The organism is Vreelandella titanicae BH1 (assembly GCF_000336575.1).
Taxonomy (GTDB): domain Bacteria; phylum Pseudomonadota; class Gammaproteobacteria; order Pseudomonadales; family Halomonadaceae; genus Vreelandella; species Vreelandella titanicae.
On sequence record NZ_AOPO01000011.1, the window covers coordinates 112,787 to 155,912 of the forward strand.

Sequence of the window (43,126 nt, forward strand, 5' to 3'; positions counted from 1 at the left end):
AGGCTCATAAGCCAGCACTGCCGTATGAGCCAAAGGCGCCCCGTCATGGGGCGCCTTTTTTGATATGCTGTATACATAACAGCAATGTTTCATTTCTTGATCAGGCTGCAGCATGAAATCAATTCTGGACACGTCCTCTTCACGAAACGCAGAAAATGCTCTCCAACTGCGTTGCGGGCGCCATCTGTTGGATCTCTCCTTTCCCAGGGTAATGGGTATTCTTAATGTGACCCCGGACTCTTTTTCTGACGGTGGCCAGCACGTGGCATTGGATGACGCTTTGCGCCACGCTGAGCGGATGCTGGCCGAAGGGGCAGCGATGATAGATGTGGGCGGCGAATCGACCCGCCCTGGGGCTATCCCTGTCAGCCCCCAGGAAGAGCTAGACCGGGTGGCGCCGGTGGTGGAGGTCCTGGTGCGCGAGCTGGATGCGTTGGTGTCGGTGGATACCAGTTGCCCGACGGTTATACGCGAGGCGAGCGAGCTGGGCGCTGGTATGATTAATGATGTGCGCGCCTTAGAGCGAGAAGGCGCCCTGCTGGCTGCGGTGGGTAGCGGGTTGCCCGTCTGCCTGATGCATCGCCAGGGCGAGCCGCAGGATATGCAGCAGTCGCCCGCGTATCAGCGCCCGGTCGAGGAAGAGGTGGCGGATTATTTGGCCCGTCGGATTGCTGAATGCGAGGCTGCAGGGCTACGCCGCAACCGTCTACTGATCGACCCTGGTTTTGGCTTCGGCAAAACCGTCGAACACAATCTACGCTTACTCAAATACATGGAGTCTCTGCAATCGCTGGAGCTTCCAGTGCTGGTGGGTATGTCGCGCAAGAGCATGATTGGTAAAGTGTTGGGTCGACCAGTGGAGGAGCGTCTCTCCGGTGGTTTGGCGCTCGCTGCCATGGCGGTTGAGCGTGGGGCAAATATTTTGCGCGTGCATGACGTGGCTGCAACGGTCGATGCAGTCAATATGGCGTGGGCGGTACTACAAGAAGGCTGCGAGCCGCCGCTAAATAAGGAGTTTGACGCATGACAAGGCGCTATTTTGGGACGGATGGTATTCGCGGCACGGTGGGTAAATCACCGATTACCGCTGATTTTATGCTTAAGTTGGGCTGGGCGGCGGGTCAGGTGCTGCGCCGTGATAAAGGTCGAACGCGGGTACTGATCGGCAAAGATACCCGGATCTCTGGCTATATGTTCGAATCCGCCCTAGAGGCGGGGCTCTCGGCAGCGGGTGTCGATGTCTCGCTGCTGGGGCCAATGCCCACGCCGGGTATTGCCTATTTAACGCGCACATTTCGTGCCGATGCAGGCATCGTCATTTCGGCATCGCATAATCCTTTTGATGATAACGGCATCAAGTTCTTCTCCGCTGAGGGTAAGAAACTTCCCGATGACACGGAAGATCGTATCGAAGCGATGCTGGAAGCGCCGCTGACCACGGCCGAGGCCGCGCAGTTGGGTAAGGCAACACGCATCGACGACGCTGCAGGCCGTTATATCGAGTTTTGTAAATCGACCTTGCCTGACCGGCTTAGCCTGCACGGCCTTAAAATCGTCTTGGATTGTGCTCACGGTGCCACATACCATATCGCGCCCAATGTGTTCCGCGAGCTGGGGGCTGATGTCACCACCATTGGCTCTGCACCTGACGGGTTAAACATTAATCAGCAGGTGGGCTCAACGCACCCCGCGGCTCTGCGTGCTTCCGTGATTCAGCAAAATGCTGATTTGGGGATCGCCTTTGATGGCGATGGCGACCGCGTGCTGCTGGTAGATGGCGACGGGCGCGAAGTCGACGGCGACGATATTCTCTATCTGATTGCCCGAGATCGCCACGAGCGTGGCTTGCTTCAAGGCGGCGTGGTGGGCACCCTGATGTCAAACTTTGGCCTGTCGATGGCGCTGGATAAGCTGGGAATCCCCTTTGAGCGCGCAAAGGTGGGTGACCGCTTTGTGATGGAGCGTATGGCCGCCAATGGTTGGGAGCTGGGCGGTGAGTCGTCGGGGCATATTGTGTGCGCCCACGTGCAGACCACCGGCGACGGCATTGTCTCCGCGTTGCAGGTATTGGCGCTGATGATGCGCGAGCAAAAAAGCCTCCCGACACTGTTAAAAGAGTTGGAGAAAGTGCCCCAGGCGCTGGTTAATGTACGTTTGCCCGCTCATGCCAGCGCCAAAGAGGTGATGGCATCTGCGCCGCTTCAGCAGGCAGTGGCTGCGTTAGAGCATGAGTTAGGCGATGAGGGGCGAGTGTTGCTACGTCCCTCAGGTACTGAGCCGCTTATTCGAGTAATGGTGGAAGGACGCGCCCATTTAGACGTCGATCAATTGGCGCATAGCTTGGCCGATCAGGTTCAGGCGCTACTTAATTAAATGTGTTCAGCTAACCGGTTCAGTAAACTGGTTTGGTAAACCCAGCTTGTGGCTATAACAGCGGTTGTCTTGACAAGGCCGCTCCTATACCATTTCGCTCCACCTTGAGTGAGGAGAGTCGATGCGTACGCCTTTAATCGCCGGTAACTGGAAAATGAACGGTTCCGTGGCGTTGATCAATGAATTCGGCCAGGCCTTCTCCGCCGCCGTATCGCCAACGAGCGTGGATGTCGTTATCATTCCGCCGTTCCCCTATTTGGATGCGGCGCGCCACGCGTTTGAAGGTACGGTGCTTTCATTGGGCGCGCAAACGTTGAACCCTATTCACTCTGGGGCGCATACCGGCGAAGTAAGTGGCCGCATGCTAAAAGAGTTTGCGGTCTCTTACGTATTGGTGGGGCACTCTGAACGACGTCAGCTCTACAAAGAGAGCGATGAACAGATCTTTGCACGCCTGCTAGCAGCATTGAGCGTGGATATCACGCCGATCCTCTGTGTGGGTGAGTCCCTGGAGGAGCGCGACGCAGGGCGCACGATGGATGTGGTGCTTCGTCAAGTGGGCTATGTAATGTCCCGCTTAGAGCCCGACCAGCGTAAGCAGGTCGTGATTGCCTATGAGCCTGTTTGGGCCATTGGCACTGGGCGCACGGCAACGCCTGAGCAAGCCCAGGACGTTATGGCAGGCATCCGTGCCTACCAGGCGGGTTTCGATAAGGGCCTCGCCGAGCAACTGCGTTTGCTTTACGGCGGCAGTATGAACGCAAGCAATGCGGCTGAGCTGCTTGCTCAGCCAGATATCGACGGCGGTCTAGTGGGCGGAGCCTCACTCAAGATCGATGATTTTTATGCCATTTGTCAGTCAGCAGGATAACGCCATGCAAGTTGCAATTCTTATGATTCATGTGGTGATTGCGGTCGCCCTGGTGGTACTCATTCTGCTTCAGCAGGGTAAAGGTGCCGAAGCCGGTGCAGCTTTCGGGGGCGGTGCATCACAAACGGTATTCGGTTCGCGGGGTAGTGGTAACTTCCTGTCGCGCACAACGGCTATTTTGGCGGCGGGTTTCTTCGTCACCTCAATGGCGCTAGCTTACTTTGCCACCCAGGCGGGCCAGGCACCGGAAGCAGGTATTCCCGATTCGCGCTTGATCGAGCAGCAGCAAAGCGTCCCGACGCTTGACGACAGGCCTGCGGACGTGGATAATACCGCGCCAGTGCTAGAGGAAAGCAGCGAGTAAGCAGCTGCTGTTTTTTAGCCTCCCCTGATGCCGAAGTGGTGGAATTGGTAGACACGCTATCTTGAGGGGGTAGTGACCGTATGGTCGTGCGGGTTCAAGTCCCGCCTTCGGCACCATCTGTTTTGCTGGCACGCCAGCTTCCCAGAACGTTTCTTTTGTTACCAGAATGCCCATTGGCACCTGAGGCGAAAAAGACAGCTTTAAGTAAGTGGTTCTTGAAGCAAGTAGTTCTTGACGTAAGTGGCTTTAGTGTCTATTATCGTCGACCTAGATTGATGCGGGGTGGAGCAGTCTGGTAGCTCGTCGGGCTCATAACCCGAAGGTCATCGGTTCAAATCCGGTCCCCGCTACCATTTTCTAGTAGCATGTTCTAGATTGTTATTTTTAAGACGTATTGGAAATAACGGTCATTTCAGGTACAGCCTGTTACATGTTGCTAAGACGGTACTGGAAGTAGTACTTAAGAAATGGTACACAAGGTTTCTTTCAAAAAGCCCCTTCCAGTGAAGGGGCTTTTTGTTAGCAGCTTTTGGCTAGCAAGCGCGCCTGGTCGCTGTTTTATTGGCGCCCCCCGCTTTGTTAGCCAGAATATCGTTAGCACGAATATCTTAATAGCGGATGTCGTCCGGAAAACCGGAGACACATTCCCGAGTAACGCCAATCAGCCACCTAGCTTTTCTAATAACTCCTGGCCAGGTGCCTGATGCAACGGCTATAGGAGCTTTGTCTGTGGCCACTAAACACGCTGCGCTTCACGCGCTGATCGAACCTGTTGTTGCTGCCATGGGCTTTGAGCTATGGGGCATCGACCATCTTTCCCAGGGCAAAAATTCGCGGCTGGTGATCTATATCGAGCGCGAGAGTGGTGTCAGCGTGGAAGACTGCGCAGATATTAGCCGCCAAGTCAGTGCCGTTATGGATGTAGAAGACCCCATTCCCGGTGAGTACCGGTTGGAAGTCTCCTCGCCAGGCATGGCACGTCCCTTGTATTCCCTGGATCAGTTTACCCGCTTTCAAGGTCATCACGTCGCGCTGAAATTGCGCACTGCCTTTGACGGGCGGCGCAAGTATCAAGGGCTTTTGGTCGGTGTTGAGGGGGATGAAGTACTGCTACAACTGGATGGCGAAGAGTACTGCTTTCCAATTGAGAGTATTGATTCTGCTCACATTGTACCGCAGTTCGACGATTGACCGGGTGGCGGCGCTGCCGGCAGGCTGCCGGGGTGATGCACATAAGGATAGGTTTTCTGGCGAGGCATACGCATGAGTAAAGAAATTTTAATGGTCGTTGACGCGATCTCCAATGAGAAGGGCGTCCCACGTGATGTCATCTTCGAGGCGGTAGAAGCCGCTCTTGCGAGTGCGTCACGCAAGCGTTTTGAAAGAGAAGAAGCCAATGTGCGCGTGCATATTGACCGCCGCACTGGTGAATACGAAACCTTCCGCACCTGGACCGTTGTGGAAGATGACGAATTCGAAACGCCAGATTATGAAATTAAAGAGAGCATCGCCGAGCAGCGCGATCCGCCGCTGAAATTAGGCGATGTGGTCGAAAAAAGCATCGAAAATGCGTCGTTTGGCCGTATTGCTGCACAAACCGCCAAACAGGTGATCGTACAGAAAGTACGCGAAGCCGAGCGGGCTGAAGTCGTGCGCCAATATGCCGATCGCGAAGGTGAACTGGTTGCGGGCATCGTTAAAAAGACCACACGTGATGGCCTGATCATTGATTTGGGCGAAAACGCTGAGGCGTTTTTGCCGCGCAATGAAATGATTCACGGCGAGCGTTACCGCATGAACGAGCGGGTGCGCGCCCTGTTGGTCAAAGTGGATCCCGATGCACGCGGTGCTCAGCTTCAGCTATCGCGGACGTGTCCCGAGCTGATCATCGAGCTGTTCAAAATTGAAGTGCCAGAGATCGCAGAGCAGTTGATTGAGATCAAAGGTGCTGCGCGTGACCCCGGTTCACGGGCCAAAATTGCGGTAAAAACCAATGATCGCCGCATCGACCCGGTCGGTGCCTGTGTGGGTATGCGCGGTTCGCGCGTTCAGGCGGTCTCTTCGGAGCTGCAAAACGAACGCGTTGATATCGTGCTGTGGGATGACAATCCCGCCCAATTGGTGATTAACGCCATGGCACCTGCCGATGTTGGGTCTATCCTTGTGGACGAGGACGCCCACGCAATGGATGTGGCCGTGGCGCAGGATAACCTTGCTCAGGCGATTGGCCGGAGCGGTCAGAACGTGCGTTTGGCTTCTGAACTTACCGGCTGGCGCATTAATGTCATGACCGAAGAGGAAGCGGAGTCTAAGCGCGATCAAGAGATTGATAGCCTGGTGGACTCTTTTATCCAGCACCTCGATGTGGATGAAGATGTCGCTCGCCTGTTGGTGGATGAGGGGTTCACTACCCTGGAAGAAGTCGCCTACGTGCCGATGGAAGAGATGCTCGAAATCGAAGAGTTCGATGAAGATTTAGTCGAAGCGCTTCGTGCACGTGCGAAAGACGAGCTGCTGACGATGGCAATTGCCACGGAAGAAGCGCTAGACGGTGCCCAGCCAGCAGCAGATCTGCTGGAGATGGATGGCATGGAGCGCCACCTGGCCTTCATTCTGGCCAGTCGCGGCATCGTCACCATGGAAGATCTCGCCGAGCAGTCTGTCGACGATCTGGTCGATATCGAGGAGTTGGACGAAGCGCGCGCAGCGGCACTGATCATGACTGCCCGTGCGCCCTGGTTTGAAGTCGATGACGCATCGGATTCGAACACACAGTAAACAGGTCACGGGCTGAGGAGGGTCAATATGTCAGATATGACAGTTAAAGATTTCGCAGGAAAGGTGGGCCGTGATGTGCCTCGCCTACTAGAGCAAATGAAAGAAGCGGGTTTAAAGCACGCTTCTGAAAGCGATGCTGTGTCTGAAGAAGACAAGCAGAAGCTACTGAGTTTCTTGAAGAAGAGCCACGGCGGTAGCGACACCCCTGAAGCGGGCAAAAACCGCATCACGCTGACACGCAAAACCCGTAGCCGTATCAATACCGGCGAGCGCGGCAAAACCATTGAAGTGCAGGTACGTAAGAAAAAGACCTACGTCAAAAGCGCTGAAGATGAGAAGCCGAAAGCGCCGGAGCCTAGCTATACCGGCCCGCGCCAGCTAGTGGGCGATATGGCGGAAGCCGAAGCTGAGCGCAAAGTGTCTGATGCGCGTGAAGCCGAAGAAAAAGCCGCTGCTAAGAAAGCCCGCGCTGCACAGGTAGCGGAAGCCACCGCGCGTAGCAATAAAGAAGCTGAAGCGACGGCGCAAAGTAACACGGCGCGTAGCAATAAAGAGTCTGAAGCCAAGCCGAAAGCGCCTGCAGCAGCCAAAGCACCGGCTACGCCAGACATTCCGGTGCCGAATCTTGAAATCGACGATACGCCGTCCGGTGACGATATGCCGCCAGCGCCGCCGAAAGAGGGCCGCACTGACCGTCGTACCGCTCCGCCCAAGAAGACGGCGGCGAAGAACAAAGGTCGCCGTGACGATGAAGATCGTGGTGATCGCGAAGAGCGCAAGCGCGGTGGCGGCGGTAAGAAGGTAAAACGTGCCGAACAGCGTCGTGGTGGTCGCCGTGGTGGCAACCAGACCGGCAATGGCAAGCACGCTTTCCAGAAGCCGACTCAGCCGATCGTGCGTGAAGTATCGATCCCTGAATCGATCAGCGTGGCGGAATTGGCCGACAAGATGTCGATCAAGGCCAATGAAGTGATCAAGGCCATGTTTAACATGGGCGCGGCGGTTACCATCAACCAAACCATCGATCAGGATACGGCTGCGATCGTGGTGGAAGAGATGGGCCATACACCGAAGCTGGTTAAAGATGACGCGCTGGAAACGGAAATGCTAGAAGGCATCTCCTATGAAGGCGAAGAGATCACGCGCTCACCCGTTGTTACGGTGATGGGCCACGTTGACCACGGTAAAACCTCGCTGCTGGACTACATCCGTAAAGCGAAAGTGGCGACCGGTGAAGCCGGTGGTATTACCCAGCATATCGGTGCCTACCACGTGGAAGATAACCACGGTGGCGTGACCTTCCTGGATACCCCAGGCCACGCGGCGTTTACCGCCATGCGTGCCCGTGGTGCCAAGGCGACAGACGTGGTTATTCTGGTTGTGGCTGCCGACGATGGCGTGATGCCTCAGACGATTGAGGCGATTGAACACTCCAAAGCCGCTGAAGTGCCCATGGTGGTAGCGGTCAACAAGATCGATAAAGATGGTATCGATCTTGATCGCATCAAGAATGAGCTTTCGCAGCACGGCGTGATCTCCGAAGAATGGGGCGGTGATACTCAGTTTGTTCACGTTTCCGCCAAGACCGGTGAAGGTATTGAAGAACTGTTGGAAGCAATCCAACTGGTCTCTGAAGTGCTTGAGCTTAAAGCCGTTCCTTCTGCGCCGGGTAAAGGCGTGGTGGTTGAATCGCGCCTTGATAAAGGTCGTGGTCCAGTCGCCACCGTACTGGTTCAGAACGGTACGCTGAAAAAGGGCGATATCGTCCTGGCTGGCCTGCACTACGGTCGTGTACGTGCGCTGACCAACGAACTTGCCCAGCAAGTCGATGCGGTTGGCCCGGCCATGCCGGTAGAGATTCAAGGCTTGGGCGGCACGCCGGATGCCGGTGATGACTTTATGGTCGTTGCAGACGAGAAGAAAGCCCGCGAAGTGGCTAACTTCCGTCAAGGCAAATACCGCGAAGTGCGCCTGGCGCGTCAGCAGAAGGCCAAGCTGGAGAACATGTTCAGCCAGATGGGCCAAGACGAAGTGGCCAAGGTCAACATCGTCCTCAAAGCCGACGTTCAAGGTTCTCTGGAAGCGATCAAAGGCGCCCTGGAAGAACTCTCCACCGGTGAAGTTGAAGTCGCCGTGGTCTCTTCGGGTGTCGGTGGTATCACCGGTACAGATGCCAACCTGGCGCTTGCGTCGGAAGCCATCGTAGTCGGCTTTAACGTCCGTGCTGACGCCGCTGCCCGCGAGATCGTTGAGCGCGAAGGCCTGGATCTGCGTTACTACAGCGTTATTTACCAGCTGATCGACGAGGTCAAACAGGCGATGAGCGGTATGCTCGCACCTGAGTGGAAAGAAGAAATCGTCGGTATTGCCGAAGTGCGCGATGTCTTCCGTGCGCCGAAGATTGGTGCCATCGCCGGCTGTATGGTGGTTGAAGGCAGCGTGCATCGTAATAAGAAGATCCGCGTGTTGCGTGATGACGTGGTGATCTACGAAGGCGAGCTCGAATCGCTGCGCCGCTTCAAAGACGATGTGCAGGAAGTGCGCAACGGCATGGAGTGTGGCATCGGCGTGAAGAACTACAACGATGTCCAAGTCGGCGATAAGATTGAAGTCTTCGACCAAGTGAAGGTCGAGCGTAGTCTGTAAGGCTGCGAGGAGCTAAACATGCGCGAATTTAAGCGTACCCACCGGGTAGCCGACCAGCTCCAAAAGGAGCTGGCGGTGCTGATCCAACGAGAAGTGAAAGACCCGCGTTTGGGCATGGTCACGGTTAGCGGTGTCACCGTTAGCCGTGACCTTGGCTACTCCGACGTCTACGTCACTCTGTTGGGTGAGCAAGAGCCCGAGCGTATTAAAGAGAATCTGCAGGTGCTTAAGCGTGCTGCTGGTTTTCTAAGAAGCCAGATTGCCAAGCGCATCAAGCTACGTCACGTACCGGAGCTGCGTTTTCATTTCGATGAAAGCGTGGTGCGCGGTCAGCAGCTTTCTTCATTGATTGATGAAGCGGTGACGACGGATCGTGCACGCTATCAAAACGATGATGACGATTATCAAGACGCTGGCCAAGACAGTGACTCAGACGGCGACGCCCAGCAAAGTGAGGAAACTCGCTAGTGGCGCGTCAACGTCGAGGTTTACCGGTTAATGGCGTACTGCTGCTGGATAAGCCCAAGGGCGTTTCCAGCAACCATGCGCTGCAGCGTGTGCGTCGGCTGTTCCAGGCTCAAAAAGCCGGGCACACCGGCACGCTAGACCCGATGGCAACCGGCTTATTGCCGATTTGCCTAGGTGAAGCGACCAAGTTTTCATCGCACTTGCTGGAAGCCGACAAGGTGTATCGCACCCGGGTAGAGCTAGGGGTGATCACGGATACCGGCGATGCAGAAGGCACGATTATTGAGCAGCATGAGGTTCCCAGCCTAAGCGTCGATGACGTGGAAGCTGTGCTCACCCGTTTTCGCGGTGAGATCGACCAAGTGCCGCCGATGTATTCGGCCCTCAAGCATCAGGGCAAAAAACTTTACGAGTTGGCCCGTGAAGGCAAGCAGGTAGAGCGTGCAGCCCGGCGCGTAAGCGTGTATGATGCGCGCCTGCTATCGTTTGAAGGCACTGCTTTTGAGCTGGAAGTAAGCTGCAGTAAAGGCACTTACATCCGCACGTTAGCCGAAGATATTGGCCAAGCGCTTGGCTGTGGTGCGCACATCAGTCAACTAAGGAGGCTCAAAACGGGGCCCTTTTTAGCCGACGCGATGTGGACGCTAGAGGCCTTGGAAGCATTGGCCGACCAAGCGGCACTGGAAGCTGAACTCATGCCCGTGGATGTGTTGGTGGACCATTTACCGTTACTGACGGTAGACGACACCGCGCATTCTCGTTTGGCCCATGGCCAGCCCGCTGCTCTCGAAACCGGCGCATTAGCCGCGGACGAAGTAGCCCGACTTTATTACGCCGAGACGTTTATCGGCCTTGGCGTAGTGAAAGGTGCTCAGGAAGTGGCGCCTAAGCGACTGTTAAGTACTGTCGCTATCTCGTAAACAGCGTTGCAAGGAGGCGACCGTCTACGTGAAAATTGCAAGATCCGACGTACACGTCGAAACGTGTACGTAGAAAACAGTAGCTTGAGACTGCAAATATGCGTGGTCTCACCCATTCATTTTTAGGCATATTGCTTACTGGAGAGACAGATGGCTTTAACCGCTGAGAAGAAGGCCGAGATCGTCACTGAATACGGCCGCGGCGATAACGATACCGGTTCCCCTGAAGTGCAGGTTGCACTGCTGAGCGCCAACATTAATGGCCTGCAGGATCACTTCAAGACCAACAAACAGGATCACCACTCGCGTCGTGGTCTGATCCGCATGGTTAACCAGCGTCGTAAGCTGCTGGACTACCTAAAGCGTAAAGATTTCGAACGCTATCAGTCCCTGATTCAGCGTCTGGGTCTGCGTCGTTAAACGTTAACGACAACGATTAGAAACGGGCAGCTCCTTGTGAGCTGCCCGTTTTTTTATGTTTCGTGTTTACGGCAAGTAGGGAACTGGTAGCCCTATCGCGCTCCAGCGCCTAGAATGGTAACGAGTCAAAACGACCTAAACGAATAGACAAGTAGATATTGATAATGCTGAAGGAAGTCGCTGTGAATCCGGTAAAGAAAACGTTCCAGTACGGTCGTAGCACCGTCACGCTCGAAACCGGGCGTATTGCTCGCCAAGCTACCGGCGCTGTCATGGTTACCATGGATGACACCGTCGTGCTGTGTACCGTTGTCGCTCGCAAAGAGGCAAACCCGAGCCAACCCTTTTTCCCTCTCTCGGTACACTACCAAGAGAAAACCTACGCAGTGGGCAAGATTCCTGGCGGCTTCTTCAAGCGCGAAGGTCGTCCCACTGAAAAAGAGACGCTGACCTCGCGTCTGATTGATCGCCCAATCCGTCCGCTGTTCCCCAAAGGCTTTATGAACGAAGTGCAGGTCGTCTGTACCGTTCTCTCCACCGACCGTAACCACGATCCGGATATTGCCGCACTGCTGGGTACTTCCGCAGCGCTGAGTATCTCTGGCGTGCCGTTTAGTGGCCCGATTGGCGCAGCCCGCGTTGGTTTTAACGAAGAGAAAGGCTACTTCCTCAACCCAACGGTTGAAGAACTGGCCACCTCTGAGCTCGACATGGTCGTCGCCGGTACTGAAAAAGCCGTGCTGATGGTTGAGTCTGAAGCCAAAGAGCTGCTCGAAGACGAAATGCTGGGAGCCGTTCTGTTCGGTCACCAGGAAATGCAGGTCGCGATCAGTGCCATTAACGAACTGGTTGCTGAAGCGGGCAAGCCGCGCTGGGAGTGGCAGGCCGCCGAAGAGAACCAGGCGCTCAAAGCCGCCATGGCCGATGCGTTTGAAGCTAAAGTGGGCGATGCTTACCGCATCACCGACAAAATGCAGCGCCAGGATGCATTGGCTGAGTTGAAAGACCAGGCGATTGAACAACTGGCAGCCGATGAAGGCGAACCGGTTAACGACAAGTTCAGTAAAGATGACGTCAAAGGTGCCTTTGCTAGCCTGGAAAAACGCGTTGTGCGTTCACGGGTGGTAAAAGGTGAGCCGCGTATTGACGGTCGTGACAATCAAACCGTTCGCCCGCTGGCGATTGAAGTCGGTGTGCTGCCGAAAGCTCATGGTTCTGCCATCTTTACGCGTGGTGAGACCCAGGCGATTGCCGTAGCAACACTGGGCACGCTGCGTGATTCACAGCTAATCGAATCACTGGAAGGTGAGCGTAAAGACCGCTTTATGCTGCACTACAACTTCCCTCCCTACTCGGTGGGTGAAGCTGGCTTTATGGGTGGCCCGAAGCGTCGCGAAATCGGCCATGGCCGCTTAGCGCGTCGTGGTGTGCAGGCAATGCTGCCGTCAGAAGATGTCTTCCCCTACACCATTCGTGTGGTGTCTGAAATTACCGAGTCTAACGGCTCCAGCTCCATGGCCTCTGTATGTGGCTCTTCGCTGGCCCTGATGGACGCAGGCGTGCCGTTAAAAGCACCGGTCGCCGGTATTGCCATGGGCTTGGTAAAAGACCCGGACGGTTTTGCGGTATTGACCGATATTCTGGGTGACGAAGATCACCTTGGCGATATGGACTTTAAAGTTGCCGGTTCCGAAGAGGGCGTCACCGCCCTGCAGATGGACATCAAGATCGAAGGCATCAACGAAGAGATTATGGAGCTCGCGCTGCAGCAAGCACTGACCGCGCGACTGAGTATTCTCGAGCAAATGAATGTCGTGATCAGCCAGAGCCGTAGCGATGTCTCCGACAACGCGCCGTCCATGGCAACGATCAAAATCGATCCGGACAAGATCCGTGACGTTATCGGTAAAGGTGGCGCAACCATTCGCAAAATCTGCGAAGACACCGGCGCCTCTATTGATCTCGACGACGATGGCACCGTGCGTATTTACGCGGAAGATAAAGCCGCCGCCAAGCGCGCCATCGACACCGTACTGGCGATTACCGCTGAAGCGGAAATCGGCAAGCTGTATCACGGCAAGGTCGTGCGTATTGCTGACTTCGGTGCGTTCGTTAACATCATGCCCGGCACCGATGGCCTGGTTCACATCTCGCAAATCGTTGCCGAGCGGGTTAACAACGTGCGCGACTTCTTGAACGAAGGCGATGACGTGGTCGTTAAGGTGCTGGATATCGACAACCGCAACCGCGTGAAGCTGTCGATGAAAGAGATCAGCGAAGAAGAGAAAGCCGCTTTTACCGCGGAAGCAGCGGAAACTGAAGCGGCGATTTAAATCGCTAGCTAGGTTTCTGAGAACGCCCTCGTAGCCTCTGGCTACGGGGGCGTTGTTTTTGCGGGGTATCGGCTTTGTATCAGATATAGATTTGTTAGCCGGGATTTAGAGAAAATCAAGGAGCTGCAGATGGAGCTGGAACAAACGCCGCGCTGGTGGGCGGTGGTGGCCGTGATGATCGGCATTTTTTTACTGGTGACCGCAGAGCAGCTGCCGATTGGGTTGCTTTCCCAGGTGGCATCTAGCATGGGCGTTACCCCCGGCATGGCGGGCTTAATGGTCACCGTGCCCGGCGTGGTCGCTGCCTTTTCAGCCCCGCTGCTGCCGGTAGCGGTGGGGCGCTTGGACAGGCGCATTATGCTCACGGCATTGATGGCCGTAATGGTGGCCGGGAGTGTGCTATCGGCATTGGCCAGCAGCTTTATCCTGTTGCTTGCCGCCCGCGTGCTTGTGGGGCTTAGTATTGGTGGCTTTTGGGCGGTGGCGGGCAGCATTGCCCCACGCCTAGTGCCAGAGGCTCAGGTGCCAAAAGCGATGACGATGATTTTTGGTGGTGTCGCGGCGGCCTCGGTGCTGGGTGTGCCACTGGGCACGCTGCTGGGGGATCTAAGCAACTGGCGGGTCGCCTTTGGGGCGCTGGGAGGGCTAAGCCTGTTAACGGCAGCTGCGCTGTGGTTTTGGCTACCGCCGCTACCACCGCGAGAACCTGTGCGTTTGCGGGTATTGGCGCAGCAGTTTAGCAATCGCGGTGTGCGAGTCGCGGTGTTAACCACCGCCTTTGTAGTGGTTGGCCACTTTGCCGCCTACACCTTTATTAGCCCCATCCTGCAAGAGATCAGCGGTATTTCCCAACGCCATGTGAGCAGCCTGCTGCTGCTTTACGGGGCGGCAGGCATTGTGGGCAATATTGCGGCAGGCATGTTTGCTGGGCGCCACCCCTACCGCGCTGTGCTGGCGATTCCCAGCCTGTTGCTTATCGTCGTCGCCGTGTTCCCGCTGCTGGGTGTTCAGCCGAGCAGCGGTGTCATGTTGCTCATGATGTGGGGCGCGGTGTTTGGCAGCGTATCAGTCAGCATTCAAACCTGGATTATACGCACTGCACCCAATACCGAAGCCGCCACGGCGTTGATGGCGTTTACCTTCAATATGTCCATTGGCCTGGGCGCCATGCTAGGCGGGCGTATCGTCGATGGCACTAGCCTGCCCATTGCCATGTGGGCCGCATCGGGGTTATTTCTGTTGGGGGCGCTGTTGGTCTGGCGAACACCGTCACGCATTGTGGGGGAGAAGCGTCGTTAAGTAAGCGATAAATAATGCGCAAGTATCTGGCTATGTTGGCTGTTCGCGCAGCCAACTACGCAAATTATCCAAACGGCGATCCTCGCGCAGTGCATCTGGGTAGACTAACCAGAAACCAACGTCTGCGTTGACTGGATGTTCGAATACCGACGTTAGCCGCCCCAATCGCACGGCGCTATCGGCCAGCTCGCAGACCACTATCGATACACCCACCCCATCGGCGGCGGCCTGCAGGGTTAATCCGCCGGAATCCACCTGCGTGACCACGGCGGGTTTGAAGGGGCCGCCGGGAAGGCTCTCCATCCAGCGTTGCCATGTCAGGCAGTGGCGGGAGACAAACAGATTGGCCTGGCTGACACGGTCAAGGCGATCGCGATGGGAGCCGGTAGCAAAGCCTGGACGGGCATAAAGGTCGATGGTTGCTTCAAAGAGGAGATCGGCCTGTAATTCCGGCCAATGCCCGTTGCCGTACCAGATGCCCACATCGGCCACCCCCGCGGCAAGGTCTACCTCATCCTGCGTAGTGGATATCTCAAGCGAGAATCCACGCCGCTCGAAGGGATACAGGCTTAACCGTGGCGACAGCCAGTTGGTTGCAAAAGTAGGCAACATGTTGAGACGTAGCGGCCCGTCACGGCGTTTTTGGCGAAGTGAGTCAACCCCCTTGGCAATCTGCGTAAAGCCTTGTTGCAGGTAAGGTGTTAGCTTGTGTCCCGCGTCGGTAAGCTCAAGACGCGTTCCTGCTCGGCGCAGAAGCACGACGCCAAACAACTCCTCCAGTATGCGCAGTTGGTGACTGACGGCCGAAGGAGTGACCGAAAGCTCCATGGCCGCTTCCTTGATTGAAAGATGCCGCGCCGTCGCCTCAAAAGCGCGTAGAGCATTTAATGGCACAGGAATCCGCATAATCGCTACCCCCACCCTCGAAGGTTGATAAACAGATCATACAAGAAGCCGCGCTGACCACGCTGTAAAAATCGCTGAGCAAAACTCAGCCCAGTTTGAGATTTACTCACTCGTTTTTAAAACATACAGAGGACAGACTGACGATATCGATAATCTGCTACTGGGTGGGTGCCATGCTAAACGCTCTTGATGACCGAGATGGGTTGATCTGGCTCGATGGTGAGCTGCTTCCTTGGCGTGAGGCGCGCCTGCACGTGCTTAGCCATGCGTTACACATGGGGGGAGCGGTATTCGAAGGCATGCGTGCCTACGGGCGGCGTGTTTTTCTGGGTGACGTGCATTTGGAGCGTTTAGAGCGTTCCGCCGCACTACTGGACTATCGGCTGCCCTGGTCGCACCGCGAGCTCAGCCAAGCGATTGACGCGGTGCTATGGGCCAATCAGCTAACCGATGCGTATATCCGCCCTATCGCCTGGCGTGGCGCGGATAGTGTGTCTATCGCGGCGCCTCAAGCACGTGTCCATGTGGCGATTGCCGCTTGGGATTGGCCTACGGCGGCGTCCCAGGGGCGGGCAGAGGTAGGTATTCGGCTGCAACTGGCCAACTGGCGACGCCCGCCCCCTAATACGGCGCCTACTGCCTCTAAGTGTTCTGGACTGTATATGATCGGCACGCTAGCCCGCCATGCGGCCTTGGCAGTAGGCTGTGATGATGCGTTACTGCTCGATAGCGACGGCTTAGTCGCTGAAACGACAGCCACTAATCTGCTTTTGGTCAGTGATGGCGTACTGGTAACCCCACTGCCGACCTGTTTTCTTGATGGCATCACCAAGCGCCATGTGTTGGGTTTGGCACGTCAGAGAGGTCTGCCGGTAGAGGAGCGAGCGGTTACACTCGAGGAACTGCGTGCTGCAACCGAAGTGTTGACTGCCGGCACCTCGGTCGAGCTTCAGCCGGTTGTGGCATTGGTGGAAGATAAGGCGAAGACCGAATGGCCCGTGGGCCCTGTCACCCAGCAACTGATTGCGGACTTTCATGCTACGGTCACTGGGGCTAAGAACGGTATAGCTGCAAGGCGACAGAACATTGATGCCTGAGCCCGTCTATATCAGCGCGGCGGATAGTTATGCGCTGCGCGGGTGGGTATGGCGCCGACCTTGTGTTTCGTCGTCTCACCCTGGCCCCGTGGTGATCATTAACACCGCCACCTCGGTGCGCTGCCGCTATTACATGCCCTTTGCTGATTATTTGTATCAGCAAGGGTGGGACGTAGTGACCTACGACTACCGGGGAATCGGCGATTCGCGCCACCATTCGCTGCGCAAACTCAAGGCCGACTGGATCGACTGGGGGCAGCATGATTTTGAAGGCGTTCTACGCTACGTCGCCAGACGTTTTCCTGGTCAGCCTGTCGATGTGGTGGGTCACTCTGCGGGCGGTTTCGTGATTGGCTTTGCCCAGTCCGCCCATCGCGTGCGTCGCATCTTCACCATGGGCGCACAGTATGCCTACTGGCGGGACTACGCTCCCGAGGCTCGGCGATCTATGTTCTTGCGTTGGCATCTAGCGATGCCACTTTTGGCACTTTTGGTCGGCTACGTACCCGCCAAGCGTCTGGGGTGGATGGAAGATACACCCAAAGGCGTAGCACTGGATTGGGCGCGAATGGGGCCGCGCTTTGAGCACAACGTGCGGCGTAAACGTGAAACACCTGAGGGTGAGCCCGAAGCTGAGATGCTGGTGCGGGGCTTCACGCGTGTGCAGGCACCGATTTTGGCGCTGGGCATCGATGATGACCCTTTCGGCACTCGTCCCGCGCTTGATCGCCTTCTAGAGTATTACAGTAGTAGCGAACGCTATCACCTGCGGCTAGCGCCAACTGCGGTGGGCCAGCCAAGCATCGGTCATTTCGCTTTTTTCCATAAGCGCTTTCGCGACGTGCTCTGGCCACTTGCCATGGAGTGGCTGCGCACCGGTAATCCGCCCACGACTTTTCCTGGCGAGCTGCGCTATCGACCGCGTAAGGAGACCTGCAATGACAACTAACAAGCCAGCGACCCAGCTGCTATTTCTGCCCGGTCTCGGCAATTCTGATGCCGACCACTGGCAGTCACTATGGGGGCTAAAGCGGCCTAATAGCCTCCGTTTTCAGCCTGGCTCCTGGGATGAGCCGAATCTCAACGATTGGCTGCAGGCATTGGATACCGCCATTGATGAAGCTGAGGCACCGGTGTTGCTCGTTGCTCACAGTCTTGCGTGCCTGCTGGTGGCGCACTGGGTACAGGAGGCCAATAGCAGCGATGAAAGAGCTCATCGATTGGCGCAGGTAAGCGGCGCGTTGCTGGTGGCAGTACCTGACCCTGGCGCAAAGGCTTTCCCACCCGAAGCGAGCGATTTCCGCAACGCTCCTGCTCGGCCTCTGCCATTTCCAGCGCTGGTTGTAGCCAGCAGTGACGACCCCTATGCGACGACGGACTATGCCCGGCAGCAGGCTGCGACATGGCAAGCCGACTTTGTTGACGTGGGCGCCTGCGGGCATATCAACGCCGCAAGTCAGTTGGGGGAGTGGCCTCAGGGGTGGGCGTTGTTGGAGGCATTAGCATGAGTTTTCATACGATGACAGCACGCGATGCACTGACTGCGCTCTGGTCACTGGGTGGTTTGCCGGCGGAGGCTTTGGACAAGATCACGTTGACCGGCCATGATCCCGTTTTCCCCTCCTCGTTTGCCGTTGGCGCCACCGCGGCGCTTGCTGCCTGCGAGCGGGGTATTCACGCTAACAGCCCTGCGGGCTGGCCTAACTGGACGATGTGCACATGACCCGAGTGGCACCGCAAGCGGCCTTGATCGTTCCTGTTCGCGAAGCCGAACCCGTGGTTGGCGAGCTTCGTCAGCGCTATGATGCCACAGCGGCTATAGGCGTGCCCGCGCACATAACGCTACTTTATCCTTTTGTATCACCTAACGAGATTGTCGAGAAAGATCTTCGCAAGCTTAAAGCGATTGCTAAACAAACCACGGCTTTTGAGTTTTGGCTATCGGGTGTGGGACGATTCACGGACACGGTGTATCTTCAGCCAAGCCCTAGCGCTCCTTTTATCTCGCTGATTAAAGCATTCGTCGATGCCTTCCCAGACTACCCACCCTACGGTGGTCTCCATACGGGCAGCATACCTCACCTCACCGTCGCCAGAGAGAGTGAGCCAGAGGCACTCGAACGAATAGAAGATGAGGAGCGTTTGTTGATGGCGAAACAGAGAGCGATTCAGTGTTACTGCAACAGTTTTGCGTTGATCGTGAATACTGAGGGGAGATGGGTGACTCAACAACGATTTTCTCTTGTCGCGTCAGAGGCCAATGGCGACTAGTGCCATTTAGCTCGGTAATGATGATGTTAGTAGAACAAGATAAAGAGGTTTGTGCATCCCGAACGGAAAAAGCCCTCGTCAATTGACAAGGGCTTATATTAGTTCTTAGCTAAGCGAGCGAAGGGTAGGTTTTTAAGGCCGCTCGATAGCCAAGGCTACGCCCTGACCGCCGCCGATACACAGCGTCGCGAGGCCTTTCTTGGCGTCGCGGGCGATCATTTCGTGGAGCAGCGTGACCAGTACGCGGCAGCCGGAGGCACCGATGGGGTGGCCTAGAGCGATCGCGCCGCCGTTGACGTTCACTTTAGACGTATCCCAGCCGAGCTCTTTGTTGACAGATAGCGCCTGGGCGGCAAACGCTTCGTTGGCTTCGACCAAGTCCAGGTCGTCCAGGCTCCAGCCGGCTTTTTCCAGGCAGCGGCGAGTGGCCGGTGCGGGGCCGATACCCATAATGGCAGGGTCAACGCCTGCGTTGGAGTAAGCCGCTATGCGTGCCAGTGGCTCTAGCCCCAACCGCTTAGCTTTTTCGGCGGAGCAGAGCATAACCACCGCCGCGCCGTCGTTGAGCGCCGAGGCGTTACCGGCGGTAACGGTGCCGTCTTTCTTAAACGCAGGGCGCATGCCGCCAAGCTTCTCCGCGGTAACTTCCCGTGGGTTCTCGTCGGTATCAAACACCACCGGGTCGCCTTTGCGCTGGGGAATTTCCACCGGCACGATCTGGCCTTTGAACTTACCTTCTTTGATGGCGGCAGCGGCTTTCTGCTGTGACGCTGCGGCGAACTCATCCATCGCTTCGCGGGTGATACCGTACTTCTCGGCTAAATTCTCGGCGGTAATACCCATATGGTAGTTGTTGAACGCATCCCACAGGCCGTCGTGTACCATGGAATCAATTGCCTTCCAATCGCCCATGCGCTGACCGTTGCGGGAGTTGGGCAGTACGTGGGGCGAGGCGGACATATTCTCCTGGCCGCCGGCCAGAATCAGCTCGGCATCGCCGCAGCGAATGGCCTGCGTAGCGAGATGCAGTGCCTTAAGGCCTGAGCCACACACTTTGTTGATGGTCATGGCCGGTACCGAGTCCGGTAGGCCGCCTTTGATAGCCGCTTGGCGCGCTGGGTTTTGACCAACGCCCGCGGTGAGCACCTGGCCCAGCAGTACTTCGTCAACCTGATCGGGAGAAACGCCGGTTGAGGCAAGGATATCCTTGATCACCAAAGCGCCTAGGTCGCTCGCTGGAATACCTGCGAGGGAGCCGCCGAAAGCGCCCACAGCGGTGCGGCGTGCCGCAACAATGACTACTTCTTGCATAAGATGACTCCTGGAGTAATTAACAGACAGTCTGATACCAGATGCCCGATAGGCGTGCTCTGTCAGCCGTACTCTTTTATTCGTACTCTGTCAGCCGTCTCTTCAGCATAGGGGAAGGTGGTGCGTTGCGGCAATAAACCTTTATGGGCAAATAAAAACGGGCCAACATGTGGCCCGTCAGAAGAAAGCATTAGAGGCGCTAAGATTAGGCCAGTTGTGATCAGGCCAACTGTACCGGGATAATATTGCTGGTGTGGCTGACGTGGTTGCCTTCCTGGAGATACACCAGAGCAGGCTGGTGGTTTTCCAGTTCGGCTTCGGAGTAGTGGGCATAGCTGCAGATAATGATCCGGTGGCCAGGGGCGGCGAGGTGGGCCGCAGCGCCGTTGATCGAAATGAGCTTGGAGCCTTCCTCACCGCGAATGGCGTAAGTGGTAAAGCGTTCGCCATTCTCGACGTTGTAAATCTGGATCTGCTCATTTTCACGAATACCCGCCATATCCAGCAGGTCGCCGTCGATGGCGCAGGAGCCTTCGTAGTTAAGCACCGCGTGAGTGACGCGAGCCATGTGCAGCTTGGCTTTGAGCATAATAGTATGCATGTGAGTTCCTATTTTTACCCGTTGTTTGTTTATTCTCTGCCAGTAGTGGCAGCGCTGGCCGGGAGTTGAACAGTGAGGTTGTCGATTAATCGCGCCGGGCCCAGCTTGGCGGCGGCCAGCAGTACCGCATGGCGGGTCGCTAGGTTAATGGGGCCTAGCGTGACATCGCGCAGTTCCAAATAGTCCAGCGTAAAGCCCGCATCATACAGCGCGGTGTTGCCCTGGTGTAGTACCTTTTCGATAGGTTCTCCGCGCTCTAGCGCATCGCGAAGCGTACACAGCGTGCGGTAAAGCGCAGGGGCGATTGCACGCTCCTCGCTACTTAAATAGCCATTGCGTGATGACAGTGCCAGGCCATCTTCTGCGCGCACGATGGGCACGCCGATAATCTCGATCGGCATGTGCAGGTCGCACACCAGCTTACGAATCACCGCCAGCTGTTGGTAATCCTTCTCCCCAAAGCAGGCGACGTCGGGCTGCACCAAATTAAACAGCATGCTAACCACGGTGGAGACACCGTCAAAATGGCCGGGTCGTGAGCCGCCACACAGACCCTCACCCACCACGGGCACATGCACGCGGGTCTGGGCGTCCAAGCCGTTGGGGTAGAGCGAGCTCACCGTCGGGGCGAACAGCACGTTGCAGCCGGCCTCGATAAGCTGTGCTTGATCGGCATCAAAGGTACGCGGGTAACCGTCTAAATCTTCGCCTGGGCCAAACTGCATCGGATTGACAAACAGGCTTGCGACCACGATATCGGCGTGCTGGCGCGCGCAGGCGACCAGCGCTAGGTGCCCGGCATGTAGGTTGCCCATGGTGGGTACCAAGGCAATACGTTGGCCGCGTTGGCGGTAATCTCGCAGCGTGCTGCGTAGCTGATCAATGTCTCGCAAAGTGCGCATAGTCGTTTCGTATTAGTGACAAAAGGTGGTCGATAGACTAGATGTCTTAACCGTCATCTTTAAAAGCAGTGCTCTTGGGCTGGGAAAGTGCGTGTTTTGACCGCTTCATGGTAGCGCTGAAACGCAGTTTGAATACTGTCCGCCTCAACCATAAAGTTTTTCACAAAGCGCGGTGTGCGTCCGTGGGTGACGCCCAGCACATCGTGCATCACCAGAATCTGGCCATCGGTATCCGGCCCTGCGCCAATGCCAATCACCGGTACATTCAGCGCTTCGGTGACCGCTTTGCCCAGGCTGGCAGGGACGCACTCAAGCAGAATCACCGAGGCGCCCGCCTCGACAAGCACTTTTGCGTCATTAATGATGCGCTCAGCGTGAGCAGCGTCGCGCCCCTGCACTTTATAGCCACCTAGCTGATGCACGGTTTGTGGGGTTAAGCCCAGGTGGGCACATACCGGTACGCCGCGGCGGGTGAGTTCACGAATGCCATCTGCCATCCACGCTTCGCCTTCCAGTTTGACCAGCTCCGCCCCCGCGCGCATCACGGCACCGGCATCTTCCAGCAGGCGCTCGGTGGTGGCGTTGCTCATAAAGGGTAGATCCACCATCAACAGGCTATGGCCTTTACCACGCGCCGCGCAGCGGGTGTGGTAAACGATGTCTTCAATGGTGACGGGCAGAGTGCTGTTATGGCCCTGTAGCACCATGCCCAGAGAATCACCGACGAGCAGGACATCAATGCCTGCTTGGCTTGCCGCATGGGCAAAGGAGGCGTCGTAAGCGGTTAGGCAACTGAACGTCTCGCCAGCCTGCTTATAGGCCTGCAGCGTGCTTAGGGTGACTGTTTTCATGGCGTGCTCTCATGTTTTACGTGAGGTCGCTGCGACATAGGCAGCCGACCATTATTGATGCTGCATCCCTGCATACGCGAAGTGGCGTAACCGGCAATTGTTACCTGAATGGGGTGTCGGTGTCGAGATTTGTGTCAAATGGTAGCGTTAGCCGCACACTCGGTGTCTGGGGAGGGTATTTTAGTCTGTCGTCAAATGACAGCGAATGCTGGCCACGAGCTAGAGAGTGTAAACTCTGCCAGCGATGCCAGCATAGTAGAGGTGATGCACGGTTATCTGTGGGTGAAGATTTTTATCTCTCAACGGTAGCTGTTAAGAATGCGAGCTAGTGAATCCGAAAAGCTATAAGAGTTTGGCTGCGTAGTGTCAGAACTTGCCTTTGTGGCGTAATTTATCTCACCACCTAGCTTTTTTGCTATTTCCTCGGCACGTTCCTGAGCAAATGACAAACCCCCGCCATCCATATTTAGCTGTAGGTCTCTGGGCGTTTGCGCCAATCCGGTATCCCATACTTTGGCTACCACCTTGCCGTGAACCGTTATTTCAGCAAATAAATTCTCTGGCGAATTGTCGGGACGCCCAGTTTGTTGAGCAGCGTGTTCATGTATAGAAGGAAGATTCTTCATCTCCGCCATCTCAGATTCCGTCATTTTTCTTGCGTGGGGTGCCATCTCCTTGAATGAGTTGACGTTTCCAGTTACCGCGTATGACAGTTGGCTGCTAATGCCTGATATACTCATTTCTTGATGCCTCATGAATTAATTTGTTCTGGAAATCAAGTAGCTAATGAGTTAGTGAGCATGAGGTGTTTAAGCAAGCTAGAGCCCGCTAAATTAATCACAGCTACTTTAAGTAAGCTTAGCCTGCGATGAACCTAAGGGCAAAGGTTCTATAAGCCTAAACATAGGGCTGAAAACGTGCCTTTTCGCACTTTAGTTGCACTTCTACAGTCATGAGTTTGAAACGCTGGCTAGGTACTGAAAGCAGTAACCTCAAGCTCTAAGTGTCAGATGGGATAAGCGCACTAAACCCTGAGCAAGTCTTGTGACTCAACACCTTCAAGCCAGGTGGATAGCGGCTGTTGGAGAAGGTCTAGAGAGGGGGCGATCTCTGCGAGGGGGAGCAGTACAAAGGCCCGGGCAGTCATTTGCGGGTGCGGTACTCGTAAACGCGGGGAGTTGATATGGTCATCAGCGTAGAGCAGCAGGTCAAGATCGAGCGTGCGGGGCCCCCAGTGGCGCTGGCGGCGGCGGCGATGCTGCTGCTCTAACGCCTGAAGCTGGTCGAGTAGCGCCAGCGGGGAGAGCCGTGTCTCCAGCGCGGCCACCGCGTTGATAAAGTCCGGCTGATCCTGCGGCCCCACCGGGTGGCTGGCGTAAAGCGATGATGCTGCCACTAATCGACTTAGCGGTAGCATTGCCAGCTCGTTGAGGGCCTCGCGAACCTGCACGATAGGTGACTCTAGATTGCTACCCAAGCCAATATAGGCGAGCTGGGGAGGAGCACCCACTACTCTGGCGCGCTCGGCTTACGGCGCCGTTTGCGACGACGATCGCCCTGGCTGGCGGGGTCGCCGCCAACTTTTTGCAGCAGGCGACGCTGTTCGTGCTCATCGCCGCGCTGAAACGCCGTCCACCATTCGCCTAAACCACTCGGTATCTCGCCCGCCTGTTCGCGCAGCAGCAGCAGGTCATAGCCAGCTCTGAAACGCGAATGTTCGCGGGTTTGAAAGGCTTTTTTACCGCGCCGCTGGGGTAGGCGCTGCTGTAATTCCCAAATTTCCCGCATCGGGATGCCAAAGCGCTTGGGAATCGATGTGAACTCTAACTGACGAGATACCACCTGTTGGGCGGCTGCTTGAAGCGCGGGAATAGGCGGCATGCCTTCTTGCTCCAACGCTTCCTGACGATGTTTGACCGGTGCCCATAAAAACGCAGCCAGCAGAAACGCGGGGGTGACGGGGCGCTCTTCGGCGATACGTTTATCGGTATTGGTCAGCGCCTGCTCAATCAGCTCTTCGGCCCAGGCGGCATCGGCCATGGCTTCTTCGGCCTCGGGGAACAGCATACCGAACAGGCCGTAGTGGCTGAGCAGCCGGAAGGTAACCAAGCCGTGGCCCGACATAAACAGCTTGAGCACTTCATCGAATAGCCGCGCTGGGGGAATCTGCAGCAGCAGCGGCGCCTGATCGTACATCGGCGCTTCAGTGGCGGGGTCTAGCGTGAAATCCAGCTTAGCCGCAAAACGCACCGCCCGCAGCATCCGTACCGGGTCTTCGCGGTAGCGTGTCGCCGGGTCGCCAATCAGGCGCAGGGTGCGGGTCTTAATGTCCTCGGCACCATTGGCAAAATCGGTGATGCTGAAGTCGGCGATATTGTAGTAGAGCGCATTAACGGTAAAGTCGCGGCGCAGCGCGTCTTCTTCGATATTGCCCCATACATTGTCGCGTAGCAGTAACCCTTCATCGGACTGATGGGCAATGTGGTCGCCATGCTCGTCTTGGGGTTTGCCACGGAAGGTGGTGACCTCAATGACCTCGCGGCCAAAGCGAACATGGACAATCCGAAAACGGCGGCCGATCAGGCGCGAGTTACGAAATAGATCGCGAACCTGCTCTGGCGTGGCGTTGGTGGCGACATCAAAATCTTTGGGCATCTTGCCCAGCAGCGCATCACGAATGCAGCCGCCCACCAAATAGGCGTCGAAACCCGCGCCGCTAAGGCGATAAAGCACTTTTAACGCGGCATCGCTAATATGCTGGCGAGAAACAGGGTGCTCTGACCGAGGGATGTTGCGCGGAGTGAGGGCGCTGGTGGTGCTCTCTTGGGGATCAAGCAAGGTTTTCAATTGCTCCCCCGGGCTGTGTAGGAAACGGGTAAATCCTTTAAACATGCGACGATTTCAACTCGCAGGTACGAAAAAATGGTCGTAAAAATAGTCGTTAGAAAACACTTCAAACGAGTACTGAACATAAACCACGAGTGGCTGAGTGTAGCCGACCCTTCATGGCTTGCAAAGAGCGGCTTGCAAAGTAGCGGCTTGCAAAGCACTTGACGCTGGCGGGGGCTAACACAGGTTTTAAACCCAGGCTCCAAACACGGAAAGGGGAGGCTAAAAGAGCCTCCCCTATCAAGCAATTAATCAGCGTCCGTGCTGCTATTTTTCTTCATGATGGCACATCGCCCTGAATACGCACCGCAGTCGGTAGGCGTAAGGATCACGATGGTTCCGACCGCCTCGTATTCAAAACAATAATCCAACCGCGAACTTTTCTCCCCCCAGGGTATTATTATTGGCGCCGGGGTGTACACACTGACAGCTATTGTTGTTGTTAGGATGCCAAGTCACATTGTACGTCGCGTCCTTTCGGGCCACTTGCTAACTTTTGTTGTTGTTCGCTGCGCCTGTGTTGCCTGCGCAAGCAAGTAATGAGATTCAAGCCTGTTGTTCTTGTTAGTACCGTTATCTCTACCTGACCCTGTTGTTTTTGTTGTGGCTCAGGTTGTGGCGAGGTCATGTTGTTTTTGTTGGTGACCTGGCGCTATGCCCAGTTTGTTTTTCTTACCCAGTAATACTGCAGACCCTGTGCCACCTATTTAATAAATTATAAATTTCAGAAGGTTGGAGTTTTTTAAGTCGCTGCGGAACTTTACGGCGCGAGAAGTGTTACCCCTTTCGCGCCCGTTTGTGCGCGGCGTTGTGTGGGAAGGTAACAGTGTCAGGGTAGCGAAAGGCAGAATATTTCTTATTTAAATCAGTATATTGGACGATGGTCGTAGGGGTGGTGTGGAGACAGGAGGGAATGGGAATGCCCAGGTGCTTAACCTGGGCGCCGGGCGGTTTTTTTGCGCGGTATGCCAAGCCGCTGGCGTCGTTCCCAAAGGTTTTTACGGCTAATGCCCAGTTTTTGTGCCAATTCGGTTTCACTCATTTGGTCTTGGTGTTCGAGGACAAAGTGCTGAAAATAATCTTCTAAAGAGAGATCATCTTCATTCTCTTCAGCACTTTTATCACCGCCACCACTGGCAGCAGGTGTGCTGGACGAGCCAGAGGACGGATGGGGGCGTGGGGTGGTCGGCGCTAGACCCAGGTCATCCGGATGGATCAGATGCCCCTCGGCAAGAATCACTCCGCGCTCAAGGGCATTCTCCAGCTCGCGAACGTTACCCGGCCAAGGGTAGTCGCGCAGATCCTGGCGGGCTGCGCGGGACAAACGCAGGCCCGTGCGTTCGTGGCGCTTACACGCCTTGTCGAGCAGAATGTCGGCGATCTCAAGCACGTCATCCTCGCGCTCGCGCAGCGGCGGCAGCTCGATCTGCATCACGTTCAGTCGGTAGTAAAGATCAAGGCGGAACTCGCCGGTTTTTGACAGTGCTCGCAGGTCACGATGGGTGGCTGCAATCAGGCGGACATTGACGTGGCGGGTTTCCACCGAGCCAATTTTACGGATTTCACCCTCTTGAAGAACGCGCAGCAGACGCGCCTGGGCATCCAGCGGTAGTTCACCAATCTCATCCAAAAATAGCGTACCGCCATCAGCGGCTTCGACTAACCCGGTGCGCGCAGCGCTGGCGCCGGTAAAAGCGCCTTTCTCATGGCCAAACAGCTCTGATTCGATCAGCGTTTCAGGAATCGCCGCACAGTTGACGCAGATCAACGGTGCCTTGGCGCGCTTGCTCTGCTGGTGAATGGCGCGTGCCACCAGCTCCTTGCCGGTACCTGACTCGCCAAGAATCAATACGGTGACATCGGCCGGGGCGGTTTTACTAATGCGGGTGTAGACCTGCTGCATGGCAACGCAGTTGCCGATCATGGTTTGCCGGCTGCCGCCTGCATCGGTGATATCCGGGGGCGGACTCTGCTGCATCGACTGCTTGTGCAGGATCCGCTCAACGGTCTCCAATAGCTCCGCGTGGTCAAAGGGCTTGGCAACGTAGTCCACGGCCCCCTGTTTGAGCGCTTCCACCGCAGAGCGCATGCTGGCGTAGCTGGTCATGATCAATACCGGCACGGGGGCTGCGGCGGTGATCAGCGAGGTGCCCGGTTCGCCCGGCAGACGCAGGTCGCTGATGATGAGGTCGAACCCTGCGAGCTCAAGCTGGCTGGCCTCCTCAGCGCTGCCTGCTTCGCTGACCGTATAGTCGTGGCGTTCCAGAAGGCGCTTTAGCGCGCTGCGAATAATCGCTTCATCTTCAACAATCAGAATCCTGGGCATGGGTTGGCTGATCATCCTGTTGGTAAAGCGGCAGCCATAACGTAATGGCCGTGCCGCGAGGCTGTCCGGGGGGTGGCGAAGCCACGTCTATTTTACCCTGGTGCTCATTGATAATCTGGTAGGCCAATGAAAGGCCCAGACCGGTGCCCTCGCCGGCGGGTTTGGTGGTGGTAAAGGGCTCGAATAGGTGCTCGCGCACTCGTGGGTCGATGCCCTGACCGTTATCGGTTATCCGCCACCAGGCAAGCTGCTCGTGGCGTCCTGCAGTCATGTGAACTTCTCCCCCCTTGCCGCAGGCATCCCGGGCATTGCTCAGCAGGTTGACCATCACTTGCGTTAATCGCTGGGCATCGCCGCGCACCACCACGTCGTCAGGCGTTTCATTGGTTAAGGTAACATCCTCTCCCGAGCGGGCGAGGTGGATCAAGTGCAGTGCATCTTCGCTAATGGATGCAAGTGCCACAGGTGAGGCAGGGAGCGGTACCGATTGGCGTCCCCCATGGGCAAAACCAACCAGTGAGTTAACGATTTTGGTGACCCGCTGGGTTAGCTGCTGGATTTGGTCGGCGGTCTCCAGCAGGGCGGGATCGTTGGTGTCGTAGCGGAGGTTTTGCGCCAGCGACGAGATGCCGGTAATCGGGTTGCCAATTTCGTGGGCGACCCCAGCGGCTAACTGGCCGATGGAGGCAAGGCGTGCTGCATGCACCAACTCATCTTCTAACCACTTCATTTCGGTATGGTCTTCAATCAGAATAACGCTGCCGCCACGGCTGTCACTACCGCTGAGAATCGCTTTGTGCAGGGTCAAAAAATAGTCTTTACCGTGCAGCGTGACCGCCTGTTTGTAGAGCGGTGTTGACGTGGTTTCCAGCACGCCACCGAGTAGGCCGGGCCAGGGGGCAGGTAGGCTGTCGCGGCGTGAACCGATCACGCTTTCACCGCTAATACCCGAGAGTTGAGAGAGCGCCTGATTCCACATTAGTAGTTCATCGTCATCGCCTAGCACGCACAGCCCCACAGGCAGATAGGCCAGGGTTTGGCGGTGGTGGCGGCGCAAGCCGTCGAGTTCCCGGGCTAGCCCCGTTAACCGCGAACGGTAGGCTTCCAGGCGACTTTCAACAAAGTGAATATCGTCGGTTTCAGGGGTGTCGTCGTGGCGGTAGGGTAGATAGCGATCAACAATATCCCGTGCCACCGATGGGCCCATTAGGCCCGAGAGATTGGCCTGAATACGGTCACGCAAGCGACGTAGCGCGTAGGGACGGCGCTCCTGGGGCGTTAAGTTGAGTGCTTGCAATGCCCGATTCACTTCACGGCTAGCCGCCTCATCGCCGAGGGCGTGGGCTAAGTGAGTCGAAAAATCGCTCGCTGTGGCGGCTTCCAGTGGAAAGCGCTTGGAGCGGATAACGGCATCGACGGAGCACGCTTCCGCGGCGGACTGCTCACCTTCAGAAATACGCGTAAACAGCGATATCACAATCAACAGCAGGATATTGACCGCTAACGAGAGCAGCGTGACGTTGTACCAAACCGGCGCACCAGTGTCGGTAAGCGGGGTAAAGGGCAGCGTCGGTACGGGTAGCGAGAACATGAGCGGCAGCCATAGCCCCCATAGCCATACGCCGACGCCTGCGATGAGGCCAATAATCATGCCTTTACGGTTAGCGCCCGGCCAGTAGAGCAGCGCCAGCATGCCAGGCAGGCACTGGGCCATGCCGACAAACGCGGCTAATCCCAAACCGATAAGCCCATGATGGCGACCTACCCACTGGTAAAACACCCAGCCGCTGATAATCACAGCGACCACTAGCCCACGGCGCAGCCACAGCAGCCAGCCGTAGAGATCACTGCGCGCTTCCGGGGGCCTCGCTACCAGTACAATATGATTAAGCACCATGCCGGAAAGCGCCAGCGCAATCATAATCATGGTGCCGCTGGCGGCGGCTAGCCCGCCGATAAACGCCAGCGCCCCTACCCACCAGTGTTCGGTCATTAGGTAGGCGGCATAGGCGGCGATGGGTATGTCGGGATTGACCGATTGCGCGGCCCACCAAATCAACGGTACGGGTAGCGCCATTAATAGCAGGAAAAGCGGCAGCGCCCAGCTCGCTTGTAGCAGGGTATGCCGGGATAGACTTTCTGAAAAACTGATATGAAACAGATGCGGCATCATAAACGCCGCCGCAAAAAACAGCAGCAGGAGAGTTCGCCACTGGGCCGGGTCAAGTTTGGGTGTCTGTTGTTGGAGGAGAGCGCCAGGGCCCTCCAGCCACAGCTGCAGGTCGCCTGGGCCGTCAAACACCATCCATAGCGCCACCACGCCGAGCCCCAGCATGGCCAGCAGTTTAACAATGGATTCAAACGCAATGGCGCTAAGCAGAGTGTCGTGGCGGCCGTGAGACTGGCTGTGGCGGGCACCGAAAATAACCGCAAAGGCGGCAATTACGGCGCAAAAAAGTAGCGCAACGCTACCTCCCGCTTGGCTGGCGGTGATGATATTGATGGCTTCGCCCAGGGTTTGGACTTGAATGCCGAGCAGTGGCAGCACCGCCAGTAGACTGACGATGGTGACCAGCGTACCCGCCCAACGAGAGCGAAAGCGAAAGGCAAACAGATCCGCCAATGACGTTAGTTGATAGGTGCGGGTGATGCGCTGGATGGGCACCAGTAGCACAGGGGCGAGCAAGAAGGCGCCCGCTGCGCCCAGGTAGTAGGCGAGGAAGCCAAACCCCGCGTGGGCAGCCATTTCCACGCTGCCGTAAATCGCCCAGGCGCTGGCATAAACACCCAGGGCAAGGGTGTAAACAATCGGGTGGCGGGTAATACGCACCGGCACCCAGCCGCGCTCTACCGCAAAACCGCAGCCAAACAGCAGTGCCAGGTAACCCAGCCCAAGCAGTAGGACGCCGACTATCTCAACGTGCATCTCAACGTTCATCAAGCTTTCTCTTCTGCTCCAGCCAGAGGGTTAACGCAATCAACCCACCCCAAATCGCAAACGGCCGGTACCAGGCGGCCTCAGGGTCGCTCCAGCCATTCATCAGCAGCGGAGAGAGCAGGTAGCCGCCAAACACCAAAAACAGCATGATGCGATAGACATACATATCAATCTCCTACTGGAGGTGAGGGGGGATTTAAGCGGTGTGCCGTTGGGCTTAACTGTGCCAACGACCAGTTCGCTACCGCCCAGTGTAGCTGAGTCGCGGGGTGCTCTGAGGCCAGTTCTTGTGGCGGCGCTTGATCAAGCGCTTCCAGCGCCTGAAAGAGCTGCTGGCGCACTTTCTGCCCGTCTTCTGCCAGGGCCGGGGCCAGGTTTTGCTTGGAGAGCTTTTGCCCTTCAGCGGTCACAATGAGTGGCAGATGCAGGTAACGCGGCTGCGGTAGCTGAAGTGCGCTTTGCAATTGGCGCTGCCAAGGGGTGTTATCGAGCAAATCGAGCCCGCGTACCACATCGGTAATCTGCTGCTCGGCGTCATCCACTACCACGGCGAGCTGATACGCCCATAGGTCATCTTTGCGCTTTAATACCACATCGCCTAGTTCAGCCGGGTCAAACTGCTGCTCGCCGAACAGCCGGTCTTGCCAGCGGATAGGGCGTTCGCCACGGTCGCTGCGCAGCCGCCAGGCCACCGGTTTATTCGCATCGCAAACGCCATCGCGGCACCAGCCGGGGTAGATATCAAACGCCTGCCACTGCTTGCGCGAACAGCTGCAGGGATAGGCCAGGCCGAGTTGGACAAGCTGGTCAAGCGCCTGTTGGTAAGCATCGCCGCGAGTGTGCTGCCACATTACCGCTTCGTCCCACTCCAGCCCGAAGGTTTCCAGCTGGCGAAGAATAGTGCTCGCCGCACCTTCAGGGCAGCGCGGTGGGTCGATATCTTCAATGCGCACCAGCCACTGCCCATCGGCCGCGCGGGCATCTAAATAGCTGCCTAAGGCGGCGACCAAAGAGCCAAAGTGCAGCGGGCCAGAGGGCGTAGGGGCAAAGCGCCCCCGGTAGCGAGCAAAATCAATCATGGTAGCGTCATTGTTGAGAGGGGCTGGTTATTTACAAAAAGCTATTCACAAAAAGCCATTCACAAAAACGGGCACCCTAAGGTGCCCGCGTTCGAGTAGCACGGTCTTTTAGTGCTCAGCCGCCTAGCTGTTTCTCTTTGAGTTCCGCCAGGGTTTTGCAATCCACACAAAGGGTGGCGGTGGGGCGAGCTTCTAAACGACGAATGCCGATTTCAACGCCGCAGGCTTCGCAGAAGCCATAATCATCATCATCGATGTTATCTAGCGTCTCGTTAATTTTCTTGAGCAGCTTACGCTCGCGATCCCGGGTACGCAGTTCCAGGCTAAAGCCCTCTTCCTGGGTAGCACGGTCGGCGGGGTCGGCGTAGTTGTTCGCATCTTCCTGCAGGTGGCGTACGGTACGATCCACCTCTTCCATGAGATCCTGTTTCCAATCCAGCAGCAGCTGACGGAAGTGCGCTAGCTGCTGCTCGTTCATATACTCTTCACCCGGCGCTGGCTCATACGGAGTGAAGGACTTGGACGCTTCCGGTTTCTTTTCTGCTACTGGCATGGGACTGCCCCTTACATATGTGACTACTGATCGACCATGAGCGATTGTCACGATCTCACGCCAAAGGGATGCTTGTTTAGCTGAAAAATGACTGGGTTGCAAGCATAATGGTGAGCTGTCGACGATTGTTTGGCCTTGAATATGACTAGCGCCATGTTTTAGTTAGTTTTTCAATATTTGTCCAGTTTCAAAAATGATTAGATGAAGGAGCCGTTATGGCCTGGAATTCGCGTGTCGATCACGTTGCCCCTTTTCGGGTCATGCATTTGCTGGAAATGGCCCAGGCGCGGGAAGCCGCCGGCCACGATGTGATTCACCTGGAAGTAGGCGAGCCGGATTTTGCTACCCCCGAGCCCATTATCGCTGCCGGGCAGCAGGCGTTGGCCAGTGGCCATACCCGCTACACCCCAGCGGCTGGGCTGCCCGCACTGCGCGAGGCGATCGCCGGACATTACGCCGAGCACTTTAACGCTACGGTGGATCCTGCGCGTATTTTGGTAACGCCCGGGGCGTCGGGGGCGCTGCTGCTGGCAAGCCAGTTATTAGTCGAAACCGGCTCGCGGGTGCTGATGGCTGACCCTAACTACCCCTGCAATCGTCACTTTATGGCGCTAGCTGGCGCTGAGATTGATGCGGTATCCGTGGGGCGAGATAGCGGCTGGCAGTTGGACGCTGCCCTGGTCGCCCAGCATTGGCGTGAGGACACAAGCCTAGCGATGTTGGCGTCGCCCTCTAACCCTACCGGCCACACGTTGAGCGCGCAACAGCTCTCTGCAGTGCTGGCAGCGGTCGCTGAGCGCGAAGGCGAGGTCATCGTCGATGAGATCTACCAGGGCCTCAACTACGACGATGCACCGCTCTCAGCGACCTCGCTCTCCGCCAACGCCTTTGTGGTCAACAGCTTCTCAAAATATTTTGGTATGACCGGCTGGCGCCTGGGCTGGCTGGTGGCGCCAGAGCATGCAGTGGAGCCATTAACGCGGCTGGCGCAGAACATGTTTCTGGCCGCGGCGACGCCGTCGCAGCATGCCGCCCTGGCGGCGTTTACGCCCAAGTGCCGGGGTATTCTTGAACAGCGCCGTGAAACCCTGAAAGAGCGCCGCCAGGTGCTGCTGGAGGGCCTTGCAGGCTTGGGGCTGGCACCGGATCTCCCGCCCCAGGGGGCGTTTTATTTGTGGCTGGATATCTCCCGCTACAGCCGGGATAGCCAGGCCTTCTGTGAGCGCCTGCTGCAGGAAGAAAACGTGGCGATTACCCCGGGTATTGATTTTGCTGTACGTGGCGGCGAACACCATGTGCGCATTGCGTTCACCAATGATGTGGCCCGGCTGGAAGAGGCGGTGGCGCGGATTACACGCTTTGTGGGCAGGCTGTGATGCTGGCCTATCCGGCGCTGGTGCCGGGCACTCTGATCAAGCGTTATAAGCGCTTTCTCGCCGATGTGCGTTTGGATGATGGTCGCGAAGTCGTCGCCCACTGCCCCAATACCGGCTCAATGAAGGCGGTGAACGTGCCAGGGTGCCGAGTGTGGCTGTCACCCAGCGATAACCCCAAGCGCAAGCTTGCCTGGACGTGGGAGTTTATCGAGCTGCCCCAAGCGGACGGACAGGTGGCGCTCGCCTCGGTGCATACCGGCCGCGCTAACCGCATCGTGGAAGCGGCGCTGGAGGCGGGGGCTTTGGAACCGTTGGCAGGCTACGCCACTCTGCGCCGGGAGGTGAAAGTGGCCGACGCCCGCCTCGATTTTAGGCTGGATGACCCAGAGCGGGGGCGGGCGTATATCGAGGTGAAGCAGGTCACCCTCAAAGAGCAGGACGGCCACGGCTACTTTCCGGACTCGGTGAGCGTGCGTGGTACCAAGCATCTGCATTCGCTGCGAGTGCTGGCAGAGCAGGGTGAACGGGCGGTGCTGCTGTTTTGTGTCGCCCATGAAGGTATTGCCGATGTGGCCGCCGCAGCCCATATCGACGCGACTTACGCGGCAGCCCTAGCGGAGGCCTCGGCCAGCGGGGTGGAAGTGCTGGCCTATGGTATTGAGGTGGTGCGGGAGCAACAGCGTCCCATTGGAGTGCGGTTAACCCGTAGCCTGCCTGTACGGCTGTAGATAGAGCAAGCTTTGCATACGTTGGCCTATGACCAGCGGCCGTGGGTAGTTGTAAGCAAGGGTCTTTCGCCATGGATGGCGAAAGTAGCGCCCAAGGATGGGTTTACAGCGCCCTTGCGTCAATCTACCTACGGCATGTCGAGAGCTATACAGGATTGACTTAGCGATCAATATAAAAACGCTGAATAAAGTTCACCGGTTCGGGGGCGGCGTTGCGGTCGTAGCGCACGCTTAGCTCAAAGCGCATGTTCTCATCGTCGAGTAGGGTAAAAGGCGCCAGGTGGTAGGTGGCATCGCCGTCGTGCACGGTGCGAAAGCTGAGCGACTCCTGGGCGCCTGTCAAGCCGCTTACGTGGCCCTGTACGCTGGCGTTAACGGGGCGGGTACTGCCATCCTCCTGGCGCTCGCGAACGCTTACATTAACCAGGCCGCGGTTGGCGCTGCGCTGGAGGTTGTTCGCTTGGGCCACTTCCGGGGTCAAAAAGCTGCTGTTCACCGCGCTGTAGTGAATCTCGTAATCGCCCACGCTGACGAACTGCTCAGCGTGGGCCCCAGCGGCGGCGAAGAGCATGCCGACAAGGGCGGCACTCATCATTAATCTGCGTAACATGGCGTGGCTCCTTGGGTTGCGTTTAAGCGCGATGAATATCTAGCGGCGACGAACGCGGAAAATGGCAATTTCACCAAATAGATTGGGCCATAGCCGCGATTTCCAGTGACCTTGATGATCCCCCACGCCCACCGCGCGATCAACAATCATCAAGCCCTTCTCGCGGCACAGGTGCTCAAAGTCGTTGAACGTTGAGAGATGGATGTTGGGCGTGTCGTACCAGGCGTGGGGCAGCGATTTGGATACCGGCATATAGCCGCGCAGACCCAAATGAACACGGTGACGCCAGTAGGCGAAGTTGGGGAAAGTGATGATGCCCTCTTCGGCGACACGCAGCATTTCATCGAGCATCTTGTCCGGACGGCGCAGCGCCTGCAGCGCCTGGGTCATGATTACCTGATCATAACTGTTATCGCAGAAGCTGCTTAAACCGTCATCCAGGTTGTGCTCAATCACGCTGACGCCCCGGGCGACGCAAGCATTAATGCCGTCATGGTCGATCTCTAAGCCATAGCCGGTCACGCCCTTATTGTTAGCCAGGGTCTCAAGCAGTTCGCCGTCGCCACAGGCGAGGTCGAGCACGTGCGCCCCTTCGGGCACCCAGTCATAAATCAGTTCAAGATCGGCGCGCATCATGGCGTCTCCTCTGAGCTCGTTGCATCTTCGCTTGCTTCATCTTTACCCACTTCGGCGAGGTTAAGCTCGCCGGCAGCGCGGTTCATAAAAGCGCTGAAGATGGCGTCGTAGCGCGGCTCTGAGAGTAAGAAAGCATCGTGCCCATGGGGCGAGTCGATGTTGGCGTAGCTAACCGCTTTGCCCGCACGAATGAGTGCATCGACCAGCTCGCGGGAGCGCGAGGGCGGAAAGCGCCAGTCGGTGGTAAAGCTGACAATCAAAAACGGGCACTGCGCTGGGGCCAGGGCTTTGGCTAAGTCGCCCCCTTGGGTCGCGGATGGGTCAAAGTAGTCCAGCGCTTTGGTCATCAGCAGGTAAGTATTGGCATCAAAGGCGGTGGAGAAGGTGTCGCCCTGATAGCGCAAGTAGGACTCCACCTGGAACTCAACGTCAAAGCCGAAGTTAAGGTCGTCGCTACGCAAATCGCGGCCAAACTTGCTGCCCATGGCGTCTTCGGACAGATAGGTGATATGGCCCACCATGCGCGCGAGCTTAAGTCCGCGTTTGGGTACGGTGTCGTGCTCTGCATACCAGCCGTCAAAAAACTCCGGATCAGAGCGAATCGCCTGGCGAGCCACTTCGTTGAAAGCGATATTTTGCGCCGAGAGTCGTGGCGTGGCGGCAATCACCACCGCATTAGCCACCCGTTCCGGGTAGGTCATTGTCCATTGCATCACCTGCATGCCGCCCAGACTGCCGCCCACCGCGGCGGCCCAGCGCTCAATCCCCAGGTGGTCGGCAAGCCGCGCCTGGCTGGCCACCCAATCGCTCACCGTGACCATGGGGAACTCAGGCCCCCATTGGCGGCCGGTGTCGGGGTTATGACTGACCGGCCCGGTGCTGCCATGGCAGCCCCCCAGGTTATTAAGCGACACAACAAAAAAGCGGTTGGTGTCGATCGCTTTACCGGGGCCAATATGGGCATCCCACCAGCCGGGCTTGCGGTCTTCTTCGCTGTGGTAGCCCGCGGCGTGGTGGTGACCCGAGAGCGCGTGGCAAATCAGCACCGCGTTACTGCGATCGGCATTCAATGTGCCGTAGGTTTCGTAAATCAGCTCGTAGGCAGGCAGCACTTTGCCGCAGGCGAGAGCGAGCGGCGTGTCGAAGCGTGCCACGTGCGGGGTGACCACGCCGACGGAGCCCGCCGGTCGGTCTGCAAATGCAAGCGTATCTGAGTCAGGCATTGAAGGCGCTAGTCCTGCTGAAAGAGGGAGACTGAAGTAGATCCTGTAAACCTCTGATTAACTATTGCGCTTGCCCATACGGCGTTAAAAATCGCCTCAAAATGCTCATTTACAACCTGTAAATTCCGCTTTTTCGTTGATTTTTGCCTTGTCTGGCCTGCACTCATTACGTTAATCAGAGGCTTCCTTGCTAAGAATACGGAGATGGCAGTTGCCATCACAGCCCGACCAGCGCGCCGGAAATGCCCGCCGCACGAATCAGGGCGCCGACCACCAAACCATCGATCAGGTTAATGGCGATAAACACCACGATAGGCGATAGATCGATCATGCCCAGCGGAGGAATCACTTTGCGTACCGGGGCCATAATCGGCTCTACCAACTGCATAACCAGCAGCGCACCTGGATGGCTGGCGTTGGGCGCTACCCAGCTCAAAATAATCATCACAATCAGGGCGAAGAAGTAGATTTTTAAAATTGCATTCGCCAAGGCGGCCGCACCGGCAATCAGCAGTCCAGCAATGGGTGGCATGCCAACGCCAATCACCATAAAAATGGCGATGATGCTAGCCACTTTCAATACAAAGCCTGCTGCTAAGGTGGCGAGGTCGAAGCGGCCAGCCACAGGGCCTAAAAAGCCTTGAAATAGCCCCACTACCGGCTGGGTGATTTTGACCACCGATTGGCTTAACGGGTTGTAGTAATCCGCCCGCGACGCTTGCAGCAGGAAGCGCAGCATGAGTAAAAAGAGGTAAATATTGATGAGGGTATTTACCAGCATTAACCCTGCACTGCCCAATTCATTGCCCATTATTATGTCTCCTTGATGATCCGGTAGCTTAGGCTGTGTTAGCCGAATGGCTGCATTAGCTGCCGCTTAGTTCCTTGGCCATTGCCTGGGCGCGGTCGGCGCAGGCCTGCATGGCGTCGGCAATCGTGGTGCGCAATTGTGCCTCTTCCATATGTTGAATGGCACGTTCGGTGGTGCCGCCCGGCGACATAACGTTCTGTTTCAGCGTGGCGGGGTCTTTATCACTCTGCTGCGCCATGGTGGCGGCACCCAGCGCGGTTTGAATAGCCAGGCGGCGCGCGGTAGCGGCAGGTAGGCCGAGTTTAACCGCGGCTTCTTCCATGGCTTCGAACATCAGAAAGAAGTAGGCCGGGGCGCTACCAGAAACAGCGGTGACTGCGTCTAACAGGGCTTCTTCTTCCACCCACTCCACAATGCCGACCGCTTCCATTAACTGGGTGGCCACGTCACGCTGGGCATCGCTGACGTTGGCATTGGCGTAGAGGCCGCTGGCGCCATAACCGACCAGCGAGGGCGTATTGGGCATGCAGCGTACGATGGCATTCTGGCCGCCTAGCCACTGGTCGATCGTGCCGGCATCCAGGCCGGCAGCAATCGAGATGACCAACGGCTGCTGGCGCTGAACGCTGTCGCGCAACGCTTCGCATACGTTGCGCATGATTTGCGGCTTCACCGCGAGTACCACCACATCGGCCTCAGCCACCGCCGCATTGTTGTCGGTGTCTGTATTGATGCCTAAGCGTTGTTTAATCGATGTCAGTTCGCTGTCATTCGGCGCGGTGGCGGTAATAGTAGAAGGCGCAACGCCGCTGTCGATTAGGCCGCCGATAATGGCGCTGGCCATATTGCCGGCCCCAATGAAGGTAATCTTATTCGCCATGGTAGGTGTCCCTTAAGTAAAAGTGTTCTACGTAAAAAAGTGGGCTACTTTTCGTCTAAGCCGATGGGCGAGCGCCGAAAATTGCAGTGCCCAAACGCACCAGCGTGGCGCCTTCCAGCACCGCCGCTTCTAAATCGTCGCTCATGCCCATCGAGAGCGTATCAAGGGGCGCGTCTGGCAAGCTGCTTTGTAAGGCGGTAAAAGCTTCGCGTAGTGCTGCCAAAGGCTGGCGCTGAGCACTTATATCCTCTGTTGGAGCGGGGATCGCCATTAAGCCGCGCAGGCGCAGATTAGGCAGTGTGGCGACTTCCCTAGCCAATTCCTCTAACTCCTCGGGCAGCACACCAGCTTTGCTCTCTTCTCGGCTGATATTAATCTGCAGGCAGATATTGAGCGGCGCAAGGTGCGTTGGGCGCTGCTCGTTAAGGCGTTTGGCAATTTTTAGCCGATCGACGCTGTGTACCCAGTCAAAGTGCTCGGCCACAGAGCGGGTTTTGTTGGACTGCAGGGGGCCAATGAAATGCCATACAATGCCGTCAAGATCAGTAAGTTCGGCCTGCTTTTCCAGCGCTTCTTGCAAATAGTTTTCACCAAATTCACGCTGACCCAACTGCCAAACCTGACGAATCATCGCCGCAGGCTTGGTTTTGCTGACGGCCAGTAGCTTGGCTGCACCCTGGGCGCGCCCCGCGTTTTCTAATGCATTATGCAGGCGTTCAAGCGCCTGAGCGTATGAATGGCCGAGTGACTCGTTAAGCGCGATGTCTGTCATACTCAAGCACCTTACCGCAGCTGGGAAGAGAGATGGATATTACCGAACTGCTAGCATTCTCGGCAAAGCAGAATGCCTCTGACTTGCACCTTTCGGCCGGTTTGCCGCCCATGATACGTGTTGATGGCGATATTCGTCGGCTCAATGTGCCCGCTATCGATAATAACGATGTGCGCAGATTGATCTACGCCATCATGAATGATCGTCAGCGGCGCGACTACGAAGAGCACCTGGAAATTGATTTTTCCTTTGAAGTGCCGGGGATCGCCCGCTTTCGTGTTAACGCCTTTACTCAAGCTCGCGGGGCGGGGGCGGTGTTTCGCACCATTCCCAATCAAGTACTTTCCATACAAACCCTTGGGCTCGGTGAGGTGTTCGAGCGCCTGGCGATGTTACCGCGGGGCCTGGTGCTGGTGACTGGGCCAACGGGGTCGGGCAAAAGCACCACGCTGGCCGCCATGATCGATTACATTAACGATCATCGTTACGAGCACATTCTCACCATTGAAGACCCCGTCGAGTTTGTCCACGTTAGCAAGCGCTGTTTGATTAACCAACGCGAAGTGCATCGCGACACCCATAGCTTTGCCGATGCGTTGCGTAGCGCGCTGCGTGAAGACCCGGATGTGATCCTGGTCGGCGAGCTGCGTGATCTGGAGACCATCCGTTTAGCACTGACCGCTGCTGAAACTGGTCATCTGGTGCTGGGAACGCTGCATACCACCTCTGCCGTCAAGACAATCGACCGGATCATCGATGTTTTTCCCAGCGAAGAGAAAGCCATGGTGCGCTCCATGCTTTCGGAATCGCTCCAGGCAGTGGTGTCGCAATCGCTGCTTAAACGTCAGGGCGGCGGGCGCGTAGCGGCCCACGAAATCCTCATGGCCACTTCCGCAGTGCGCAACTTGATCCGCGAAGACAAAGTGGCGCAGATGTACTCAGCCATTCAAACCGGTGGCAGCCTGGGTATGCAAACGCTGGATGCCGCGCTGTCTCGGTTAGTCAATGAGGGCGTTGTAAGCATAGAGGAAGCCCAGGCTCAGGCTAAAGGCACTCTCGCCGCAAAAGCTGAATAATTTAAGCCTTGTGACGTACCCACTGCTTTTCTTTGAGGTCTAGGGGCGTATTCAAACAATGAGTATTAGGGGGCATAGATTCCGCCCAATACCCGGGGGCCCTGCGCGCCGGTGACCGAGGGCAAGTTGCCAGGCAGGTGGTTCAGACGCTGGTGCGCCAACCAGGCAAAGGCGCCGGCTTCAATCCAGTCTTCAGGCCAGCCGTACGCCGCTGGCGAAGTGAGCGTGGCGCGAGGGAGATGATAGGCAAGGCGCTGCATCAAATAGGCGTTGTGGGCGCCGCCGCCAGCGGTGATCAGCGTCAGCGGGCCACTATCGATCCAGAGCTGTTCAATCCCCTGGGCGACACTGACGGCGGTGAGTTCAGCCAGCGTCGCCTGAACATCGGCGGCGGCTTCCTGGCCGCTAAGATGTTTTCGTAGCCAATCCAGATGAAACAGCTCACGCCCTGTGCTTCTCGGCGGCGGCTGTTGGAAAAACGGTTCTGAAAGCAGTCGAGCTAATAGCGCTTCATCTACCTTGCCGCTAGCGGCCCAGTCGCCGTCCTGGTCAAAGCGGCCGCCCTGGTGCAAGGCAAACCAGCTATCCAATAGAACATTTGCGGGCCCGGTATCGAAACCGATCACGGGGTCGCTTGGCTGGCTAGAAAGCCAAGTGAAGTTGGCAAAGCCGCCTAAATTAAGCACCAGCTGATGCGCATCTGCTCGCCCAAATAGCGCCTGATGAAACGCTGGTGCCAGCGGTGCAGCTTGACCTCCTGCGGCTAAGTCTCTGCGACGAAAATCGGCGACCACCGTGCAGCCGGTGAGTTCTGCCAGCAAGCTTGGATTATCCAACTGCAGTGTATACGCCGGGCCGTCGCCGTGGCCTGCGGGGGCATGCTCAATAGTTTGGCCATGGCTGCCGATGGCACTGATCTGTTCTACGCCCACTGAAAGTGGCGCTAACAAGTGCTGCACGGCTTGGGCCTGGCATTGGCAGAACGCGTGTTCCGCTGCTGCGAGCTGCGCAAAACTGACCTGCTCTGCATGGCACAGCTTAAACAGTAGGCGATGAAGCTCGTCCGGCATCGGTTCGGCATGGGTTGCCAACAGGTGCGGCGGCGAATCACCTTCGATGGCGATAAGTGCTGCATCGATACCGTCCAGACTAGTGCCGGACATCAGGCCAATATAGTAAAGCGGCGTAGCGGTAGGCGTTTTCATAAGCGAACTCGTACAAAGCTGGGCTGAGACTAAACCAGGGTGAGAGCGAAACCAAGGCTCAACCAAGGCGAGCGAGCATGGTAACATCGTCGGCTATTTATCACCTGAGCCCGGTAAGGGCGGTTCTTTATAGTGGAGAGAGGCAATGAGTGAGGTGGATCAGGCTTTAGCGCTGCTGTCGCGGGGTACGCATGAAATCCTGGTAGAGGATGAGCTAAAACAGAAGCTGGCTTCAGGCCGCAAACTGCGTATCAAAGCGGGTTTTGATCCCACGGCCCCTGACTTACACCTGGGGCACAGCGTATTGCTGACCAAAATGCGCCAGTTTCAGGATTTGGGGCACACGGTTATCTTTTTGATCGGTGACTTTACCGGGCGTATTGGTGACCCTACCGGTAAGAACGTGACGCGCAAACCGCTCACCGAAGAGGATGTGAAAGCCAACGCCGAAACCTATAAAGAGCAAGTGTTTAAAATCCTCGACCCTGAAAAGACCGAGGTACGTTTTAACGCCGAATGGTTTGGCGAGCTCTCCGCTGCCAAAATGATTGAGCTGGCTGCCCAAAGCACCGTCGCCCGTATGCTGGAACGGGATGACTTTGAAAAGCGCTATAAAGCCAATCAGTCCATTGCCATTCACGAATTTCTCTACCCGCTGGTACAGGGCTACGACTCGGTAGCGCTTGAGGCGGACGTGGAGCTGGGCGGCACTGACCAGAAGTTCAACCTGCTGATGGGGCGCGAAATTCAAAAACACTTCGGCCAGGAGCCCCAGGTGGTCATTACCATGCCGCTGTTGGAAGGGTTAGACGGCGTGCAGAAGATGTCGAAGTCCCTGGGCAACTACATTGGTGTCGATGAAGCGCCGGGCTCCATGTTCAATAAGCTGGTCTCCATGCCGGATAGCTTGATGTGGCGCTATTTTGAGCTGCTCTCTTTGAAATCGAACGAAGAGATTGACGCGCTCAAGCAGAGCGTTGAGCAGGGCGCGAACCCGCGGGATATCAAAATGGAGCTGGCCCGTGAGCTAATTGCCCGCTACCACGGCGATGAAGCAGCCGCCAGTGCGCACAAGTCAGCGGGTAATCAACTGGCTGATGGCGAGCTGCCAGAAGATCTGCCGGAAGTCACGGTCGATTTTGAGGGCAGTGAGCAAGCACCTATTGCAGCAGTGCTTAATAGAGCTGAGCTTGCGAATAACAGTGCCCAAGCCAAAGACATGCTGGGTAATGGCCGAGTTAAAGTCGACGGCGACGTCGTTGCCAAAGACACTATGCTGGCGACAGGTAAGAGCTATGTTATTCAAGCTGGTAAGAAACGTTACGCTCGTGTGACGCTTATTTGAACTTTCTGTCAAAAAGCCCTTGCCAACCCGTCAGCGAATCCGTAAAGTACGCATCCGCTGCCGGGGACGCCAAGCGTTACCAGCGGTGAATAAGGTGTAAAAGCCTTGGTTTGTCAGGAGGTTAGAGCAGGTTGTGTCGCTCGCCTCACTCGCTAAAAAAACAGCGATTGACAAACACCACGGAATGCGTAGAATACGCCTTCCTCGCTGAGGCAAGCCAGTTCAACGGCAAGTCGAGTGGCCCAGTTTGTTTATTAGCTAGCCACCA

42 protein-coding genes and 2 tRNA genes (1 of these 44 only partly in view) are annotated in these 43,126 nt (G+C 56.7%); 24 read left to right on the top strand and 20 right to left on the bottom strand.

Going from position 1 to position 43,126, the window contains the following annotated elements; all coding sequences use genetic code 11:
• The 15 genes from ftsH to HALTITAN_RS17975 all read left to right on the top strand — a co-directional run.
• Positions 1-10 carry the final stretch of an ATP-dependent zinc metalloprotease FtsH gene (ftsH, locus tag HALTITAN_RS17905; RefSeq protein ID WP_009287922.1) on the top strand. Its footprint begins 2,006 nt before the window's first position, so the window shows 10 of its 2,016 coding nt (coding positions 2,007-2,016); the start codon falls outside the window, past its left edge; the stop codon is at positions 8-10.
• 102 nt (positions 11-112) lie between these two features.
• On the top strand, positions 113-1,027 hold the full coding sequence (gene folP, locus HALTITAN_RS17910) for a dihydropteroate synthase (RefSeq protein WP_009287923.1): 915 nt from the start codon (positions 113-115) through the stop codon (positions 1,025-1,027).
• Entirely contained in the window at positions 1,024-2,373 is a 1,350-nt protein-coding gene (gene glmM / locus HALTITAN_RS17915; protein ID WP_009287924.1) for a phosphoglucosamine mutase, read from the top strand. Before folP ends, glmM begins: the two co-directional genes overlap by 4 nt.
• A gap of 121 nt (positions 2,374-2,494) precedes the next feature.
• Positions 2,495-3,244: a triose-phosphate isomerase gene (tpiA, locus tag HALTITAN_RS17920; RefSeq protein ID WP_009287925.1), complete on the top strand. Its 750-nt coding sequence runs from the start codon at positions 2,495-2,497 to the stop codon at positions 3,242-3,244.
• 4 nt (positions 3,245-3,248) lie between these two features.
• Positions 3,249-3,608, top strand: a complete 360-nt coding sequence (gene secG, locus HALTITAN_RS17925) for a preprotein translocase subunit SecG (protein ID WP_022520708.1) — start codon at positions 3,249-3,251, stop codon at positions 3,606-3,608.
• 29 nt (positions 3,609-3,637) lie between these two features.
• Positions 3,638-3,724 (top strand) — tRNA-Leu (locus HALTITAN_RS17930).
• Positions 3,725-3,884: 160 nt separating this feature from the next.
• Positions 3,885-3,961: transfer RNA gene (locus HALTITAN_RS17935), tRNA-Met, on the top strand.
• 376 nt (positions 3,962-4,337) lie between these two features.
• On the top strand, positions 4,338-4,799 hold the full coding sequence (gene rimP, locus HALTITAN_RS17940) for a ribosome maturation factor RimP (RefSeq protein WP_022520707.1): 462 nt from the start codon (positions 4,338-4,340) through the stop codon (positions 4,797-4,799).
• Positions 4,800-4,871: 72 nt separating this feature from the next.
• Positions 4,872-6,386, top strand: a complete 1,515-nt coding sequence (gene nusA, locus HALTITAN_RS17945; RefSeq protein WP_009287927.1) for a transcription termination factor NusA — start codon at positions 4,872-4,874, stop codon at positions 6,384-6,386.
• A 27-nt stretch (positions 6,387-6,413) separates the two neighbouring features.
• Positions 6,414-9,032, top strand: a complete 2,619-nt coding sequence (gene infB / locus HALTITAN_RS17950) for a translation initiation factor IF-2 (protein ID WP_039860004.1) — start codon at positions 6,414-6,416, stop codon at positions 9,030-9,032.
• An 18-nt stretch (positions 9,033-9,050) separates the two neighbouring features.
• On the top strand, positions 9,051-9,500 hold the full coding sequence (gene rbfA / locus HALTITAN_RS17955; RefSeq protein WP_039860006.1) for a 30S ribosome-binding factor RbfA: 450 nt from the start codon (positions 9,051-9,053) through the stop codon (positions 9,498-9,500).
• Positions 9,500-10,420 (top strand): tRNA pseudouridine(55) synthase TruB, encoded by a 921-nt coding sequence (truB, locus tag HALTITAN_RS17960; protein ID WP_009287928.1) that lies wholly within the window; start codon positions 9,500-9,502, stop codon positions 10,418-10,420. The genes rbfA and truB overlap by 1 nt, the downstream gene beginning before the upstream one ends.
• A 150-nt stretch (positions 10,421-10,570) precedes the next feature.
• The gene (gene rpsO, locus HALTITAN_RS17965; protein ID WP_007111823.1) at positions 10,571-10,840 is read left to right on the top strand and encodes a 30S ribosomal protein S15; all 270 of its coding nucleotides are present in this window, start codon (positions 10,571-10,573) and stop codon (positions 10,838-10,840) included.
• Positions 10,841-11,004: 164 nt separating this feature from the next.
• A complete protein-coding gene (pnp, locus tag HALTITAN_RS17970) occupies positions 11,005-13,173 on the top strand; it encodes a polyribonucleotide nucleotidyltransferase (protein WP_022520704.1) in 2,169 nt (722 codons plus the stop codon).
• Positions 13,174-13,302: 129 nt separating this feature from the next.
• Positions 13,303-14,472: an MFS transporter gene (locus tag HALTITAN_RS17975; protein WP_009287930.1), complete on the top strand. Its 1,170-nt coding sequence runs from the start codon at positions 13,303-13,305 to the stop codon at positions 14,470-14,472.
• A gap of 30 nt (positions 14,473-14,502) precedes the next feature.
• Here HALTITAN_RS17975 and HALTITAN_RS17980 read toward each other — a convergent pair whose 3' ends face one another.
• Positions 14,503-15,378, bottom strand: coding sequence for a LysR substrate-binding domain-containing protein (locus HALTITAN_RS17980; RefSeq protein WP_083868838.1), 876 nt, complete (start codon positions 15,376-15,378; stop codon positions 14,503-14,505).
• Between the two features lie 173 nt (positions 15,379-15,551).
• Between HALTITAN_RS17980 and HALTITAN_RS17985 the strand changes: the two genes are divergently transcribed.
• The 5 genes from HALTITAN_RS17985 to HALTITAN_RS18005 are packed head-to-tail and all read left to right on the top strand — an operon-like array spanning position 15,552 to position 18,746.
• Positions 15,552-16,475 (top strand): aminotransferase class IV, encoded by a 924-nt coding sequence (locus tag HALTITAN_RS17985; protein ID WP_039860010.1) that lies wholly within the window; start codon positions 15,552-15,554, stop codon positions 16,473-16,475.
• Complete coding sequence (locus tag HALTITAN_RS17990; RefSeq protein WP_039860012.1) at positions 16,468-17,424, top strand: alpha/beta hydrolase family protein; 957 nt, start codon at positions 16,468-16,470, stop codon at positions 17,422-17,424. The genes HALTITAN_RS17985 and HALTITAN_RS17990 overlap by 8 nt, the downstream gene beginning before the upstream one ends.
• Positions 17,414-17,983, top strand: coding sequence for an RBBP9/YdeN family alpha/beta hydrolase (locus tag HALTITAN_RS17995; protein ID WP_027958253.1), 570 nt, complete (start codon positions 17,414-17,416; stop codon positions 17,981-17,983). Before HALTITAN_RS17990 ends, HALTITAN_RS17995 begins: the two co-directional genes overlap by 11 nt.
• Positions 17,980-18,198: a hypothetical protein gene (locus tag HALTITAN_RS18000; RefSeq protein ID WP_039860014.1), complete on the top strand. Its 219-nt coding sequence runs from the start codon at positions 17,980-17,982 to the stop codon at positions 18,196-18,198. Before HALTITAN_RS17995 ends, HALTITAN_RS18000 begins: the two co-directional genes overlap by 4 nt.
• A complete protein-coding gene (locus HALTITAN_RS18005) occupies positions 18,195-18,746 on the top strand; it encodes a 2'-5' RNA ligase family protein (RefSeq protein WP_051052129.1) in 552 nt (183 codons plus the stop codon). Before HALTITAN_RS18000 ends, HALTITAN_RS18005 begins: the two co-directional genes overlap by 4 nt.
• Positions 18,747-18,878: 132 nt before the next feature.
• Here the strand turns inward: HALTITAN_RS18005 and HALTITAN_RS18010 are convergent, their stop codons facing one another.
• From HALTITAN_RS18010 to dksA, 12 genes are all read right to left on the bottom strand, one after another.
• Positions 18,879-20,057 carry an acetyl-CoA C-acetyltransferase gene (locus HALTITAN_RS18010; RefSeq protein WP_009287934.1) on the bottom strand — a complete coding sequence of 393 codons (1,179 nt, stop codon included), beginning with the start codon at positions 20,055-20,057 and terminating at the stop codon, positions 18,879-18,881.
• 220 nt (positions 20,058-20,277) lie between these two features.
• On the bottom strand, positions 20,278-20,658 hold the full coding sequence (gene panD / locus HALTITAN_RS18015) for an aspartate 1-decarboxylase (RefSeq protein WP_007111819.1): 381 nt from the start codon (positions 20,656-20,658) through the stop codon (positions 20,278-20,280).
• A 29-nt stretch (positions 20,659-20,687) separates the two neighbouring features.
• Positions 20,688-21,560 carry a pantoate--beta-alanine ligase gene (panC, locus tag HALTITAN_RS18020; RefSeq protein WP_009287935.1) on the bottom strand — a complete coding sequence of 291 codons (873 nt, stop codon included), beginning with the start codon at positions 21,558-21,560 and terminating at the stop codon, positions 20,688-20,690.
• A 59-nt stretch (positions 21,561-21,619) separates the two neighbouring features.
• Positions 21,620-22,411, bottom strand: a complete 792-nt coding sequence (panB, locus tag HALTITAN_RS18025) for a 3-methyl-2-oxobutanoate hydroxymethyltransferase (protein ID WP_009287936.1) — start codon at positions 22,409-22,411, stop codon at positions 21,620-21,622.
• A 299-nt stretch (positions 22,412-22,710) separates the two neighbouring features.
• The gene (locus tag HALTITAN_RS18030; protein WP_039860017.1) at positions 22,711-23,151 is read right to left on the bottom strand and encodes a hypothetical protein; all 441 of its coding nucleotides are present in this window, start codon (positions 23,149-23,151) and stop codon (positions 22,711-22,713) included.
• A 284-nt stretch (positions 23,152-23,435) separates the two neighbouring features.
• Positions 23,436-23,921 (bottom strand): 2-amino-4-hydroxy-6-hydroxymethyldihydropteridine diphosphokinase, encoded by a 486-nt coding sequence (gene folK / locus HALTITAN_RS18035; protein WP_009287937.1) that lies wholly within the window; start codon positions 23,919-23,921, stop codon positions 23,436-23,438.
• Positions 23,921-25,303, bottom strand: a complete 1,383-nt coding sequence (gene pcnB / locus HALTITAN_RS18040) for a polynucleotide adenylyltransferase PcnB (protein WP_009287938.1) — start codon at positions 25,301-25,303, stop codon at positions 23,921-23,923. Before pcnB ends, folK begins: the two co-directional genes overlap by 1 nt.
• A gap of 928 nt (positions 25,304-26,231) precedes the next feature.
• Complete coding sequence (locus HALTITAN_RS18045) at positions 26,232-27,626, bottom strand: sigma-54-dependent transcriptional regulator (RefSeq protein ID WP_027958260.1); 1,395 nt, start codon at positions 27,624-27,626, stop codon at positions 26,232-26,234.
• Positions 27,604-30,552 (bottom strand): ATP-binding protein, encoded by a 2,949-nt coding sequence (locus tag HALTITAN_RS18050; RefSeq protein WP_039860059.1) that lies wholly within the window; start codon positions 30,550-30,552, stop codon positions 27,604-27,606. Before HALTITAN_RS18050 ends, HALTITAN_RS18045 begins: the two co-directional genes overlap by 23 nt.
• A 1-nt stretch (position 30,553) precedes the next feature.
• Positions 30,554-30,730 carry a hypothetical protein gene (locus HALTITAN_RS25770; RefSeq protein WP_007111811.1) on the bottom strand — a complete coding sequence of 59 codons (177 nt, stop codon included), beginning with the start codon at positions 30,728-30,730 and terminating at the stop codon, positions 30,554-30,556.
• Between the two features lies 1 nt (position 30,731).
• Positions 30,732-31,643 carry a tRNA glutamyl-Q(34) synthetase GluQRS gene (gene gluQRS / locus HALTITAN_RS18060; protein ID WP_009287939.1) on the bottom strand — a complete coding sequence of 304 codons (912 nt, stop codon included), beginning with the start codon at positions 31,641-31,643 and terminating at the stop codon, positions 30,732-30,734.
• Between the two features lie 115 nt (positions 31,644-31,758).
• The gene (gene dksA, locus HALTITAN_RS18065; protein WP_007111809.1) at positions 31,759-32,196 is read right to left on the bottom strand and encodes an RNA polymerase-binding protein DksA; all 438 of its coding nucleotides are present in this window, start codon (positions 32,194-32,196) and stop codon (positions 31,759-31,761) included.
• A gap of 215 nt (positions 32,197-32,411) precedes the next feature.
• Between dksA and HALTITAN_RS18070 the strand changes: the two genes are divergently transcribed.
• Positions 32,412-33,572, top strand: a complete 1,161-nt coding sequence (locus tag HALTITAN_RS18070) for an aminotransferase class I/II-fold pyridoxal phosphate-dependent enzyme (RefSeq protein WP_009287941.1) — start codon at positions 32,412-32,414, stop codon at positions 33,570-33,572.
• On the top strand, positions 33,572-34,300 hold the full coding sequence (gene sfsA / locus HALTITAN_RS18075) for a DNA/RNA nuclease SfsA (RefSeq protein WP_176316430.1): 729 nt from the start codon (positions 33,572-33,574) through the stop codon (positions 34,298-34,300). Before HALTITAN_RS18070 ends, sfsA begins: the two co-directional genes overlap by 1 nt.
• A gap of 160 nt (positions 34,301-34,460) precedes the next feature.
• Here sfsA and HALTITAN_RS18080 read toward each other — a convergent pair whose 3' ends face one another.
• The 6 genes from HALTITAN_RS18080 to HALTITAN_RS18105 form a co-directional block, all read right to left on the bottom strand.
• Entirely contained in the window at positions 34,461-34,910 is a 450-nt protein-coding gene (locus tag HALTITAN_RS18080) for a DUF4426 domain-containing protein (protein ID WP_022520688.1), read from the bottom strand.
• A gap of 39 nt (positions 34,911-34,949) precedes the next feature.
• The gene (gene metW / locus HALTITAN_RS18085) at positions 34,950-35,543 is read right to left on the bottom strand and encodes a methionine biosynthesis protein MetW (protein WP_027958266.1); all 594 of its coding nucleotides are present in this window, start codon (positions 35,541-35,543) and stop codon (positions 34,950-34,952) included.
• Positions 35,543-36,769, bottom strand: a complete 1,227-nt coding sequence (gene metX / locus HALTITAN_RS18090; RefSeq protein ID WP_009287944.1) for a homoserine O-succinyltransferase MetX — start codon at positions 36,767-36,769, stop codon at positions 35,543-35,545. Before metX ends, metW begins: the two co-directional genes overlap by 1 nt.
• A gap of 217 nt (positions 36,770-36,986) precedes the next feature.
• A complete protein-coding gene (locus HALTITAN_RS18095; protein ID WP_009287945.1) occupies positions 36,987-37,580 on the bottom strand; it encodes a YggT family protein in 594 nt (197 codons plus the stop codon).
• A gap of 55 nt (positions 37,581-37,635) precedes the next feature.
• A complete protein-coding gene (gene proC, locus HALTITAN_RS18100; RefSeq protein WP_009287946.1) occupies positions 37,636-38,460 on the bottom strand; it encodes a pyrroline-5-carboxylate reductase in 825 nt (274 codons plus the stop codon).
• A gap of 55 nt (positions 38,461-38,515) precedes the next feature.
• Positions 38,516-39,232 carry a YggS family pyridoxal phosphate-dependent enzyme gene (locus HALTITAN_RS18105; RefSeq protein ID WP_027958269.1) on the bottom strand — a complete coding sequence of 239 codons (717 nt, stop codon included), beginning with the start codon at positions 39,230-39,232 and terminating at the stop codon, positions 38,516-38,518.
• Between the two features lie 32 nt (positions 39,233-39,264).
• Here HALTITAN_RS18105 and HALTITAN_RS18110 point away from each other — a divergent pair, with 32 nt between their 5' ends.
• Positions 39,265-40,308, top strand: coding sequence for a type IV pilus twitching motility protein PilT (locus HALTITAN_RS18110; RefSeq protein ID WP_009287948.1), 1,044 nt, complete (start codon positions 39,265-39,267; stop codon positions 40,306-40,308).
• Positions 40,309-40,373: 65 nt separating this feature from the next.
• Here the strand turns inward: HALTITAN_RS18110 and HALTITAN_RS18115 are convergent, their stop codons facing one another.
• Positions 40,374-41,513 (bottom strand): anhydro-N-acetylmuramic acid kinase, encoded by a 1,140-nt coding sequence (locus HALTITAN_RS18115; RefSeq protein WP_039860021.1) that lies wholly within the window; start codon positions 41,511-41,513, stop codon positions 40,374-40,376.
• Positions 41,514-41,658: 145 nt separating this feature from the next.
• On the opposite strand from HALTITAN_RS18115, the gene tyrS reads away from it, so the two are divergent.
• Positions 41,659-42,858 carry a tyrosine--tRNA ligase gene (gene tyrS, locus HALTITAN_RS18120; RefSeq protein WP_009287950.1) on the top strand — a complete coding sequence of 400 codons (1,200 nt, stop codon included), beginning with the start codon at positions 41,659-41,661 and terminating at the stop codon, positions 42,856-42,858.
• The last annotated feature ends 268 nt before the right edge of the window (positions 42,859-43,126 follow it).

Bases quoted from the DNA above. Each gene is read 5' to 3' on its own strand.
- folP (WP_009287923.1), top strand. From the start codon at position 113: ATGAAATCAATTCTGGACACGTCCTCTTCACGAAACGCAGAAAATGCT.
- glmM (WP_009287924.1), top strand. From the start codon at position 1,024: ATGACAAGGCGCTATTTTGGGACGGATGGTATTCGCGGCACGGTGGGT.
- tpiA (WP_009287925.1), top strand. From the start codon at position 2,495: ATGCGTACGCCTTTAATCGCCGGTAACTGGAAAATGAACGGTTCCGTG.
- secG (WP_022520708.1), top strand. From the start codon at position 3,249: ATGCAAGTTGCAATTCTTATGATTCATGTGGTGATTGCGGTCGCCCTG.
- nusA (WP_009287927.1), top strand. From the start codon at position 4,872: ATGAGTAAAGAAATTTTAATGGTCGTTGACGCGATCTCCAATGAGAAG.
- infB (WP_039860004.1), top strand. From the start codon at position 6,414: ATGTCAGATATGACAGTTAAAGATTTCGCAGGAAAGGTGGGCCGTGAT.
- rbfA (WP_039860006.1), top strand. From the start codon at position 9,051: ATGCGCGAATTTAAGCGTACCCACCGGGTAGCCGACCAGCTCCAAAAG.
- rpsO (WP_007111823.1), top strand. From the start codon at position 10,571: ATGGCTTTAACCGCTGAGAAGAAGGCCGAGATCGTCACTGAATACGGC.
- pnp (WP_022520704.1), top strand. From the start codon at position 11,005: ATGCTGAAGGAAGTCGCTGTGAATCCGGTAAAGAAAACGTTCCAGTAC.
- HALTITAN_RS17975 (WP_009287930.1), top strand. From the start codon at position 13,303: ATGGAGCTGGAACAAACGCCGCGCTGGTGGGCGGTGGTGGCCGTGATG.
- HALTITAN_RS17980 (WP_083868838.1), bottom strand. From the start codon at position 15,378: ATGCGGATTCCTGTGCCATTAAATGCTCTACGCGCTTTTGAGGCGACG.
- HALTITAN_RS17985 (WP_039860010.1), top strand. From the start codon at position 15,552: ATGCTAAACGCTCTTGATGACCGAGATGGGTTGATCTGGCTCGATGGT.
- HALTITAN_RS17990 (WP_039860012.1), top strand. From the start codon at position 16,468: ATGCCTGAGCCCGTCTATATCAGCGCGGCGGATAGTTATGCGCTGCGC.
- HALTITAN_RS17995 (WP_027958253.1), top strand. From the start codon at position 17,414: ATGACAACTAACAAGCCAGCGACCCAGCTGCTATTTCTGCCCGGTCTC.
- HALTITAN_RS18000 (WP_039860014.1), top strand. From the start codon at position 17,980: ATGAGTTTTCATACGATGACAGCACGCGATGCACTGACTGCGCTCTGG.
- HALTITAN_RS18005 (WP_051052129.1), top strand. From the start codon at position 18,195: ATGACCCGAGTGGCACCGCAAGCGGCCTTGATCGTTCCTGTTCGCGAA.
- HALTITAN_RS18010 (WP_009287934.1), bottom strand. From the start codon at position 20,057: ATGCAAGAAGTAGTCATTGTTGCGGCACGCCGCACCGCTGTGGGCGCT.
- panD (WP_007111819.1), bottom strand. From the start codon at position 20,658: ATGCATACTATTATGCTCAAAGCCAAGCTGCACATGGCTCGCGTCACT.
- panC (WP_009287935.1), bottom strand. From the start codon at position 21,560: ATGCGCACTTTGCGAGACATTGATCAGCTACGCAGCACGCTGCGAGAT.
- panB (WP_009287936.1), bottom strand. From the start codon at position 22,411: ATGAAAACAGTCACCCTAAGCACGCTGCAGGCCTATAAGCAGGCTGGC.
- HALTITAN_RS18030 (WP_039860017.1), bottom strand. From the start codon at position 23,151: ATGAGTATATCAGGCATTAGCAGCCAACTGTCATACGCGGTAACTGGA.
- pcnB (WP_009287938.1), bottom strand. From the start codon at position 25,303: ATGTTTAAAGGATTTACCCGTTTCCTACACAGCCCGGGGGAGCAATTG.
- HALTITAN_RS18045 (WP_027958260.1), bottom strand. From the start codon at position 27,626: ATGCCCAGGATTCTGATTGTTGAAGATGAAGCGATTATTCGCAGCGCG.
- HALTITAN_RS18050 (WP_039860059.1), bottom strand. From the start codon at position 30,552: ATGCACGTTGAGATAGTCGGCGTCCTACTGCTTGGGCTGGGTTACCTG.
- HALTITAN_RS25770 (WP_007111811.1), bottom strand. From the start codon at position 30,730: ATGTATGTCTATCGCATCATGCTGTTTTTGGTGTTTGGCGGCTACCTG.
- gluQRS (WP_009287939.1), bottom strand. From the start codon at position 31,643: ATGATTGATTTTGCTCGCTACCGGGGGCGCTTTGCCCCTACGCCCTCT.
- dksA (WP_007111809.1), bottom strand. From the start codon at position 32,196: ATGCCAGTAGCAGAAAAGAAACCGGAAGCGTCCAAGTCCTTCACTCCG.
- HALTITAN_RS18070 (WP_009287941.1), top strand. From the start codon at position 32,412: ATGGCCTGGAATTCGCGTGTCGATCACGTTGCCCCTTTTCGGGTCATG.
- sfsA (WP_176316430.1), top strand. From the start codon at position 33,572: ATGCTGGCCTATCCGGCGCTGGTGCCGGGCACTCTGATCAAGCGTTAT.
- HALTITAN_RS18080 (WP_022520688.1), bottom strand. From the start codon at position 34,910: ATGTTACGCAGATTAATGATGAGTGCCGCCCTTGTCGGCATGCTCTTC.
- metW (WP_027958266.1), bottom strand. From the start codon at position 35,543: ATGCGCGCCGATCTTGAACTGATTTATGACTGGGTGCCCGAAGGGGCG.
- metX (WP_009287944.1), bottom strand. From the start codon at position 36,769: ATGCCTGACTCAGATACGCTTGCATTTGCAGACCGACCGGCGGGCTCC.
- HALTITAN_RS18095 (WP_009287945.1), bottom strand. From the start codon at position 37,580: ATGGGCAATGAATTGGGCAGTGCAGGGTTAATGCTGGTAAATACCCTC.
- proC (WP_009287946.1), bottom strand. From the start codon at position 38,460: ATGGCGAATAAGATTACCTTCATTGGGGCCGGCAATATGGCCAGCGCC.
- HALTITAN_RS18105 (WP_027958269.1), bottom strand. From the start codon at position 39,232: ATGACAGACATCGCGCTTAACGAGTCACTCGGCCATTCATACGCTCAG.
- HALTITAN_RS18110 (WP_009287948.1), top strand. From the start codon at position 39,265: ATGGATATTACCGAACTGCTAGCATTCTCGGCAAAGCAGAATGCCTCT.
- HALTITAN_RS18115 (WP_039860021.1), bottom strand. From the start codon at position 41,513: ATGAAAACGCCTACCGCTACGCCGCTTTACTATATTGGCCTGATGTCC.
- tyrS (WP_009287950.1), top strand. From the start codon at position 41,659: ATGAGTGAGGTGGATCAGGCTTTAGCGCTGCTGTCGCGGGGTACGCAT.